Genomic DNA, 56353 nt, shown 5'->3' with positions numbered 1-56353 from the left:
ACCACGAGCATGTGCCGGTCGCCGACGAACTGCAGCAGGCTTTTCTCCGGGGATCGCCCCGGCTGATCCGGCAGCCCCAGCGCCCGGGCGGTGGTAATGGGCACCAGGTCGGCGTCGGCGAGGGGAGCCAGGTCCACGTACCAGATTCCGTCGGCGTAGTCGGCGGCGACCGAGGCCGCGATCTGCACCGCCAGCCGGGTCTTGCCCGCACCGCCGGCGCCCGTCAACGTCACGAACCTGTGCTGCGCGAGAAGACCTCGCACCTCGCGCATTTCGGCGTCGCGACCCACAAAGCTGGTCAGTTGTGCGGGAAGGCGCTGAGAGACAACGGATTCGCGGTGTCGAAGGGGCGGAAATTCGTTGCGGAGGTCGGGATGGCACAGCTGCACAACCCGCTCCGGCCGCGGCAAATCCCGCAGCGCGTGGATGCCGAGGTCGTTCAACCACGCCCCGTCGGCGAGCGTGTCGGCAACCAGATCGCCGGTGGTACCCGATAACACCGTTTGGCCGCCATGCGCGAGCTCGCGGAGTCGCGCCGTCCGGTTGATGGCCGGCCCCACGTAGTTGTTCTCGTCGCGCAACTGAACCTCGCCGGTGTGCACCCCGATCCGCAGCCGCAGCGGCGCCAGCGGCGCCCGTTGCAATGCGAGCGCGCACGCCACCGCGTCCGACGCGCGGCTGAAGGCTATGACGAAGCTGTCACCCTCACCCTGCTCGACCGGACGGATTCCGTGATGCGCCCCGACCAATCGGGCGAGTGTTTGGTCCAGCTTCGCGATCGCCGCGGTCATCTCCTGCGGCTGGGAGCCCCATAGCTGCGTCGAACCCTGGACGTCGGCCAGCAGCAGTGTCACGGTGCCGGTCGGCAGGGGCTCGTTCATGCCTTCGCCTACGCCCAGGTCGCTCCATTCCAAGGGTGGCGCGCCCGCCCGAGGATCGATTTTGCTCATGCTAGCCAGCATGGGCTGGCCGCATGCGGCAAAACATCGGCGTATGCGCGTATATCTCGGCGCTTATAGGTCGCCGGTGAAGTCGGCGCTCAGCCAGCGGTCGGGCCGGATGGTGAACAGCACCTCCTCGACGCCCTCCATGCTGCGGACGAACGCGCGCCCGCCTTCCTCGCCGAGGTAGCGAATGGCGATTGCTTCCTGCAAGTCGGCCGGGGCCGGATTCGTGGTTTCGACGACGCTGCCCTCGACCACCACGTACTGGTACGGCGGCTCCTCGCGCTGAACGACGAGCGTCACCACCCCGGCCCGCTCGATGAGCCGCGCCTTGCGGCTGGACGCGCCCGTCATGATCCGGACGTTGCCGCCCGGCGTGTAGTCGTACCAGATCGGGACGCTGGCCGGCGGCCGGCCGTCGGTGGCCGCGACGGACAGGACGCCGACGTGCTTGGCGGCCAGGAACTCTTGGCGTTCGGTCTCGGTGAAGGCTTTCATGTGGCCTGAAAGCGCGGACGTCGGCGATCTATTCCCGCCGCGCTGAGCTCAATACTGCGTCGAGCCCTGATCGACCGGGATCTGCGCGGCGGTGACCTTGCGGGACTCGTCGCTGGCCAGCCAGCACACGGTGTCGGCGATCTCCTCGGGTTCGGCGACCCAGTCGGGCAGGAACGGCGTGAGGACGTGCGCCAGCTGCGGGTTGGTTTCCATCGTCTTGCCCACCGCCGTGACCATGTCGCCCGATCCCATCGGGGTGTTCACCGGACCCGGGTGGACGCTGTTGACCCGGATCGAATGTTTACCCAACTCGGCGGCGAAGGCGCGCGCCAGGCCGGTGACGGCGTGCTTGCTGGCGGTGTAGTGAATCATGAACGGCTGCATCTTCATACCGGCCGCGGAACTGATCAGGATGATGGAGCCGCCCCGGCCGCCCTCGATGATCTTGTCCGCCCCGGCCATCACGGTGTTCCACGTTCCGGTGACGTTGATGTCCATGACGTCGCGAAAGTCTTCCGGTGTGATGTCGTCCCATGCCTGCGGCGCCGCAACCCCGGCGTTGGCGACGATGATGTCCAACCGGCCCAGCGCGGCGACACCGTCCGCGACGACCCTTCGTAGTCCGTCGAAGTCACGCGTGTCCACCACCGACGCGATGATGCGACGGTTCGTTTCCTCGACCAGGCGAACGGTCTCGCTCAGGTCGTCCGGGCTCGCCGGATCGTAGGGAACGCAGGACGGAAGCTTGCCGGCGATATCGACGGCGATGATGTCCGCGCCTTCGGAGGCCATGCGCACCGCGTGCGCCCGGCCCTGGCCGCGCGCCGCGCCGGTAATCAATGCCACTTTTCCGGCAAGCCTGCCTGCCATTAACGCTCCTTCGTTGTGATGGTCCGTGCCGCCGCCTTGACCAGATTCGATCCGATGATCAGGCGCTGAATCTCGCTGGTGCCCTCGTAGAGCCGCAGCAGGCGCACGTCGCGGTAAATGCGTTCGACCGCAACGCCTCGCATGTAGCCGCTGCCGCCGTGGATCTGCACCGCGAGATCTGCGACATTGCCGGCCATTTCGGTGCAGAACAGCTTGGCCGCCGACGGCGCGATCCTGCGGTCCTGATCGGTGACCCACAGCCGCGCGGCGTCCCGCACCAGCGCGCGGCCGGCCATCACGCCGGCCTGCTGGTCGGCGAGCATCGCCTGCACCAACTGGAAGCTTCCGATCTCCGCCCCGCCCTGCGTCGCCGTGGCGGCATACGTGACGGATTCGTCGAGCGCGCGTTGGGCGGCGCCCACGGCGAGCGCGGCGATGTGCACCCGGCCGCGGGCCAGTGAGGTCATGGCCGCGCGGTACCCGATGTCTTCGCTGCCGCCGATCAGTGCGGCGTCGTCCACCCGGACGTCGTCGAAGGCGACGTCGGCGGTCCACGCGCCTTCCTGGCCCATCTTGGCGTCCTTGGCGCCCACCTGCACGCCGGCGGCATCGGCCGGCACCAAAAAGACCGCGATCCCGGGTCCCTTGTCGTCGGCCGGCCGGGTGCGGGCGAACACCACGAAAAGGTTGGCGACGGGCGCGTTGGTGATGAAGCGCTTCTGCCCGGAGATCACCCAATTGTCGCCGTCGCGAACGGCTTTGGTGCGCAGGCCGGCGGGGTTGGATCCGGCGCCGGGTTCGGTCAGCGCGAAGGACGCGACGACGTCGCCGGACGCGATCGACTCCAACCAGCGCGATTTCTGTTCGTCGGTGCCGAACCCGACCAGAACCTGTCCGGCGATGCCGTTGTTGGTGCCGAACATCGACCGCAGTGCCAGCGACGTGTAGCCCAGCTCCATCGCCAACTCGACGTCTTGCATCAGGTTGAGGCCGAGGCCGCCCCACTCCTGGGGGATCGCGTAGCCGAACAGGCCCATCCGCTTGGCCTCGTCGCGCAGGTCGTCGGGGACACGATCCTCGTCGAGGATCTCCTGCTCGCGGGGGACCACCGCGCTGCGCACGAATTGCCTTGTCTGAGCCAGGATCTCGCGGAAGTCCTCGTCGGAGACCTCGGCGATTTCGGCGGTGGCCATCGGCTCCACGCTCCTCTCCCGATCCGGGGCACCCCGGTTCAGGGGAGGATCCTATATCAAATATGATATTTGCCTGATGGGTGCCCGATGGCGGCGATAACAGAGAAGGATGTGTGATCCAGGTGGCGTTGTTGGCAGGTCAGACCGCAGTAATCACCGGCGGAGCGCAAGGACTCGGTCTGGCCATCGCGGAGCGCTTCGTCGCCGAGGGGGCGCGGGTCGTGCTCGGTGACGTCAATCTCGAGGAGACCCAGGTGGTGGCCAAGCAGCTGGGCGGTGACGACGTCGCGATCGCGGTCCGCTGCGATGTCACGCAGTCCTCCGACGTCGAGACGCTGATCCAGACCGCGGTCGAGCGGTTCGGCGGCCTGGACATCATGGTCAACAACGCCGGGATCACCCGAGACGCGACGATGCGCAAGATGACCGAGGAGCAGTTCGATCAGGTCATCAACGTCCACCTGAAGGGAACCTGGAACGGCACCCGGCTGGCCGCCGCCATCATGCGGGAAAACAAGCGCGGCGCCATCATCAACATGTCCTCGGTGTCGGGGAAGGTCGGCATGGTCGGCCAGACCAACTACTCGGCGGCCAAGGCCGGCATCGTCGGCATGACCAAGGCGGCCGCCAAAGAGCTGGCGTATCTGGGCGTCCGGGTCAACGCGATCGCCCCCGGTTTGATCCGGTCGGCGATGACGGAGGCCATGCCGCAGCGCATTTGGGATTCGAAGGTGGCCGAGGTGCCGATGGGCCGGGCCGGCGAGCCCAGCGAAGTCGCCAGCGTGGCCCTGTTCCTGGCTTCCGACCTGTCGTCGTATATGACCGGCACCGTCATGGAAATCACCGGCGGCCGACACCTGTGAGCGGGGTCCGTGAAACCGTCATCTGTGAGCCGGTGCGGACGCCGATCGGCCGCTACGGCGGAATGTTCAAGGCGCTCAGCGCCGTCGACCTCGGTGTCACCGCCCTGAAGGGTCTGCTCGAGCGAACCGGGCTGGCGGCCGACGCCGTGCAAGACGTCATCCTCGGCCACTGCTATCCCAACAGCGATGCGCCGGCGATCGGGCGCGTGGTCGCGCTGGATTCCGGCCTACCGGTGACGGTTCCGGGCATGCAGGTCGACCGGCGTTGCGGGTCGGGCCTGCAGGCGGTGATCCAGGCCTGCCTGCAGGTCGGCCATGGCGACCACGATCTCGTCGTCGCCGGCGGCTGCGAAAGCATGAGCAACGTCGCCTTCTATTCCACCGATATGCGCTGGGGAGGGGCTCGCGGCGGCGTGCGGGTGCACGACGGGCTGGCGCGGGGACGCACGACCGCCGGCGGAAGGCACTACCCGGTGCCGGGTGGAATGCTGGAGACGGCCGAGAATCTGCGCCGCCAGTACGGGATTTCGCGCGAGGAACAAGACGAGCTGGCGGTGCGGTCGCATCAGCGCGCGGTGGCCGCGCAGAAGGACGGCGTCCTCGCCGAGGAGATCGTTCCGGTTGCCGTCCCCACCCGCAGCGGCGAGGAAGTCATCGACGCCGACGAACATCCGCGCGCGGACACGTCGGTGGAGTCGTTGAGCAAGCTCAAACCCGTTCTGCTGAAAGACGACCCGGAGGCGACGGTCACGGCCGGCAACTCCAGCGGGCAGAACGACGCGGCGTCCATGTGCGTGGTGACCACGCCGGAGAGGGCCGACGCGTACGGCCTGAAGCCGTTGGTGCGCCTGGTGTCCTGGGGGGTCGCGGGGGTGGCGCCCGACGTCATGGGCATCGGGCCGGTCCCCGCGACGGAGGTGGCGCTGTCCAAGGCGGGCCTGCAGCTCTCCGACATCGACCTCATCGAGCTCAACGAAGCCTTTGCCGCGCAAGCGCTTGCGGTGATGCGGGAATGGAATTTCGGTGCGGCCGACCATGAGCGGACCAATGTGCACGGTTCGGGAATCTCGCTGGGCCACCCGGTGGGGGCGACGGGCGGACGGATGCTGGCCACGCTGGCGCGCGAGCTCAATCGGCGGCAGGCGCACTACGGGCTGGAGACCATGTGCATCGGCGGCGGGCAGGGGCTTGCCGCCGTCTTCGAACGGGTCGCATCGAGATGACCGACCCCGGGCTGCCTCTGGACGGCCTCACCGTTGTCGAGGTGTCCAGCTTCGTCGCCGCGCCGCTGTGCGGAATGACCCTGAATCAGCTTGGCGCAGAGGTGATCCGGGTCGACCCTATCGGTGGTGCGTCCGACGTGCAACGCTGGCCGCTGTCGGCGGACGGTACGTCGATCTATTGGACGGGCCTGAACAAGGGAAAGCGTTCGGCCACCATCGATCTGCGCTCCGAAGGCGGCCAGGCACTGGTCCAGCGCCTGATCGTCGAGGGTGACGGCATCGTCGTGACCAACGCCGCCGGGCTGTCCTGGCTGAGCCACGACGTCCTGGCGGCCGAGCGCCCCGACGTCATCCACGTCCAGTTACTCGGGCGCGGTGACGGTTCCACCGGCGTGGATTACACGGTCAACGCCGGCCTGGGCTATCCACTCGTCACGGGCCCGGCCGATCATGCCGGTCCGATCAATCACGTCCTGCCGGCCTGGGACGTGTGCTGCGGACTGTACGCCGCGCTGTCCGTCGTCACCGCCGTCCATCGCCGCGACAAGTCCGGGTCGGGGACGCGGATCAGCCTGGCGTTGGAGGACGTCGCGCTGGCCACCGCCGCCAACCTGGGCTTGCTCACCGAACCTCAGGTCAACGGGACGCAACGCGAACGGCTGGGCAACGCCATCTACGGCCAGTACGGGCAGGACTTCACCAGTCGCGACGGCGGCCGGTTCATGGTCGTCGCCCTGACCAAGCGGCACTTCCGCGATCTGGTCGAGGTCACCGGCACGCATGCCGCTGTGTCGGCGCTCGCCGAGGCGCTCGGGGTGGACTTCGGGTCCGAAGGCGACCGGTACCGGTACCAGGACGTGCTGTCCGGGTTGTTCGCCACCTGGTTCAACGATCACAGCGCCGACGAGGTCACCGCCGCGCTGTCGAATACCACGGTGCTGTTCGAACGCTACCGCACCTTCGCCGAGGTCGCGGCGGGACCGAAAGTCACTGACAATCCGCTGTTTTCGCGGTTGCGGCAACCCGGCGTCGGCGACTACTTCGCGCCGGGCCTACCGGCCGCGTTCGACGGGGTCCATCCCGCCAGCGCACCGGCGCCCGCCTTGGGACAAGACACCGCCGAGATCCTTCAGCGGTTGCTGGGGCTGACCACCGCCGACGTCGAGCGCCTGACGGACGCCAAGACCATCGCGGGCTGAGCAGCCGGAAGGAAACACAGCACATGACCAAACTCGCCCAGACGCTCGGGCTGACCGAAGTCCAGACCGAAATCATCGCCACCGTCCGGCAATTCGTCGAAAAGGAAGTCATCCCCAACGCGGTTGAACTCGAACGCGCCGACACCTACCCGCAGGCCATCGTCGACCAGCTGCGCGACATGGGCCTGTTCGGGCTGATGATCCCCGAGGAGTACGGCGGCCTGGGGGAATCACTGCTGACCTACGCCCTATGCGTCGAAGAGCTTGCGCGCGGGTGGATGAGCGTGTCCGGGGTGCTCAACACCCATTTCATCGTGGCGTACATGCTGCGCCAGCACGGCACCGACGAGCAGAAGCAACGCTTCCTGCCGCGCATGGCGACCGGCGAGACGCGCGGCGCCTTCTCGATGTCGGAACCCGAGCTGGGCTCGGACGTCGCCGCGATCCGGACCCGGGCCCGACGCAACGACGACGGCACCTACACGATCGACGGCCAGAAAATGTGGCTGACCAACGGCGCCACCGCGACACTGGTGGCGACGCTGGTGCGCACCGACGAGGGCTCCGACAAGCCGCACCGCAACCTGACCGCCTTCCTGGTCGAGAAGCCGGTCGGCTTCGGCGAAGTCGTTCCGGGCCTGCGTATTCCGGGCAAGATCGACAAGCTGGGCTACAAGGGCATCGAAACCACCGAGATGATTTTCGACGGCTACCAGGCCGGCGCCGATGACGTCCTCGGCGGGGCGACGGGGCAGGGCTTTTTCCAGATGATGGACGGCATCGAGGTCGGCCGGGTCAACGTGTCGGCGCGGGCTTGTGGCGTCGGGCTTCGCGCTTTCGAGCTTGCGGTGCGTTACGCGCAACAACGCGAGACGTTCGGCAAGCCGATCGCCGAGCATCAGGCCATCGCGTTCCAGCTGGCCGAGATGGCGACCAAAGTCGAAGCCGCACACCTGATGATGGTGAACGCGGCGCGGCTGAAGGACTCGGGGGAGCGCAATGACGTCGCCGCCGGAATGGCCAAGTACCTGTGCAGCGAGTACTGCGCCGAGGTCACCCAGCAGAGCTTCCGGATCCACGGCGGCTATGGCTATTCCAAGGAATACGAGATCGAGCGGCTGATGCGCGACGCGCCGTTCCTGCTGATCGGCGAGGGCACCAGCGAAATCCAGAAGAACATCATCAGCAAGCGACTGCTCGCCGAATATCGGGTGTGACACGATGAGCGTTCCGGATTTCGCTGCGCGGCCGCAACTTTCCGAGGACGTTGCGCGCTTGATCCGCAGCAGGATATTCGATGGGACCTACGCCGCCGACTCGTACGTCCGGCTGGATCAATTGGCAGCGGAGTTGGGCATCAGTGTCACGCCGGTGCGCGAGGCGCTGTTCGCGCTGCGCGCCGAGGGTTTGATCGCCCAGCAGCCGCGCCGGGGTTTCGTGGTGCTGCCGGTCACCGGACGCGATGTCACCGACGTGGCGAACGTGCAGGCGCACGTCGGCGGCGAGCTGGCCGCGCGGGCCGCGGTCAACATCACCGACGATCAGCTACGCGAGCTCAAAGAGATCCAGGCGCAGTTGGAGAATGCCTATGCCGGTGACGAGCATGAGCACACCGTCGGCCTGAACCACGAATTTCACCGGGCCATCAACATCGCCGCCGATTCGCCCAAGCTGGCGCAGCTGATGTCGCAAATCACCCGCTACGCACCCGAATCGGTGTTTCCCGCCATCGAGGGCTGGCCCGAGCAGTCGATGAGGGACCATCGTCGGATCTTGTCCGCGCTGAAAAAGCGTGACGGCGAGCTGGCGCGCGCGGCGATGTCGGAGCATCTCGCCGCCGGCGCGGTCCCGTTGATCGACCACCTCATCGCGCGCGGGGTGGTGACCGGCGGGGACGGATCGCCCTAGCTGGTACCGTCGCCGCCATGGTGGCGAAAGGTGTGCCGATAACTCTGCGGCGGCACGCCGGCCACCCGGCGAAACTGCTCACGGAAATTCGTTGTCGACGCGAAACCCACTTGACACGCGATCTTTTCGATGCTGTCGGAGGTTCTCTCCAACAGTTGCTGCGCGTGCCTGATCCGGACGTTGTTGACCCATTGCATCGGCGTCTGGCCCGTCTCGTGCTTGAACCGGCGATTGAGCGTCCGCTCGCTACTGACCGCCCGGCGCGCAATGTCGCGCAACGCCAGCGGCCGGTGCGCGTTGTTCTCGATCCACACCAGTAACTCATCGAGTTCGGTGCTGGACATGCGGCGGTTTCGGATGATGAATTGCGCCTGGCCACCGCTGCGGTGCAGCGGGGTGACGGCCAGGCGGGCGGCATCGGCCGCCGCGGCCGACCCATAATCGCGGGCGACCAGGTGCAGGCACAGGTCAAGTCCCGCAGACGCTCCGGCCGAGGTGAGGATCTGGCCTTCGTCGATGTAGAGCGCGTCGGCGTCGACCCTTACGGCCGGGTAAGTCGCCGTCAGCAGTTCGGCCGCCAACCAGTGCGTGGTCGCCCGCTTGCCGTCCAGGATTCCCGCGGCGGCCAAGGTGAAGGCGCCGCTACAGATCGATGCGATCCGAATGCCCTTTTCGTACGCGGACTTCAGCGCGACGATCACGTCGTCGCGAACCGGTGCCGCGGCGTCGTTTCGGCCCGGCACCACGATGGTGTCGGCATCGCCGAGCTCAGCCAAGCCGTGGTCCGTCGCGATCCGGATCGGTCCCGCTGTAACGACGGGTTCGCAGCCACACACGCGCACTCGGTAGCCCGGCGCGCCGTCCTCGAAGAAGACCCGGCCGAACACCTCAATCGCAATGGCAAGGTCGAACGCGATGGCATCGGGCTCAACCAGAATCGCGACAGCATGCATGGGTTGGCAATATACCGGCGCAACGTGGCAATCCAGCCACTGTTCTCCGGTGCGGCGATGGGTGACCATAGCCGGGTGCATGCGCAAATCGTGTTGTACGACGGGTTCGACCCGTTCGACGTCATCGCTCCGTTCGAAGTCCTGGCCGCCGGTGCCGAGATGGTCGCGGGCGACCTAGCGGTGACGTTGGTGGCGGCCGAGGGGCCCCGCGCCGTGATCAGCGGTACCCGCGGGCTGGCGCTGGCCGCCACCGCCGCGATCGATCCGGCTGATCGCGGCTGGGTGATCGTGCCCGGTGCCAGCGGACCGACCGTCGGGGATCCCGACGACGGTGTCGACACCATCCCGGTGGTCTTGGCCCGGGCGGCCCAGACCGCGCTGACCCCGCTGTTACACAAGGCCGCTGCCAACCCGGAGGTGATTCTGGCCGGGGTGTGTGGCGGCTCGATCATCATGGCGATGTCCGGACTGATCGAAGGCCGCCACGCGGTCACGCATCATCTGGGGTTGGAGCTGCTCGAGGCCGCAGGTGTGCATCCGGTCGCGGCCCGTGTCGTCGACGATGGAGATCTGATTACGGCGGGAGGCGTGACGTCGGGCCTCGATCTCGCACTGCATCTGCTTGATCGTGGCTATGGTCCTCGAGTCGCGCACGCTGTCGAGCAACTCTTCGAATACGAACGGCGGGGCACGGTATGGCGACCGGTGGGCCGGGAACCGCTGGAGGTTTAGGGTGAGCATCCAGGGCGACTGGGACGTGACGATCAAGACCCCGATCGGCACGCTGGCAGTGCTGTACGCGTTCACCGAGTTGCGCGGTGGGCTGACGGGCACCGCGACGTACAGGGACGAAACGGTTGCGTTGCAAGACTTTACGAGCGAGTCGACCGAGGGTGGTACCCGGCTGCGGTGGCGACAGGGGGTGACCAAGCCGATGCGGCTGAATCTGGCCTTTGACGTGCTCGTCACGGGTGACGTTCTGAGCGGTCACTCGCGTGCCGGTCGGCTACCGAAGTCGGCGGTATCCGGAGCTCGTCGGTAGGCATCGCCTTCTCTTGTAGCAAAGCCCACTGCGGCATACGCTGCCATCAGGGTGGGCAACGAATGGAGAAGGAGATGGCTCCAGCGTCTCGTGCCGTGGCCGGATTCGTTGCGTGCGTGACAGCGATCGCATTCGCGGCGCCCGCACATGCCGACCTACTCGACCCGATTCCCGGCAACGGCGTGTTTGTCGTGGGGCCCGATATCGCGCCGGGGCTCTACCACACGGGCGGCTCGGGTTCGGCCTTCGGCGTGTGGATAAACAATGTGCCGACCCAGGACTCGATGTGTTCGTGGTTCACCTACAGCACGCCCGATGCGAACAAGGACCATGTGCTGCAGACGAATACCTCCATCGGTCCGATGTACGCGAACATCAATTCCGCGGTCAAGGCCTTCGAGTCGCAGAATTGTCAACCCTGGACGCGGGTCCCCTAGGGCTGATTCGCGTCGATCAACATCTGCCGCAGCCGGCGGACGTCGACCTTCCCGGTGCCGCCCCGTGGAACGTCGTCGCCGGAGTGCAGCAGCAGCCACACCGTGGGTACCTTGAAGGCGCTCAGCAACTTTCGCGCCGACGCATGAAGTTGGTCGCGGGTGAGCGCGTCGTCGCATACCACCGCCGCGCCGACCCGTTCGCCCGCGGCGCCGGGCACGCTGGTGACAAAGGCGTGGTCGACCCCGTCAATGGTGCGCAGCGCGCGCTCGACCTCGCTGGGGTAGACGGTCGCTCCGCTGACCTTGAACATGTCGTCGGATCGCCCGTGGTAGAACAGGAATCCCTGCTCGTCGAGGTGGCCGAGGTCACCGGTCGAATAGAAGCCGTCGGGGGTGAAGAGCTCTTCGCGCCGGCGCCCGCAGATGCCCCGCAGCGTGTGCGGTCCACGGATCTGGATCATGCCGGCGGTTCCCGTCGCGACGGGCATACCGCTTTCGGGGTCCACGATGCGGACTTCCATGCCGGGAAACGGCTTTCCGCAGCTGCCCCACGCCGTGGCGGGCATGTCCGTGTCGGCGGGGTAGCCGCAATACGGCCCGAATGCCTCGGTCATGCCGAACAGCGTCGCGCGCGCCCCGGGCCGAGCGCGCTGCTCGGGCGGCAACAGGGCTTCCAGGCTGCCGGGTCGCAGCGCCGAGAGATCCACGCCGACCGAGCCGGCGTGCCGCGCAAGCGCCTCGGCCTGATCGGGCCAGCCACGAAACAGGGTGACCCGTTCGCGCTCCAGCAGTCTCAGCGTGGTTTCGGGCCGGGGCAATTCTTCGGTCACCAGGGTGGCGCCGGCAAGCAGGACGGACAGGATTCCGCTGCCGAACCCGCCCACCCAGAAGAACGGCATCGGCAGATACAGGCGCGTTTCGCCGCTGATGCAGCGCGCGGCCAGCCCCGATTGCACGGCGCCCAGCGCATTGCCGTGGGAGTGCAGGACGCCCTTGGGTGATCCGCTGCTGCCCGAGGTGAACATGATGACCAGCGCGTCGGCGGGGGTGACCGTTTCGGTCATGGCATCGATGATCCGGCGGGCCCGGTCACTCGCGGGGGCGCTGTCGAGCTGATCGGTCGACCAAACCTGTTGCAACGCCGGAATTTCGGACTCGGGCACCGCCTTGAGGTCGTCGAGGTAGCGATGGCCGCGAAACTCTTCGACGCTCACCAGGAACTGGACGGCGGCGACCCGCAATTGCGCGACGAGTTCGCCGGCCTGCAGCAGCGTGCTCAGCGGCACCAGGACGGCGCCGATGCGTGTCAGGGCGACGGCGATCTGTACCCAGCGGGTGCCGTTGGGCATGATCAACCCGACCCGGGAGCCCTTGCCCACGCCCGCTTCCACAAACACGGCCGCCAGTTCCCTTGTGGTGGAGTCGAGTTCGCGGTAGCTGAGCCGCGAGGTGGGATCGATCACCATCGGTGTATCCGCGTCGTGCCGGGCCCGAAACCGCACCAGTTCGTCGATGGTGCTAGGCATCGAAAAGCTTTCTCAGCCGCCGCGTGTCGACCTTGCCGCTGGACAACAGCGGGACATCGGCGCGGGACAGGGAGACAAACCGTTTGGGAATCTTGTACGACGACAGCTCCGCCTTGAGCCGTTCCCGCACGGCCGACTCGTCGAAATCCGGCTGCACGACCACCGCCGCGACCAGCTCGCCCCGTTGGGTATCGGGCACGCCCACCACGTAAGCCTCGGCGCCGGTGACCCGGGTGATCGCCTGCTCGACCTCGGCCGCCGAGACGTTGGCGCCCGCCGTCTTGACCATCGCGCTGAGCCTGCCGACGAAGTAGACGAATCCGTCGTCGTCGGTGCGCACCAGATCGCCGGTGTGAAACCAGCCGTCGGCGTCGAAGCACTCCTCGCGAGAGCGCTTGTAGTAGCCCTGCATCACGTACGGTCCGCGGATGCAGAGTTCACCGACTCCGGAGGCGTCCTGATCGACGATCATCGTCTCGAAGCCGGGCGCGGGCTTGCCGAATGATCCCCGCCGCGTCTCGGGCTGGTCGGATTCGTCCTCGCTGATCAGGACGACGCTGCCGGCCTCGGTCATCCCGAGCATGTTGTGCCGCAGCTCCGGGTCGGCGGGGCGGGTGTCGGGGGCCATGATCGGGTAGAGGTTGCCGCGCCGCATCGACGACAGATCACGCTCGGCGTAGCTGGGGTGCTCGGCGAGGTGAGCGATGCCGGCCGCGAACCCGTTGGTCATGGTGGGTCGTTCGGCCTCCAACAGGTCGAGCGTGGCCCCGGCGTCGATGGCGTTGGAGCAGACCAGGGTTGATCCGGCCACCAGGGTGGCCAGCAGGCCGAACGCGAACCCGCCGATCCAGAAGAACGGCGAATTGCAGAACAGCTTGTCCGAAGCGGTCAGGCCGCGGATCGCGTTGAGGTTCCGCTGATGTCCGAGCAGTGCGCCATGCGTATGCACTACCCCTTTGGGGGCACTGGTTGACCCGGACGTGTAGACGATCGCCAGCGGATCGCAGTCGTAGACAACGTCTTCGCTCGCCCGCAGCAGCGCCCCGTCGACGCTGCCGGCCAGCGCGCGCACCGCGTCGTGCGCAAACGCCACGTGGCGCAGCTGCGGCACCGCGGCGCAAAACAAGCGGTCGCCGAAATCGAGGTCGGCCCGCGGAATCACCTCGGACAGTCGCTGCACATAGTTGTGAGACCGAAAAGACCCGGCGCTCAGCAGGATTTCGACGTCGCTGTCGACCAGCTGCTCGCGCAGTTCCCGGGCGGTGACGAACGTGGAGAACGGGACCACCACGGCACCGATTCGCGCCGCCGCCAGCATGCCGACGACGAAGTCGCTTCCGTTCGGGTGCAGGAGGCCCACATGGGTTCCCTTACCGGCGCCGAGGGCGATCAGGCCGCGGGCGAGCTCCGCCGACCGGTGATCGGCTTCGGCGTATCCGATGCGGTCGCCGTCGCAGACCAGCAGCGGGTGATCCCCGCGCGCCCGGGCCTGCTGTCGCAACGTCGCGGCGACCGTCACAGGATCAGCGCGCATGGTTGCGCGGCGCCGCGAGCTCGCGGAAGTGTTCCTGGATCGCGCCGAGATCGGGTTTGCCCGACGGCGTTCGCGGAATGGCGTCGACGATCGCGATCTCGGTCGGAATCTCATAGCGCGCCAAGCGCTCTCGCAGATGCACCACCAGCGCGTCGGCGTCGGCCGCACCCGGCTCGCGCAGTTCGACCATGGCGACCGGCGTCTCTCCGAGCCGCTCGTCGGGCCGGGCGATGACCGCCGCGCCGGCCACCGCGGGGTGGCTCTCCAGCGCGGCGCGAACGTCGTCGGGCATCACTTTGAAGCCGCCGCGGATGATCGCCTGGTCGGCGCGGCCGACAATCCAGAGGAACCCGTCGGCGTCGATGCGTGCCATGTCCGTGGTTCGCATCCATTGCGCGGCCGGCCCCAGCTGGCCCGGCTTGACCTCCAGCAGGCCGACTTCGTCTGGGCCGAGCGGTGTTCCGTCGTCGGCTACCACCCTGAGCTGAGCGCCCGGATTGGCCCGGCCGACGCTGCCTCGTTTGGCTCGCCAGTACCGCTGATGGTCGGGAAGGGTCCAGCCCGCCACGCCGCCCCCGAACTCGGTTGCGGCATAGGAGGTCAGCACCGGGATGCCGTACTTATCGGTGAAGGCGTCGGCATCATCGGCCGACAGCGGCGCCGTGCCGCAGGTGACGGCCCGGACGCTGTCCAGGTCGGCCGGCGACACGTCCGAGTGCAAGACCGTGCGCAGGGCCGCCGGTACCAGCGATACGGCGCGGGGCCGGTGGGTGCGCACCGCCTCGACCCATGCGTTCAGCTCGAATCGCTCCAACAGCACGAACGGTCGGGCCTCGGCGATGCACTGCAGCACGCGGAATACCCCGCCGATGTGCACCAGCGGCGAGTTCACGATGGCGACGCCGCGCCGCAGCTCGGTGGGTGCCGGCGCGCGGTCGGGTTCGGAGCCCATCACGCTGCGCGCCAACATGTCGTAGGTCAGGTCGATTCGCTTGGGTGGACCCGTCGTGCCGCTGGTCAACATGCGCACCGCGACACCGGTCGACGGGCCTGGCTCGGCGCCGGGTTGCCCGGACACGTCGACGTGGTCGGCCGGTCCCGAGATCGCGACCGTCGGGATGCCCGGCGTCACCAGTGCCGTCAGATCGTCGCGCTCGCCGACGATCAATCCAAGCTGCAGCCTCGCGATATCGGCCTTGGTGCGCTCGTCGCCGCGCGACGGGTTGATGACCGCGACGGTTCCGCCGCCCAGCAGCACACCCAGAAAGGCCGCCACGTGCCCCGGCCGGTTGCGCAGCAGCATCCCGACCTCGGCGCCGGCGCTCAGGCCGGCGATGCGCTGCGCCAGGGTGCCGACCTGCTCCCACGAGATCCATTGGCCGACATACTCGATGGCGCGTGAGTCTGGTTCGAGGTCGAGCACATCGGCGATGCGTTGGATGAGCGGGTGACGCGGCATCAGCGGATCTTCGGTGTGCGTTTGGTGGCCCGGTCGCCGGGAGTCTGCTGCGCGGCCAGTTCCGCGGTGCCCAGCGGGTTTCCCAACCGGGTGTAGATGAGGCCCTGTTCCAGCGCGGCGCGATACGGCTTGTCCAGCGACTCCCAAATCGCTTTGACCGTGCCCTGAGTCGCCGTTGGCGGCTTGGCGGCGATGGTCGCCGCGATCTCGTGGGCGCGATCCCAGAGCTGGCCGGAAGCGACGACCTCGGAGACCAATCCGATGCGCAGCGCGGTGTCGGCGCTGACCCGCTCGTCGTTGCCCATCAGGGCGATGCGCAGCGTCTCGCCGAGGCCGACGCGGCGCATCAGGCCGATCGGCTCCAGCGCGCAAACCAGGCCGGCCGACACGTGGGAGTCGAAGAACGTGGCGTCTTCCGAGCAGATGACCACGTCGGATTCGTTGATAAAGTAGAACGCGCCGGCGGTGCACATCCCCTGGACCGCGCAGACCACCGGCTTCCACATTTTCTGCCATTTGGGACTCAGGGCTTCGCCGGGATCTTCGTGGTTCCAGATGTTTTCGGGCTGCCCATAGGGCGTCTTGATGTCCAGTCCCGCGCTGAACGCCCGGTCGCCGGCGGCGCGCAGCACCACCGCGTGCACGGACTCGTCGAGTTTGACCGTGTGCCAGGCGCGGGCCATCTCCTCACACATGGTGCGGTTGAACGCGTTCAGCTGCTCGGGCCGGTTCAGGGTGATGGTGGCGACGTGATCGGTGGCGTCGACCTCGAGCAGGATGGTTTCGAAACTCATCGGCTTGTTCACCGGCATTGCCAATTCGGCTTGCGCTTCTCGACGAAAGCCTTGGGCCCCTCGGCCGCGTCCTCGGTCCGCAGCACCCGCTCACGGAAGGTTTCGGCGAGTATCTCCGCCTCGTGCAGCGGCACATTCAGGCCCTTGAGGATCGCCAGGCGGGTGCCCCGGACGGCCAGGGGCGCATTGGAATTGACGATGTCGGCGATCTCGTGGGCCCGGTCCAGCAGGCGGTCGTGCTCGACGACCTCGCTGATCAGTCCCAGCTCATAGGCGCGCTCCGCGCTCATCCGCTCGTGCTTGCCCATCAGGGCCATCCGCAGGGCGATCGAGCGGGGCAGCACGCGGGATACCCGAACCAGTTCGCGGCCGGCCACCAGTCCGATGCTGACGTGCGGATCGAAAAAGGTTGCCTGCTCGGAGGCGATGACGATGTCTGTCGTGGTGACCCAATCCATACCGGCGCCACAACAGATTCCGTTCACCGCGGTCAGCACCGGCTTGGCCGTGGTGCGAAAGGGCGGCGTGCCCTCCTGCGGAGCCTCCCATTGGTCATACGTCGACAGGTACGGCCGCTCGTAGATCACCTTGCCGTCTTCGGGGATCTCCTTGACGTCGGCGCCGGTGCAGAACGCGCGGCCGGTGCCCGTGACGATGGTCAGCCAGACGTTGTCGTCGTTTTCGGCCTCGTCGTAGGCCGCCCGCAGTTCGGTGATCATGTGCGGGCTGAGCGCATTGAGGGCGTCCGGGCGATTGAGGGTGATCGTCGCGGTGTGCCCGTCGACCTCGTACTTGATGGTGTCGAACGAATCAGTGGGCATCGGTCATCCCTTCGCTTTGCAGTGAACGTCGAGTGTGGGGCGTATGGACGTATTCGAGGCAGTTCCCGTGCGTAGGTCCCGCGCTCGACGCCCGAGAGCTAGCGTCCACGAAAGTCCGGATCCCGCCGCTGCCGGAAGGCCTCCAAGCCCTCTTTGAAATCGCCTGTCCGGCAAGATAACTCCAGATTGAACAACTCCTGGTTCAGCGACTGGCCCAGCGTCGCATGCTGTCCGAAGTTCATGGCCTGCTTGGCCAGCCCGATCGCCGCCGTCGGACCGGAGGCCAGCCGGGCAACCAGCTCCTCGGCGGCGCGGTCGAGGTCGGGGCCGCTCACCGACTGGTGAATGAGCCCCCAGTCGGCCGCGTCGTCCCCGCTCACCTTCTCACCGAGCAGCAGCATCCGCCGGGCCCGCGCCAGGCCGACGAGCCGCGGCACCAGCCAGGTGGACCCCGAGTCTGGGCTGAAGCCGCGGTCGAGGAACGGCTCCCAGAACACCGCGTCGTCGGCGGCCACGGTGAAGTCAGCGGCCAAGGCGAGATTGCAACCGAATCCCACGGCCCATCCGCGCACGCTGCACACCACCGGCAGCTGAATGCCTGCGACGAGTTCGATCACGCGGTGAGCGGCATGGGGAACCCGGCGCACCAGATCACCGGTGCGGGGACGTTGGCCGCCGGGATCGTTGGCGGCCACCCAGTCGGAGCCGGCGCAGAAATCGTCTCCGGCCCCGTGGAGGTGTACGGCGCGCAGCGAATCGTCGGACGCGGCAGCTGTCAGCGACTCGACCAGAGTTCCGATCATCAACTGCGTCAACGAGTTACGCCGGGATGGGCGATCAAGCGTCACCCGTAACACCGCACCGTCTCGGTGCACTGTTACCGACCCCTCGGCTCCGGCCGAGCCGGCCCCTTGACTCACCGTCGATCCGGCCTTTCTCCGCCGATACGGTTACCCATACAGTAGGCAATACGATTGATACGCTGTATAAGTTAGCAAGGATACGCTGCCTGCGAAACTACCCAGGTGAAAGAGAGAATCATGGCCCGCGCCGACGACGATGCAGAGCGTAAGCGATGAGGAGGAGTGGCGCCGATGGTCGCGCCGACGACGATGCAGAGCGTAAGCGATGAGGAGGAGCGGCGCCGATGGTCGCGCCGACGACGATGCAGAGCGTAAGCGATGAGGAGGAGTGGCGCCGATGGTCGCGCCGACGACGATGCAGAGCGTAAGCGATGAGGAGGAGTGGCGCCGATGGTCGCGCCGACGACAACGCCAGATTCGGCGAGGCGCCGCTTGACCAGACCGTGGCCGCCGCCGCCGCCATGCGCCGCCTGAGCTCGCTGCTGGTGTCGCTGGAACATCCGCACCCGGCGGTGGATGCCATGTTGGAGAAGTTCACCGAGTGGGAGCGCGAGTTGTCGGCCGCCGCGCCGGCGGACAACGCACCGCGCATCGGCGAACTGCCCGACGATCCCCGGCGCGTCTACCTCAATCACGCCACCGACATCGGCGCCTACAACCCGTGTTTCCCCGAGTACCAGTTCACCGAATTCGATGCCGAGAAGGCAACGGGAGGAGTCGAATTCCCGGTGATCTACGAAGGGCCACCGGGACTGGTGCACGGCGGATTCCTGGGCGTCTTCTTCGACTGCGTGATCCAGCACCACAATTGCGTCACCGGCCTTTCCGGCAAAACCCGGTCCTTGGCCGTGACGTTCCGCAGACCGACACCGGTGTTGACGGAGCTGCGATTCGACATCGCGCGCTCGGAAGGCGAACGGGGTATCACGTCGACCGCGCGACTGTGGCTCGACGACGAAGTGCTGTGTACGGGCGAGGTCAACACGTTGGCGTCACGGCCCGAGAAGCTTGCCGGATCGCGGTTCGGCAGGCGCCGAAAGGAGTCCGACAAATGACCGCTTCGAGCACCTCTGACGATCGCGTGCTCTTCGACATCGATCACGACCGGCGCATCGCGACGGTCACGCTGAACAATCCCCAACAGCGGAACTCCTATGACGCCAGCATGCGCGAGGCCGTCGCCCGTTGCCTGGACCGGGTGGCCGATGACGACGACCTCACGGTGGTGTTGTTGCGCGGAGCCGAGGGAGTCTTCTCCACCGGGGCCGACATGAACAATGCGTACGGGTGGTACGGCGACAAGGTCAAGGCGTCCGACGATGCGGCAGCCAAGCGTCGCCCGAGTCAGCGTCGACGACTTGCCGTGGACCGCAAGTCTTTTGGCTTCTATCACAATTTCATGGGTTTTCCCAAGGTCACGGTGGGGGAGATCGCCGGCTACGCGCTGGGTGGCGGCTTCGAGATGGCCCTGATGACCGATATCTCCGTCATCGCGCGGGACACCAAGATCGGCATGCCGGCAACCCGCTTCCTGGGCCCCGCGCTGGGCAGCTTGCACATGTTCTTCCACCGGCTCGGCCCGGTGCTGGCGCGACGCCTGCTGTTGACCGGTGACATCATCGAGGCGGGCGCGATCGAACATCTCGGAATCTTCACGGACACCTGCGATCCCGGCGCGGTGACCGCCCGGGCGCGCTACTGGGCCGAGAAGGCGGCGAAGATGCCGGCCGACGGGGTCGTCATCGCCAAGGAGGCGTTCCGGCTTGTCGAGCAGAGCCAGGCGTATCAGGGTGAGGAGGTCGCCAGCTACCTGTTCCACGCCTTCGGCACCAACCTGCAATTCGGGCCGGGCGAATTCAACTTCGTCAAGACCCGCGCCCAGCACGGCGCCAGGGAGGCCTTCCGGCTACGCGACGAGCACTTCCACGTGCCCGAACCCGAGGCGTGACAAGCGGTTTCGGTTAGGTCAGCGATTCGCCGGCGCCTTGGACCGACCTCGCGCGGTCGACGACTTGCGCTGGCGGCTCGCCCCCGCCTTGCCTTTGGCTGCGTTGCTCTCGTCGATCAGCCTGCTGGCGTGATCGAGGATGCAGGTGAGGCCGTACTCGAAATTGGTCTCGTCCGGGGCGCCGATGCGGTGCCCGATTCGGGTGACTTGGGAAAGGAGCGGGGTCTTTTCGGGGTCGATGGCAACGGCGTCCTCGATGGCGCGGGGTCCGATATCCGACGACTGGTTTTTTTCGTACAGCCGTTGCAGCACCACTGATCCGCGGACGTGAACCGAAACCGCCGAATAGGTGTCGAACGCGTCCTCCGGCGACAAGCCGGCCTCGACCAGATTGGAAACTGCCTTTTCCATCTCCTGTGCGCCCATCCGTGCCGCTTTCGGAGACAGTGCCGCGCGAATCAGAATCAGGTCGCACAGAATTGGGTTGCCCATGAACGTCTTACGCATCAAGCGCGCGTGGTTGCGCAGGGTTTCCCGCCAGTCGCTGGCTTCGACATAGGGAGTGGCGAACACGTACTTGCTCAGGGCGCGGTCAGTCATCGCGTTGAGCAGGTCGTCCTTCTTGCGGAAGTACCAGTAGATGCTCGTCACACCCACGCCGAGATGTTTGCCGAGCAGCGGCATGCTCAGGTTGTCGATCGACACCTCCTCGGCGAGTTCGAATGCGCCGCTGATGATGTCGTCGGGATTGATGGACCCGCGTTCGCGTCGCTGACGCTTATCGGCGGTTGCCTGTTTTGCCACTACGGGCACCTCCATCAAAATCTGTTTCGTGCATGAGGTCTGCCGGCCGTGTTGCCGGTAAAATCGAATTTACCGGCTCTTCGGTACTGACCTGCGTATACGCTTTCGTGTCGTAATTTCCCTCTGCTACTGTAATACCTATCGTAGGCTTTTTGGTAAATCGGCTGGACAGGCGAAAATGGCCAGGTTAGAGCTGCGGGTCAAGCAATGGATCTAGGGCTGGCAAACGCCGCCGCGGTGGTGGTCGGCGGTAGCCGCGGCATGGGTTTGGCCACCGCGCGCTGCCTTGCCGACGAGGGGGCCCGGGTAGCGGTCGTCGGGCGCAGCCGTGACGCGCTGGATTCCGCGGTGACCGATCTCACGCAACGGGGTAGCCCGGACGCCCTCGGGCTCGTCGCCGATATCGGCGACGACGCCGCCGTCGGCACGGCTTTCGGTGAGCTTTCCCAGCGCTGGGGCGGCGAACTCAACGCTCTGGTCATCACGGTGGGGCCGGGCGCCGCGGGTACCTTCGAGGATTTGACCGACGACCAATGGCGTCAGTCGGTTGAAGACGGGGTGCTGGGCGTGGTGCGCTGTGTGCGGGCGGCGCTACCGCTGCTGCGTAAGGCGCAGTGGGCGCGGATCGTGAACTTCTCGGCGCACTCGACTCAGCGACAAAGTGTCATGCTGCCCGCGTACACGGCGGCGAAATCGATGCTGACGAGCGTATCGAAGAACCTGTCCCTGCTGCTGGCCAAGGACGAGATCTTGGTCAACGTGGTATCGCCGGGCAGCATCGCATCGGAATCACTGGTCGGCTGGGCGAATTCGGTCGGCGTCGACGGCCATGATCCCTATGCCCTGATGGAGGCCATCGGCAAGCATTTCGGTCATCCCGCGCACATGCCACGGGCGGGCCTCCCCGAGGAAATCGGCCCGGTCGCAGCGTTTCTCGCCTCGTGCCGCAACTCCTACATGACCGGAGCCAACATCAACGTCGACGGCGGTTCGGACTTCACCTGACTTCCCTGACCGTGGGTCGAAGAAATCGATTGGCAGACAGAAGGAGTCGACTGTGGCTACGGCAGCAGAGGCACGCGCGTGGGCGCCCGACGCATTGCGGGGGATCGGTGACTCCCTCTACACCCCGTTCTGCGGGACCGACGGCGACGACATCGACTGGGACGCCTACCGGACACTGGTGCGCTACTGCGTCGGTGATCTCGGGCACCCGATGTTGTGGTGCACCAGCGGCATTGCCGAATTCTGGTCGCTGACCCTCGACGAGCGGAAACGCCTGCTGGAGGTTGCGGTAGAGGAGGCGCGCAGCATCAATCCCAGTGTGGTGGTGCAGGCCTGCACGGCGGCGATGGCGGCGAAGGACTGTTTGGATCTGACCCTGCACGCCCAGGAAGCGGGCGCCGACATCGTCTACATCCAGACGCCGATGATGGAGGCCCACGGCGGCGAAGGCGTGCTCCGCTTTTTCCAATACGTGGCTGCGCGCACGAATATCGCTCTGGGCATGTTCAATTCGCCGTCCTCGGGCTACGTGTTGACGCCGGCCGAGAGCGCACGCATCTACCACGAGGTGCCCGCGGTGTGCGCCACCAAGGAGGGCGCCTTCCGGCCGGCGGCCAGCCGCATGCTTCATCAGCTGGCGCCCGGTCTGGCCGTGTGGGAATGCGACAAAACGGTGTACCGGGCGGGGTGGCTGCGCGACGGGATCGTGTGCCCGGCGCAGCTGGGTACCTCGGGCTACCTCTTCGAGACGCCCGAGCGGCGATTGTTCTCCGAGTATTGGGATTTGGTGCAGAGCGACAAGCTCGTCGAGGCCATGGACTACGCCCGCGAATCCGGGTTGGATCAGTTCGACCTCGACGTCGGATCGTGGTGGACGTGCTATCCGGGGCGCGCGGACTACTTCACCCACTGGGGCGGCGCGTTCAAGTACGCCGCGTCGCTGCTGGGGTTGCCCATCGGCGCGTATCCACATTCCCGCCCGCCGCAGGCCGAATTACCCGCGGAGGCGAAGGCCCAGATCGAGCACGCCTACCAGCGCCTGGGTTTGATCCAATCGGTGTTGCAGTAGAAGGGATTACCACGCGAAGCGAGCCCGGTTAGGAACCGGGCCCGCTCGCTCAGTCCGACCGTTTACTGCTGTTCGGCCCGCTCACGCTGCTCGTACGCCTTGGCCTTGCCGCGGGCCTTCTCGGCCGCGGCTTCCTTTTTCCCGGCGCTGCGCTGCGCATCCGCCTTGTCCTGTTGGGCCTTGCCCTCTTCGATCAGGTCGTTGTGGCCGATGATGATGCCGATGACCTGCTTGGTCCTCCCGAGGACGTCTTCCACGATGCCCCGGACGAGTTCGACCGGTCCGCTCTTGGTGTCAACCATTGCCTCTCCTTCCCCCATGTGATGATCGGCTCCTCTACGCGTTCCCGATCCCGGGGTCGACGCAAACATGGGTCAGCGTGTCGATCGCCACATCCCGTCGCCGCCCCTCGGCCTAGGGGGTGATCACGGCGCCAAGCGGACGCCCAAAAACGCTGTTTAGTCGCCGTTCACGGGGGTGTGGGCGCAGTTGTGGAATGCGGTACCGATAGGTATACAGTATGGGTACAAACTCGCCAGTTGGTCAGCTATGAGGGGACGGTCGTATGGGCGCCGCCGACCGTGTGGTCACCGATGAGGCGGTGCTGTATGAAACCACCGAAACCGGTGTTGCGGTCGTGACCTTCAACCGTCCCGAGCGCCTCAACGCCTGGGGCCCCGACATCTCGAGGGGCTTCTACGCAAGCATCGACCGCGCCGAAGCCGACCCCGCGGTGCGGGTGATCGTGTTGACCGGTGCCGGCAAGGGATTCTGCGCGGGCGCGGACCTGGGTGGCGCGGGATCCATCGACGAAAAACTCGGCGACGGCGACACCGACGTCACCAAGCTGGTCGGCGACCGCCACCCGCATTTCCTCACCGAGCTGCGCAAGCCGATCATCGCCGCGGTCAACGGCGCCTGCGTCGGGATCGGCCTGACGCACGCCCTGATGTGTGACGTCCGGTTCGCGGCCGCCGGAGCCAAATTCGCCACCGCGTTCACTCGGCGGGGCTTGATCGCCGAGTACGGCATCTCCTGGATCCTGCCGCGGCTCGCCGGCTGGGGCGCGGCGATGGACTTGCTGTTGAGCGGGCGCACGTTCTTCGCCGAGGAGGCCGCGGAACTCGGACTGGTCAAGGACGTCGTCGCGCCCGAACAACTGATGTCGCACGCCCTGGCATACGCCGACGACATCGCGCGCAATTGTTCACCGGCGTCGCTGGCGGTCATCAAGCGGCAGGCCTACGGGGACGCGCTGCGCGATGTCGCCGATGTCAGCGCCCGTGCCGAATCACTCATGCACGAGTCGCTGCTGCGGCCCGACGTTGTCGAAGGCATCACCAGCTTCCTGGAGAAGCGGCCACCGCGGTTCCCGCCATTGGCCACCTAACCAGCCGGAAAGGAACATCATGACCACCCTGAACTATCGAGCGATCGACGTCGACAATCACTACTACGAACCGTTGGATTCGTTTACCCGCCATTTGGACAAGCGGTTCAAACGGCGCGGTGTCCAGATCGTCAGCGACGGCAAACGCAGCTGGGCCTTGATGGGCGACCGCATCAACCACTTCATCCCGAACGTCACCTTCGACCCGATCATCGTGCCGGGTTGCCTCGACCTGTTGTTCCGCGGCGAGATCCCGGAAGGCGTCGACCCGGCCTCGTTGATGAAGGTCGAGCGGCTCGCCGAGCACCCGGAGTACCAGAACCGCGACGCCCGGATCGCGGTGATGGACACCCAGGACATCGAGACGGTGTTCATGCTGCCGACGTTCGCGTGCGGGGTTGAAGAGGCGCTCAAACACGACATCGAGGCGACGATGGCCTCGGTGCACGCATTCAACCTGTGGCTCGACGAGGACTGGGGCTTCGACCGTCCGGACCATCGCATCATCTCCGCCCCGATCATCTCGCTGGCCGATCCGGTCAAAGCCGTCGAAGAGGTCGAGTTCGTGTTGGCGCGCGGCGCCAAGCTGGTCCTGGTGCGGCCCGCGCCGGTGCCCGGGCTGGTCAAGCCGCGGTCGCTGGGCGATCCCAGCCACGATCCGGTGTGGGCCCGGCTGGCCGAAGCGGGAGTGCCGGTGGGATTCCACCTCTCCGACAGCGGTTACCTGGCGATCGCCGCGCTGTGGGGCGGGAAATCGACCTTCGAGGGCTTTGGCGCGAAGGATCCGCTGGATCAGGTGCTGCTGGACGACCGGGCCATTCACGACACCATGGCCTCGATGATCGTGCACGGCGTGTTCACCCGTCACCCGAAACTCAAGGCGGTCAGCATCGAAAACGGGTCCTACTTCGTGCATCGGCTGATCAAGCGCCTCAAGAAGGCGGCCAATACCCAGCCGCAGTATTTCCCCGAGGACCCGGTGGAGCAGCTGCGCAACAACGTGTGGATCGCCCCCTACTACGAGGACGATCTGCCGGAGCTGGCCGAGGTCATCGGCGTCGACAAGATCCTGTTCGGTTCCGACTGGCCGCACGGGGAAGGACTCGCATCGCCGGTGTCGTTCGCCGAGGAGCTGAAGGGCTTCAGCGAGTCCGATGTTCGAAAGATCATGCGAGACAACGCCCTAGACCTCCTAGGCGTCCAAGTCGGTTCGGCTGCTTGATCACCGGGGCGCGGTTACTTCCGTGAGCGAATGGACCATCGGGGCGGTGCTCGACGAGATCGCCGACGTCATTGGCGACCGGACGATGACGGTGTGCGGCGACCGTCGCAGCACCTTCGCCGAGTCGGCGGACCGCACCCGCCGGCTGGCGAACTTCCTGGCGAGCAAGGGATTCGGCGCGCACCGGGAGCGGGCGGAACTGCAGAACTGGGAATGCGGGCAGGACCGGGTCGCGCTGGTGATGCACAACGATCTGTACCCCGACATGGTCATCGGGTGCCTCAAGGCCCGGACCGTCCCGGTGAACATCAACTACTACTACACCCCGCGCGAGGTCGGTGAACTTCTCGATTACGTGCAGCCCCGGGCAGTCATCTACCACCGCGCGCTGGGCGCCCAGTTCGCCGACGTCCTCGCCCGCGAGGGCGCGGACTTGCTGATCGCGGTCGACGACGGCAGCGAGGCCCCACACCTACCGGGTGCGGTGTCGCTGGAAGACGCCCTGGCGCAAGGGGATACCGACCAGCGCGTCGTCGGGTCGCCGGACGACCTGCTGATGATCTGCACCGGCGGCACGACCGGCCGGCCCAAGGGTGTGCTGTGGCGGCAGTCGGACATCTATGTGTCGTCGATGGTGGGGGCAGACCACGCCTGCGCTGAGGAGATTCACGACAAGGTGCGCGGGGCGGCCGGGGCGCCGTGGTTCGCGGTGTCGCCGCTGATGCACGCCGCCGGCATGTGGACGGCGTTCTCGGCGATCATGGCCGGCACGCCCGTGGTGATGTACGACACCGGCAAAAAGCTCGACCCCCGAACGGTTCTCGAAACGGCGCAGCGCGAGAAGGTCGGCTTGATGACCATGGTCGGCGACGCCTACGCGGCGCCGCTGGTGACCGAACTGCGCCGCGGCTCCTATGACCTGTCGTCGCTGTACGCGATCGGCACCGGCGGCGCCGCGACGAACCCGAAATACCAACGCGCCCTGGTGGAGTTGATTCCCCAGGTCACGGTGATCAACGGGTACGGCTCGTCGGAGACCGGGAACATGGGATTCGGCCACAGCCGGCGCGACACGCAAACCGACACGTTCACCCTGCGGGAGGGTGGACTGGTCCTCTCCGAGGACTACACCCGCTTTCTCCGTCCAGGCGAGGCCGAGGTGGGCTGGGTCGCCAGGGAGGGACGAATCCCGTTGGGGTACTTCAACGATCCCGACGCAACCCGCAAGACCTTTCCCGAGATCGACGGCAAGCGGGTGGTGATATCGGGCGACCGCGCCGCGCTGGAGCCCGACGGCACCCTGCGGCTGTTCGGCCGGGACTCGCTGGTGGTCAACACCGGCGGCGAGAAGGTCTTCGTCGAGGAAGTCGAAGAGGTGCTGCGCGCCCACCCGGCGATCGCCGACGCGCTGGTGGTCGGGCGCCCCAGCGAGCGCTGGGGAGAAGAACTCGTCGCCCTCGTCGAACTCCGGGCAGACGCCGCCGCGACGGCAGACGAGCTGCACACGCTGTGCACCACGCAACTGGCACGGTTCAAGGCGCCCAAGGAATTCCTGTTCGTCGAGCACGTCCAACGCTTGGGCAACGGCAAGGCCGATTACCGTTGGGCGAAACGTCACGCAACAGCAAAGGCGCCGATGTCCACATGAAAGCAATCGATTGCCTGGTCAACGTGCACTTCGGCGAGACCGAGAAGCAACCGACCTGGATGCTCAAGGTGCGTGACGACTACTTCAAGGGGCCGGAGTCCATGTTCGCGCCCGTCGAGCTGACCGAGTTGCTCGACGAAATGGACGCGCACGGCGTGCGCAAGGCCATCCTGATGGACAACCTCGCCAAGCCGTCGGTGACGGCGCGCAAATTCGTCGAGGACAAGCCCGAGCGGTTCGCCCTGGCCATGGGCGGGGTGAACCTGCTGCGGCCGATGCCCTCCCTGCGGGAGCTTACTGCCGTCGTCAACGACCTGCCCGTGGCGTATGCGGCTGTGGGGCCGAGTTTTTGGGGGGACGGCCAGTACCCGCCCAGCGACGCCGTCTACTACCCGCTCTACACCAAATGCGCCGAGCTCGAGCTTCCGCTGTGCATCAACACCGGCATCCCCGGGCCGCCCATCCCCGGGGAGGTGCAAAATCCGATCCACCTCGACCGGGTGTGCGTGCGGTTCCCGGAACTGAAACTGTGCATGATCCACGGCGCGGATCCCTGGTGGGACATCGCGATCAGGCTGCTGATCAAGTACGCCAACCTGCGCCTGATGACGTCGGCGTGGTCGCCGAAACGGTTACCGGAGAGCCTGCTGCACTACATGCGGACGCGCGGTAAGGGCAAGGTGATCTTCGGTTCCGACTGGCCCGTCCTGAAAATGCACCGCGTCGTGCCCGAGGCCGCCGCGTTGGACTTGCCCGCCGACGTCCTCGAAAACTATCTCTACAACAACGCCCAGGAATTCTTCTTCAGTGGCCAGGAGGAACGCTGAGTATGGACCGTTACGAACTACGTAGGCTCGACTACAGCCTGACGTCGGATCATGAGGCGTTGCAGGCCGCGTACCGCGATTTCTTCAAGACGCATTGCCCGATCGAGACCGTGCGCGCCGCGGAGGAGACCGGCTTCGACAAGAACCTCTGGGAGCGGTTGTGCGCCATGGGCGCAACCACGATGGCCGTGCCGGAATCCGCGGGCGGAGACGGCGCGACGCTCGTCGACCTGACGCTCGTGGCCGAGGAGATCGGCCGGTCGCTGGCGCCGGTGCCGTGGATCGACCAGGTCTGCGCCGCGCGCCTGCTGGCCCGACTCGGCGCGGCGGAACCCGATGTGGTCCAGGGCACGCGACTGGCCGCGTTCGATCCCCAGCACGACAGCGCCTCCGGGGCGCGGCTGCTGCCCACCGGGTCGATCGCCGACCAGATCGTCGTGCGCGACGGCGAGGACGTCGTCGCGCTGAGCTTCGGCACCCGCCCGGCGAAGGTGGACAACATCGGTCGGCTGCCGATGGCCTGGGTGGATCCGGCCACCGCCGACACCCGAACCGTCCTGGCCAGCGGCCCTGGGGCGGCGGCGGAATATCAACGCGCGCTGGATGAGTGGCGGGTGCTGTCGGCGGCCGCGTTGGTGGGCTTGGTGGAAGAGACCATGACCATCGCCGCCGAGTTCGCCAAGACCCGCTACACGCTGGGCGTGCCGATCTCGACGCTGCAGGGCATCTCCCATCCACTGGCCAACATCGCCATCACCGTGCAGGGCGGCCGCAATCTGGCGCGGCGCGCGGCCTGGTTCCTCGACAACGAGCCCGACGAACGCCCCGAGTTGGCGCCCTCGGCGTTCGTGTTCATGGCGGAAGAGGCGCCCAAGGCCGCGACCATGGCGGTGCATGTGCAAGGCGGTCTTGGTGTTTCGGCGGAGGCGGCCGCGACGGCCTATCTTGTGCGTGCCCGCGGCTGGGCACTGGCCGGCGGGGATCCCGGGGCCAGCGCGAAGTACATCGGCGAACTCGTCGCGGCGCGCGAAGGCAACTCGAGGAAGGGCGCATAGTGGATTTCTCACGTGTCACGCTGTCCGACGACGATCGGCGTTTCCTCGACGAAGCACGCGAATTCCTGCGCACCCATGTGACCGAGGACGTCAAGCGCCGGGACCGCGAGACCGGCGACAACTTCGACGAAGGGGTGCACCTGGCGCTGGGCGCCGCCGGATACCTGGAACGCGAATGGAAGCCGGAAGCCGAAGGCGGCTTCAGCCGCGTGCATCGCCGCATCTGGGAACTCGAGAAGCGGCGCGCCCACGTGCCCTGGGTGACCTGGGGCACCACCGCCATGGTGGCGCGTTCGGTCGCGCGGTTCGGGTCGAGCGAATTGCGGGACGAGGTGCTGCCGGGCGTCTTCAGCGGGCACGTTCGGCTGTGCCTGGGCTACACCGAACCCGAGGGCGGATCCGACATCGCCACCTGTAAGACCCGCGCGGTGCGGGACGGGAACGGCTGGATTATCAATGGCTCCAAGATGTTTACCACCGGTGCCCACAACTGCCGGTACGTTTTCCTCATCACCAACACGGACCCGACTGCCCCCAAGCACAAGAGCCTGACCATGTTCCTGGTCCCGCTGGACTCCCCGGGCATCGAGATCCAGGGCATCCGCACCGTCGATGGCGATCGCACCAACATCGTCTACTACAGCGACGTGCGCGTCGACGACAAGTACCGGCTGGGCGACGTGAACGCGGGCTGGACGGTGCTGCGCGAGCCGCTCAACGTCGAGCACGGCGCGGTGGCGGCCGCCCCCGACGGGCTACAGGACGTGTCGATCATGATGCATCAGGCCGGGTTCATGGCCGACGCGCTGGACAAGGCCGCGGGTAAGGTGTCAGAGCGGGATCCGAACGGGCGCAGGCTCATTGACGATGCGGCGGTGGCGTACCGGTTGGGGCGCAGCGCGGCGCGCATGGAAGCGGCGCTCAGTGCGCCCAGCATTTTCGGCCGTGTCGCCCTCGCGCAGACGATGCGTGACATCTCCCCGGACCTGATGGACATCCTCGGCACGGCGTCCGCGCTGCCGATCGGCACCGACGGCGCGGCCGACGACGGCGCCGCGGAGTACGTGTTCAGGTTCGCGCCGCTGGTCGGGATCTACGGCGGCACCCTCGAGGTGTTCCGCAACATGATCGCGCAGTACGTGCTGGGCCTGGGCAAGCCGGCCTACGCGCCGGTCGCGCAGAAGGCTTCCTAGCGCTCGGCGGGCTTAACCTGTGCCGGCGAGGGCGGGCGGGTTGACGGCGTCCGGGTCGGGGTTGGCGATCGGCAGGCCCATGAACCGGCGCGCGTTGTCGCCCATGAAGTCATAGGTGCGCCGCTCGTCCATGTTGTCGGCGTATTTCCAGAAGCCCTTGGGTTCGGCGAGGCCTTCGGGGTGCGGGTAGTCGGAGCCGAACAGCACTCGGTCCCATCCCACCGTGTCGACGACGTCGGCCACGCAACCCTCCCAGAACGGGCTCACCCAGATGTTGCGGCGGAACACGTCGTGGGGATGCTCCGGGAAGTTCTGTGGCATCTTCTTGTATAGGTCTTCAAAGTCGTTGAACAACGGGAAGATCCACGAACTGCCGTTCTCGACGCTGGCGATGCGCAGCTTCGGGAACCGGGTCAGGGTCCCGTGGCAGATCAGGCTGGTGATCATGTCGGCAATTTCGCGGTGCCCCAGCACCATCCAGCGAAATGCGCTCATGGCCATGAAATTCTGGGTGTGGGGCGGTTCCCACGTGCCGACGTAATCGTCCAGCGGAGGGTAGCTGGCATGCAGCACGATCGGCAGGCCCGCGGCCTCGACATCGCGCCAGAACGGGTCGAATTCGGGCAGCGCCGGCGACCGCCAGCCGTGGACGCCGTTCACGGGACCCGGTTTGATCAGCGCGGCGCGGACGCCGTTGGCCAGAAGGTAGTCCAGTTCGCGCTGCGCGGCGTCGACCTCAGACAAGTTGATGATGGGTGTGGAGAAGACGCGGTCGCCGTAGTTGTAGGTCCAGTGTTCGGCCATCCACTGGTTCAACGCGTGGATGATCGCCAGTGTGAGCTCGGGGTCGTCGGCCGAGGAGTGCTCGACCAGGCTGGCCAGCGTGGGGTAGTTCAGCGCCTCGACGACACCCTGGCGGTCGAGTTCGGCCACCCGATCGACCGGGTTACGGGTCGCGGCCGGCGCCGCGATGGCCGGTCCCTGCATCTCGCGCAACGTGAGGCCCTCGGTGTTTTCCCCGGCGAAGAACTTCTCGTGCGCGCCGGGGGCCGCGACGCGTTCGAACGTCGGGTTGGGGATGAAGTCACTGACCTTGTTGTTGATCACGATGCGGGTTTGCCGCCCGATCTGGGCGAATTGGACGGCCCGCGAATACCTTTCCGGAAGGTATTTCGTCAGCGCTTCGGGCGTTTCGTACATGTGCTGGTCGGCGTCGAAGATCGGCGCTCCGGTGAATTGGGTGGATTGAGCCACGGGGATGGGTGCCCTTTCTTGCGTGAGCAGATGCAAAAGCACGGAACGCAAAGGCGTGTCGGGTGCTTTGGTGTCTGCTCGCGCTAGGTGGTCAGGATGGTGGCCGCGGCGGTACCGGGCGCACCGTAGAGCTGAGCGAATCCGACGCGTGGTTCACCGGCCACCTGAAGATCGCCGGCTTCGCCGCGGAGTTGGCGCACCAGCTCGTGAATTTGCCGCAGGCCCGACGCCCCGATCGGTTCGCCGTTGGCGATCAGCCCGCCGTCGGTGTTGACCGGCATCGAGCCGGTGATCTCGGTGGCGCCGTCGGCCAGCAGCTTCTCCTGCTCGCCGTCGGCGCAGAAACCGCATTCGGCCATGTGGATGATCTCGGCGCCGGCGTCAGTGTCCTGCAGCTGAATGACGTCGACGTCTTCCGGTGCGACACCGGCCTTTTCGAACGCGGCCTTCGCGGCATACACGGTCGGCGCCACGTCCTCGTCGACCGGGGCGAAGGTGGTGTTCACCTCGTAGGCGCCGTAGCGACGGGTGCGTACCTCGACCGCCCGCACGAAGATCGGCTTGGCGGTGTAGCGGTGCGCGATGTCGGCGCGGCACATGACCACGGCGGCGGCGCCCTCGTCGGGCGCACAGAACATGTACTGGGTGAGCGGGTAATTCAGCATCGTCGAGTTGAGGATCTCGTCTTCGGGAATCGGTTTGCGCCGAAACGCGTTCGGGTTCCGCGCGCCGTTGCGGAAGTTCTTGGCTGCCACCTTGGCCAGCGTCTGCTGGGAGATGCCGTGCTCGTGCAGGTAGCGGTTGGCTTTCATGCCGAAGAACTGGGTGGTGAGGTACTGGCCGTTCTCGGCGTACCAGCGCGGCATCCCGACCAGGGCCGGGTCCTCGGTGAACGCGCCGCGCGGATGCTTGTCCAGGCCGATGGCGATTCCGATGTCGTAGTCGCCCAACCGGATTCCGTCGGCGCAGGCCTTGGCGGCGCTGGCAGCAGTCGCGCAGGCGTTGAACACGTTGGTGAAGGGGATGCCCGAGAGCCCGACCATGCCGACGATGGCATCGGGGTTGGCGACGGTCCAGCTGCCCCCGGTGGCGGCCTGGATGTCCTTCCACTGCACGCCCGCGTCGTCGACCGCGAGCCGAATCGCGTCGACGCCCATCTCCATCGCGGACTTGCCCTCGAAGCGACCGAAGGGGTGCAGGCCCACGCCGATGATCGCGACGTCATTCATTTGCGCCACTCCTCCTCATCACTCCGTTCTGCATCGTCGTCGGCGCGATTCATGTGCGCCACTCCTCCTCATCACTCCGTTCTGCATCGTCGTCGGCGCGATTCATGTGCGCCACTCCTCCTCATCACTCCGTTCTGCATCGTCGTCGGCGCGATTCATGCGCGCCACTCCTCCTCATCACTGCGTTCTGCATCGTCGTCGGCGCGATTCATGTGCGCCACTCCTCCTCATCACTGCGTTCTGCATCGTCGTCGGCGCGATTCATGCGATGGCTCCTGAATCTTTGAGTTCGGCGATGCGGTCCCAGTCCATCCCGAGTTCCATCAGGACGATTTCGGTGTGCTCGGATGCTTGCGGGGCCCGGGTGGTGACGAGCGGTTCGTGGTTGAACTGCACCGGCCCGCGGACGACCTTGAACGGTGCACCGCCATCGTTGGACTCGACTTCGACGATCATGTCGTTGGCGATGGCTTGCTCGTCGTCGGCCAGATCGAGGAGGCTCTGGAACGGCGCCCACTGGCCTTTCATCGTTTTCAGGTGCTGTCGCCAGTAGTCGAAGGGCTTGCCGGCGAAGGCCTTTGCGATCAGCTCGGCGGCAGCGTCGGCGTTTTGGATCAACGGCAGCACGTCGCAGAAGCGGGGATCGTCGGCCGCCTCGGGGATGCCGAGGTGCTCGAAGGTGTCGCGAATGTAGCCCGTCGGGCTGACGATGCACAGGTTGATCGTGCCGCCATCGGAGGTTAAGTAATTGCCCAGGAAGGGATTCACCGATGCGGCCGCGGATCCGGGCATCGGGGTGCGCATGACCTCGCCGGTTTCCATGCCCTGCGTCACGCTCGCGCCCGCCGCCCACCACGCCGTGCTCAGCAACGACACGTCCAGCTCGAGCGCTTCGCCGGTCCGCTCGCGGTGCAGCAGCGCGGCCGAGATGCCACCGGCGATGAACATGCCGCCAATGGAGTCCCCGAACGCGGGAATGCCCTGTCCCAGTGCACCGCCCAACTCCTCGGGGGTCAGCGCGTACCCCACCCCGCTGCGCGTCCAGAATGCCGTCCCGTCATAGCCCCCGACGTCACGCTCGGCGCCCTTGTCGCCGTAGGCCGAGCCGCGCGCATACACGATGTTCGGGTTCACCGCGCGGATGTGCTCCACGTCGAACTTGTGCTTCTGCCGCTGCGCGGGCATGTAGTTGGTCAGGAACACATCGGCGGACTTGGCCAGTTCGTAGATCACATCCTGACCGCCCGGCGTGGAGACGTCGATCCCGACGCTGCGCTTGCCCCGATTGGGATGCTCTATCAGCGGATGCCGGTCGGGATTGAGCTGGAAGCCACCCATGTTGACGAAGCCACGCTGAGTATCGCCGCGCGCCGGATGCTCGACCTTAATGACGTCGGCACCCCAGTCGGCGAGGATCGCGCCGGCGGCGGGGACGAACGTGAACTGCGCAACCTCGAGGACCCGAAAGCCCTGCATTACCTTGACCATTCCCGGGACCCTACTTCGCGTCGAACGTAACCGGAAGCGCGGTCGGCGAACGGAACGGCTGACCGTGGACATGCGGATCGTCATCGGTGAGCAGCTTGATGTTGGTCACCCGATCCAGCAGGCATTCGAGCGCGACCCGGGTCTCCATGCGCGCGAGGTGCAGACCCAAGCAGGTGTGCTCCCCGGCGGCGAACGAGATGTGCGGCACGTGCGCACGGAAGATGTCGAACTCTTCCGGGCGCTCCCAGCGGTGTCCGTCGCGATTCGCCGAGCCGATGCAGAGGTCGACCACCGAGCGGGCCGGGATCGTGACCCCTTCCAGTTCGGTGTCTTCGGAGGTGAACCGCTGCACCGTGGTCAACGGCGTCTCGAAGCGCAGGCCCTCCTCGATCGCCGGTGCGATCAGGGTGCGATCGGCCTGCACCGCGGCGAGCTGCTCGGGGTGGGTGAGCAACAGGAACAGCAGGTTGCCCGAGGACCGATAGGTGGTTTCCAGCCCGGCGGGCAGCAGCAGGCGCAGGAACGAGTAGATGGCTTCGTCGCTGAGCTTTTCGCCGTCGATCTCGGCGGTGACCAGGTCGCCGATGATGTCCTCGGTCGGCTCGGCCCTGCGCGCTTCGATCTGCTCGAGGAAGTAGTTCTTCAACGCCGCCGACGCTTCGAAGGCGCGTTCGTATTTGACGGCGTAGCTGATCAGTTCGACCGCGCGTCGGTGAAACATGGGCAGGTCGTCTGCCGGCAGACCCAACAGGGTGGCGATGACCCGGGTGGGAAACTCGAAGGTGAATTGGCGGACCAGATCGGCCCGGCCGGAGTCGATGAACTCGTCGATGAGGGCGTTGCAGATCGGCCGGACGACGGTGGGTTCCCAGCGGGCCAGGGCCTTGGACTTGAACGCCGCGGACACCAGGTTGCGGTGGTCGCGGTGTTTTTTGCCCTCCATCGCCAGGATGGTCGGCCCCATGAACAGGCCGATGGTGGTGTCGTACATCGCCGAACTGAACACCCGGCCGTCACGAAACGCCTTGTTCACCGCGTCGAAGGACACCGCCGCGAAGGACCGCTTGGGTCGCAGCGACTCGGGGGTCTTGGAGTAGTCCATGACGGTGCCGTGGAAAACCCCGCCCTCGCTGCGCTTCCGCGCGAAGTAGGGGTACGGGTCGCGCAGGTAGTCGCCCGGCTTGTCGCCGGTGACGGCATCCTGAAGCTGACTTTCCACGGCTGCTCTCCGGCTCGGGTACACGGTCGTACTGTAAAGATTACAGTAGACTATATCGACGCGGCTACGGCTGCCGTAAGCTGTGCAGCCATGGGTTCAGTTGGCCAACAGGTTGACGGTCCGGCGGGGCGGCGGCAAGCCGATTTACGGGCGATGCTGGACCGGCAACGGCGCTCCTTTGTGGCCGAGGGGCCGCCCACCGCCGCGGTCCGGCGCAACCGTATCGATCGGCTGATGGCGCTGCTGCTGGACAACAGCGACGCGTTCATCGATGCCATGGCCGCCGACTACGGCACCCGGTCCAAGGCGGCCTCGTTGTTCACCGAGATCATCGGGATCACTTCTGTGGTCGAGCACACCAGATCCCATGTGGCGCAATGGATGCGTCCGGCCAAACTGATGCCCGCCGCGCGGCTGTGTGGCCTGCGGGCCGAAGTCGAGCCCACCCCGCTCGGCGTCGTCGGCGTGATCGGTCCGTGGAATTTCCCGGTCAACCTCGTGGTGCTGCCCGCGTCGGCGGCGTTCGCCGCCGGCAACCGGGTGATGATCAAGATGTCGGAGATCACCGCGCATACCGCGGATCTGATGGCGGCGACCGCGCCCAAGTACTTCGACCCGGCCGAGCTCGACGTGGTCACCGGTGGCGCCGACGTCGCGGCCGCCTTCGCGGCGTTGCCGTTCGATCATCTGTTCTTCACCGGCTCGCCGTCGGTGGGTGCGTTGGTCCAACGCGCGGCCGCCCAGAACCTCGTTCCGGTGACCCTGGAACTGGGCGGCAAGAACCCCGTGGTGGTTGCGCCGGGCGCCGACATTGCGCGATCGGCGGCGCGCATCGCGCGGGCCCGGATGGTCAACGGCGGACAGGTATGCGTCTGCCCCGATTACGTCATGGTGCCCGACGACCACCTCGACAGCTTCGTCGACACCGCCCGCGAAACGTTGCGCGGGATGTTCCCGACGGTGATCGCCAACGCCGACTACTGCTCCAGCGTCAACCAGGCCAATTTCGACCGAGTGGTACGACTGATCGACGACGCGCGGGCACACGGCGCCCGCGTGGAAACGATTGGCCCGGAGGGCGAGTCGCTGCCCGACCGCGCCAGCCGCAAAATTGCGCCCACCATTGTCCGCGACATCGACGACCGGATGCGGATCGCCGACGAAGAGGTCTTCGGCCCGGTGTTGACCGTCATGGGCTACTCCCGTCTGAACGAGGCGATCGACTACATCAACGGGCGGCCGGCGCCGCTGGTGGCGTACTGGTACGGTCCCGACGACGAGAATTTCCGCAGCTTTGTCCGCAACACCCGCAGCGGCGGCGTCGCCCGCAACGACTTTGCGGCGCAGATGATCCCATCCGCGGCGCCGTTCGGGGGAGTGGGGCGCAGCGGGATGGGCGCCTATCACGGCAAGGCCGGGTTCGACACCTTCAGCCATTACCGCACCGTGGTCGGCAATGACCTGCCGTTCAGCATCACCGGAACCGCGGCGCCGCCGTTCGGCAGTTCGTTGCGGTTCTACGCCAACACCGCCCTGCGAATCGCGCGGGCCCGCACGCACCGCCGCCTCAAGAAAGTTGCGAAATGACCGTCGCCTTGGAATTCGACCCGTTCTCGGAGGACTTCTTCAACGGGTCGTACGAAACCTACCGACGGATGCGTGAGGAAGCCCCGGTCTACTACAGCGAACGGTACGACTTCTACGCGCTGAGCCGCCACGTGGACGTCGCCGCGGCGTACAAGAACTTCGAGACGTACTCGTCGGCGCGCGGCGTGGACCTCGCGGCGGTGCGCTCCGAGGAACCGATGGGGCACAAGTCGATCATCATGATGGACCCGCCCGAGCACCGGCACATGCGCGGCCTGGTCAACAAGGTGTTCACGCCGCGCGCGATCGAAGCGATGCGCCCGCTGGTGACCGGACTGGTCGACCGCTATCTCGACGCCACCGACCCCGCGGGATTCGATGTCGTCCAGGATTTCTCGGCGTTGTTCCCCGTCGAGGTCATCACGACGATGCTCGGGGTGCCGGAAGAGGACCGTCAGCAGATCCGGCTGTGGCTCGACACGTTCCTGCACCGCGAGCCGGGCGAGGTCGAGATGTCGGAGGCCGGCGTGCAGGCCGCGACGCAGATGGCGATCGCCTACTACCAGTTGGTGAAGGAGCGCAGGGCCGCCCCGCGCGACGACATGATCAGCGCCCTGGTGGCGGCCCGCGTCGAGCGCGAGAACGGTGAGCTCACGGCCTTGGACAATATCGAAATCGCCCAGTTCGCCGTGCTATTGGGTGGGGCCGGCGCCGAGACGGTGACCAAGCTGGTGGCCAACGCGGTGGTGCTGTTTGCGCGCCATCCCGAGCAATGGCAGAAACTGCTCGACGACCGCAGCAAGGTCCCCGCGGCCGTCGAAGAGGTGCTGCGCTACGAATCCCCGAACCAGTACAACGTGCGCTGCTCGCGCGAAGACGTCACCGTGCACGGCGTCACCATCCCCGCCGGCAAGCCGGTGTTTTTGCTGCTGGGTTCGGCCAACCGTGATCCCGGCGCGTGGACGAAGCCAGAGGTCTTCGACATCGAGCGTGACCGCACCGAGGCGCAGAACCTCGGATTCGGGTACGGGATCCACAGCTGCCTCGGGGCGGCGCTGGCACGCATGGAAAGCTCTGTCGCACTGCAGAAGCTGCTCGATCACATGCCCCGCTATGAGGTGGACTGGGCGGGCTGCCGTCGTGTCAACATGCAAAACGTCGCGGGCTGGAACAACGTCCCGGTGCGGGTGCTGCCGTAGTCAGGCGCCGGCGCGCCCCGAACGCGAATTCGTCACCCTCGCGGCATAGGCCTGCACCGCGGCGTAGTGCGCGCCTAGCAGCCGGGGCATCGCCGCCATCACGCGCCCGTCAGGGCCGATGAGGATCCTCGCCCGGTTCTTCTCGGCCCCACGCAGAATGAGGCGGGCGGCCTTCTCGGGGGAGGTGATTGCCGCGCGCGCAAAGAGTTTGGCCGCCTGGTCGGGGTCCTCCGTCTCGGCGGCGCGCATGTTGGTCCCGAAGTTGGTTTTGACCACCCCGGGGTGCACGCAGTGGACGGTCACCGGGTGACGTTCGATGATCATCTCTTGGCGCAGCGCCTCGGTGAAACCGCGCACCGCGAACTTCGCGGTGCTGTAGGCGCCTTGGTAGGGCACCGCGATCAATCCGAAGGCACTGGACAGGTTCACCAACCGCGACGGGTGCTGGGCGGAACCGGCCTCGACGAGTTGCGGCAGGAAGGCCTTGGTGCCGTTGACGACCCCACCGATGTTGATGCCGATGAGCCAGTCGAAATCTTTCCACGACATGTCCGCCACGCTCGCGAACAGGTCGACTCCGGCGTTGTTGAACAACATCGAGGCGGGCCCGAGTTGCCGGTGCACGTCTTCGGCGAAGCCCAGCACCGCGTCCCGGTCCGCCACGTCGACCCGGTACGGCGTGACCTGGCCGGGTGGGCACGCTGCTTGCGTCTGGCTGAGGCCCTTTTCGTCGATGTCGGCGGCCGCGACATGCGCCCTGCCGCGGGTGAGGGCCTGCGTCAGTGCGCGGCCGATGCCGGAGCCGGCGCCCGTGACGACAGCGATGCGCCCGTGATAGTTCATGGGTTCCCTGCCTCGACAATCGTGCGGATCCGGTCCACCGAAAGTTCGAGGTTCGCTTGAAGATCTTTACGTCGATCCCGGATGAACAAGAAGAGGCGCTCGAACGCCACTGCGGCCCATGGCAATGGGACACACATCCGGACGACTTCGGTGAGGCGCGATGTGCCGGCGGTGGAGCCGGGTTCGATGAGATATGTCCACTGCGTCCAGTCCCCGCCCATGGCCTGAACGACGAACGAGAACCGTTGTCCCGGTGCGGCTTCGGCGACGACCGCTTCGGTCCGCCACCGCCCCAGCCGCCTTCGGTTCCAGGCCCGAAAACGGTCCGGAGCCAGCCACTGGGCACGCACGGTCTCCGGGCTCCACTCCGGGATCCGCGTGACGTCGGAGACGACGGCGTACACCTGTTCCGCGTAGGCTCGCACCTCGGTCGATGCCGTCAGCGTCTCGTCCTTCTGCAGCAATGACATCGCTCAGCCACTCACCGCCTGCTCACGCGCCCACCGATAGTCGGCCTTGCCCGACGGGCTGCGCTCGATGACCGGACGGAACACGATCGCCTTGGGCAGTTTGTAGCGCGCCAACGTGTTTGAGGCGTGGGCCACCAGCTCGTCGGCCTCGGCGCGGGCGCCCTGGGCCAGCGCCACGACCGCGACAACCTCCTGGCCCCACCGTTCGCTCGGCCGCCCGGCGACCACCACGTCGGCCACGGCGGGATGCGACGCGATGGCCGTTTCGACCTCCTCGACGAAGATCTTCTCGCCGCCGGAGTTGATGGTCACCGAGTCGCGGCCGAGCAGTTCGACGGAGCCGTCGGCGCCGTGGCGCGCGCGGTCACCGGGGACGGCGTAGCGAACGCCGTCGATCACCGGAAAAGTCTTGGCGGTCTTGGCCGCATCGCCCTTGTAGCCGAGCGGAACGTAACCGCGTTGGGCCAGCCAGCCCATCCCGTCGTGCCCGGGTTCCAGGATCGCCGTCAGATCCTCGGCGGCCACGAACGTGTCCGGCCCGGCATTGAACGTGCCGGTCGCGACCGCCCCCGAGGTCGACATGTGGTGCATCTGCGCCCCGGTCTCCGACGAGCCGACGCCGTCGACGACGACGGCGTTCGGCAGCACTTCGATCAAGCGCTGCTTGACGTACGGGGTCAGCAGGGCGCCGCCGTTGGCGACGACCGCCAGCGACGACACGTCGGCGATCCCCTTCTCGATGGCGGCGACCAGGGGGCGGGCCATCGCGTCACCGACCACCGTCACCACCGCGACCTTTTCCCGCTCGATGGTGCGGACCACGTCGTCGGCATCCAAATGATCGACGACCGTGGGGAAGACGACGGATTGGCCCGTGGTGATCGCGGTCATCACGCTCCACTGGGCCGCGCCGTGGATCAGCGGGGGCAGGATCATCAGCTTGGTGCCCGGCCCCGCGGCCGCGCGCTTCACGATCTCGTCGATGGACTGCGACGGCTCGCCGGTCATGAGGTTGCGCCCGCCGAAGGACGTCATGAAGATGTCGTGCTGGCGCCACAGCACGCCCTTCGGCATGCCGGTCGTGCCCCCGGTGTACAGGACGTACAGGTCGTCGGCGGAGTGCTGCACCGGCGGCGGTTCCGGGGACACGGATGCCAGGGCGGCCTCGTAATCGATTGCGCCGTCGAGCAAGTCGTTGCCCGAGGCGTCGGCGATCTGGATCAGTACGCGTAGCTGTGGCAGGTCGGGGAGGATCTCGGCGACCCGCGGTGCGAACGCGGCGTGGTAGAGCAGCGCGGTGGCCCCCGAGTCCGCCAGCAGATACTGCAGCTCGCTTTTCACATAGCGGAAGTTGACGTTGAACGGGGCGACCCGCGCCTGGAAGCTGCCCAGCAGCGCCTCGACGAATTCGTTCCCGTTGTAGGCGTAGAGGCCGAGCAGGTCTTGGCCCACCTCGTGGCCCGCCAGCGCGTCGCGCTCGGTGTGACACCCCAGCCCCTGCGAGTGCAGGTAGGCGGCCAGCCGGTTGGAGCGGTCGATCACCTGCGCGTAGGTGTACCGGCGATCCCCATGGATGATCAGCTCGCGGTCGGGGATGGCCGCCGCGACGGCCTTCGCGACGGCAGGCACCGTGAATGTTGTTGTGGTGTCGGACATCGTGCCTCTCACGGCTGGTGGGGTAGCAGGCGAACCATCAGGCCGTTGGCTTCGCTGAGCAACGTGCCGTCCGCGTCTGTCATAGTAGCGTCAATGAAAACTTTCCTGCCCTCGGCTTTGGTGATGCGCCCCTGAGCGCTCAGCGGCTGGTCGATCGGGGTGATATTCCGGTAGTCGACATGCAGGTAGGCGGTGCGCGTCGGCCGGATATCCGCGGTGGACACCACCATGCCGAACAACCAGTCGTAGAACAGCGGGATCATGCCGCCGTGCACGGCCCGGTTCCCGCCGATGTGCGAGGCGGTGAAATGCCCGGCCATCCTCACACCGTCGGGGCCGGACTCGGTCACCATCCAGGGCGGCAGGAGGGGATGGGCCAACCCGGGCAGGGTCAGCACCCGGCCGGCCACCGCCTCGATCTCCGGGACCTGGTGGCCGTCCAGCAGCGCGCAGGCGTTCTCCAGGTGCGCCGTCGCGGCGGCCCACACCGCGGGGTCCGGCTTGGTGGACACGGTCAGGTCCTGCAGGCGGCGCAGCGCGGCGACGAACGGGCCCAGCTCGGCGGGAGCGTCCTCGACGGGTTTGACGTCGGGGAACCCGCCGCGGACTTCCGGCGCGGTATCGGTCATCGGGCTCCCTTGTCCCAGGCCTGCAGAAGATCGTCGGTGCTGGTGACGGTGGCCAGCAGCGACAGCGTGTTGGCGATCATCGCTGCACCATAGTCGGCGGGGATGCCGGCCACCGCGTCGCGGGGCAGGACCACCCGGTAGGCGGAGTTGACCGCGTCCATGACGAGGTTGGGAATCGCGATGTTGAGCGAAACACCCACCACGACGATGGTCGATACGCCGAGATTGCGTAACACCGCGTCCAGATCGGTGCCGCCCATCGGGCCCACGCCGTGCCAGCGGCGCAACACCAAATCCGAAGGCTCCGGCCCTAATTCGGGCAGCAACTCCGCACCCGGTGTGCCGGGCGTGATGTCCACCCGGTTGCCGCCGCCCATCGCGAAGATCTTCGCGTTGTGGTTGGAGCCGAGCCCGTCGGGCCGCCGTTGCACCAGGCAATGCACAACGCGCACTCCGGCCGCCCGGGCCGCGGGCAGCAGGCGCGCGATGTTGGGCAGCGCGTCGCGGCGAGCCTCCTCGGCGAGCATGGCCAGGCCGGCATCGGGACCCATCACCGCGCCCTGGCACTCCTGGGTGACGATCGCGGTGTGCTCGGGTGCGGCCAGTCCGGCCAGCGGGTCCGTCATGCGGGGGCGCCCACCGGCGCGACGTCATAGAACTGCGTCGCCCACTTCCGCAGTGCCATATAGCCTTTCGCGTCGACTTTGGACAGCGGCGGACGCTCTACGTACTTTTGGTAGCGCCAGATCTGCAGGTCGTCGAACACGGTGGACAAGAACTGCTTCTCGATGACCTCCCGGAGTTTGCCCTCCGGTACGGGGGAGTCATCGCCGGGGATCCGCGGCCACCAGATCGAGTAGAACAGGTCCGAACACTCGTCGTCGACCGGTGTGCACGTGAAGATCAGCCGGTGATTCTGCGCGCCCTCGAAAACGCTGATGGCCCCGCCGAGGCCGAACAGGTGGCTGTGGAACCGCAACGCGAGGTCCTCGGGGTCGTCGCTGTTCGCATCAGGCCAGCCGGCGATGAACTGCCACTCGTGGTCGACGATCTTCCAGTCGAGGACTCGGGGTGTCACCGTGGCGTGGTGCACGTACTCGAAATGGGCGCTGTCGGGGGCGTTCTCGGCCACGATCTGCGGATGCACCGGCTCGCGCTCCGCGCGCCGGGAAAACTCCGGATATGCCCGGTAGTAGGCCGCCGGATCGGTCTCGAATTGGGGGAACTTCCTGAAGATGTCCGGCATTTCCCACTGCGGTTCCTTGCCGTCCGGGTGGTGCCAGATGAACACGCAGTCGTATTGCTCGCGGACGGGATACACCTTCAGGTGTAGCGCGCGGTTGGGTCGGTCCGGCTGATAGGGAATGTATTTGTTGCAGCCGTCCGGGCCCCAGCGCCACCCGTGGAAGGGGCACTCGACGCAGTCGCCGACCACCTTGCCGCCGTGGCCGATGTGAGCACCGAGGTGTTTGCAGTGCGCTTCCAGGACGTGCAGCTCGCCCGACTCGTCGCGGTAGGCCACCAGGTCCTCGCCGAAATAGTGCAGCGGCCGGACCTCGCCGACGGGAAACTCCGGGGACCAGCCGACCATGAACCAGCCGGTGACCTTCCAGGTGAAGGGGACTTTCACGTCGGCGCCTCCCGCGATCGTTGATACTAAATCCATTACAGTATAGATTTCAGCAGTCCGGCCCGCGCGCGGCAAGGGAGTGAGATGACGACAGCGGCTGACGAGCTGGAAGCCATCCGACAGCTCAAGGCGCGCTACTGCCGTTTCCTGGACACCAAAGACCTCGAGTCCTGGCGCGGAGTGTTCACCGCCGACGTCGTGGTGACGCTCGACATGGCGGTGTCCACCGCCGGTGCGGACCCCCAGACCGCGCCGCCGTTCGAGGGCGTCGAGAACTTCGCACCGATGGTGATGGGCGGCCTCGAGGGCGTGGCCACCAAACATCACTGCCACACCCCCGAGATCACGCTCACCTCGGCCACCACCGCGACCGGCATCTGGGCGATGGAGGACCTGCTGATCTTCGGTGACGGCCGCGAGTTGTACGGCGCCGGGCACTACCACGAGACCTATGAGAAGCGGGACGGTCGTTGGCAGATCAAGTCCTTGCACCTGACGAGAACCATCTTGAGGATGACCGGCGGTGACGATGGCCGACGCTGATCCCTCGTTCGACGTTCTCGTCATCGGCGCCGGATTCTCCGGGCTGTACATGCTGCACCGGCTGCGGGAACTCGGGCTGCGCACCCGTGTGCTGGAGATGGCCGAAAACGTGGGCGGCACCTGGCTTTTCAACAGATACCCCGGCGCGCGGTGCGACATCGAGAGCATCGAATACTCCTACAGCTTCTCCGAAGAGATTCAGCAGGAGTGGGTGTGGACCGAGTCGATGCCGGCCCAGCCCGAGATCGAGGCCTACCTGAACTTCGTGGCCGACCGGCTCGACCTCCGCCGTGACATCCAATTCGGCACCAAGGTCGTCGCGATGACGTTCGACGACGAAGCCGCGACGTGGTCGGTGCGCACCGAAACCGGCGAAACCTTCCGCGTTCCCTTCGTCGTCGCCGCCTCCGGCATCCTGTCGGTGCCGTTGGAACCCGACATCCCCGGGATGGGCACGTTCGCCGGGCTGTCGCTGTTCACCAGCCGCTGGCCCGAGGGCGGCGTCGACCTCACCGGCAAGCGCGTCGGCGTCATCGGTACCGGCTCGACCGGCGTCCAGCTCATCCCCGTCGTCGCCCGAGAAGCCCTGCAGCTGTCGGTATTTCAGCGCTCACCCGCCTACACCCTGCCCTGGCGGGTGCATCGCTTCGCCCCGGGCGAGCTCGACGACATGAAGGCCCGGTATGGCGAGATCCGTGCGGCCCAGCGCGCCCACCCGATCGGCGCGGCCCGGCTGAGCGCCTTCTCCGTCCTGCTCGAAATGCTCGGCAGGCCGCCGCTGAAGTCGGCGACGCGCGAAGAACAACTGCGCGCCATCGAGGAGCACGGCGTCATGGGCGCATTGAACTGGGGCGACATCTTCTTCGACATCGAAGCCAACCGGATGGCCGCCAAGCTGTACGGCGAGGCGGTGGCGCGGATCGTCAAGGACCCGGAGACCGCCGCCTCCCTGGTGCCGGTGCATCCGTTCGCGTGTAAGCGACCGATCATCGACCAGGGCTACTACGAGACCTTCAACCGCGACAACGTCACCCTGGTCGACCTGCGCAAGTCGCCGATCCGCGAGGTCACGCCCGCCGGCATCCGCACCGAGGACCGGCTGCACGAGCTCGACGTCATCGTCTACGCCACCGGGTTCGACGCCATGACCGGCGCGCTCAGCCGGATCGACGTTCGCGGCCGCGGCGGCGTCTCGCTCGGCGAATTCTGGGCCACCGAAGGCCCGCTGTCGTATCTGGGTCTGGCGGTCGCCGGGTTCCCCAACCTCTTCACGGTTCAGGGCCCCGGCAGCCCGAGCGCCGCGACGAACTTCGTCGCCGCCCTCGAGCAGCACGTGGAGTGGATCGGCGACTGCCTCGCGTACCTGCGCGCCCACGACATCCGCACCATCGAGGCATTGAGCACCGCTCAGCAGGAGTGGATCGACCACGCCACGGCGCTTGTTGCGCCGACGGTGCTGGTGCATCCGTCGTGCAACTCCTGGTACAACGGTGGCAACGTGCCCGGCAAGAAACGGATGTACATGGGCTATACCGGCGGAATCCCCGAATACCGGCGGCGCTGTGACGAGATCGCGGCAAGCGGATACACCGGGTTCAAACTGGCGTAGCTGTTGAAGGTGAGCGACATGGCGAAGGCATTGAACGGGCTGAGCCTGGCCAAAGACGCGGCCCGGGAACTCGGAATGCTGGTGCCGCGCACCGTGGCCGGCCTGCAGGAGTCCACTAATTGGTCCCCGTTGTCACCGCGCGGTGCGCGCCAGTTCGGTGAGGTCATGCTCGATGAGCTTGTGCTGAGCGGCTTTTCGCTGCTCGGTGGGAGCCCCGCGGCGATGCGCTCGCTCGATGCCTGCATTGCGGCGGCCGAAGAGCTCTCGGCGCTCGGCATCGACCGCGCGCATGGCGACCCGAAACCGTTGCGGGAAGCCTCGATACGTCGGCACCGCATCGCCGGCCTGGCATACGAACGGGTGACTTTCGAACACGATCCCGCGCTGCCGCCGAGCTTGGAGGCCGACGGGTTGGGCGGCCCGGCACGGGCGGTGGTGCACGTGTGCCGGCACCGCGACGGCCCCCGACCCTGGCTGGTATGGGTGCACGGCGCCGGCCAGGGCGGCACCGAAGACCTGCTGATGTCCGGCATCGGCCGGATACATCGCAAGCTGGGCTTCAACATCGCGCTGCCGGTGCAGCCGGGTCACGGGTGCCGGCGCCGGCAATGGCCGGCGTACCCCGACATGGATCCGCGCGGCAACGTCGCGGGAATGATGCGGGTCGTCTCGGAGGTGCGCGCCGTGGTGCGCTGGGCACAGGCGCAAGGCACCGCCGTTGTGGTGGCAGGGATTTCGATGGGCAGCCCCGTGGCCGCACTGGTGTCGCATCTGGAAAAGCAGATCGATGCGGTGGCCCTGTACACGCCCATCCTGGGACTCAACGCGATGATCGCGCGGCACCTTCAGCGTTGGGGGCCCTCGCGCGACGGATTTCGCGAGCTGCTGGAATCTCCCGTCGTCACCCAGCTGACCTCGGTGATCGACCCCCTGGCCGTCACGCCGTCGCCGCCGCCGGAACGCCGGCTGATCGTCGGGGCGTGGCACGACCGGATGGCGATGCGCGAGCCCGCCAACGCGTTGCAGGAACGGTGGGGCGGCCAGTTGTACTGGTACGACGGCAGCCACGTCGGGCACATCTTCTCCCGGCGCGTGCAGCGCATCACCGACCGATTCCTGCGCGACGCGGTGCCCGGCTGATGGCGCCCACCTGGACGGCGCGCACCGTCGTCGAACTCTACAACCTGGTCGTGTGGAACGAACGCAACATCGAGCTGGCCGAGGAGTTGTTGGGCGACACCGTCATTCGGCACGAGGTCGGTTCCTCCCGCACGCTGACCCACGCCGAAGCGGTCCAGCGGGTGGTGGACATGTGGCAGGCGGCCGAATCGTTGCACTTCGACCTCAACGTCGTCATCGAGGGCGACGACGGCGAACACGTGGCGATCGTCTACGACTCGACGATCAAAACCAAGGACGGCACCGAAACCAACGTCGCCAGCATCGAGGTGTTCCGCGTGGTCGATGGCAAAATTACCGAGGTTTGGAACTGCGGCTACCAGCAAGGGGTTTGGAATTGAGTGACCGTACGCTTGATGAACTGGGCTTCTATCTGCTGGCCGGCGCGGGCGGTGAGGGCCCGGCGACCTTGATGGACGAGGCCCGCCGTGGCGAGGAACTGGGCTTCGGCACCGGATTCATCTCCGAGCGCTGGAACGTCAAGGAGGCGTCGTCTCTGGTCGGGGCGGCGTGCGCGGTGACCACTCGCATGCAGATCGCCACCGCCGCAACCAATCACAACACCCGCCACCCGCTCATCACGGGATCGTGGGCGACCACCATGCATCGTCTCTCCGGCGGCCGGTTCACCCTGGGCGTCGGCCGGGGCATCGCAGCGATCTACGGGGCCTTCGGCATCCCGGCGGTGACGACGGCGCAAATGGAGGATTGGGCCCAAGTCATGCGCCGGCTCTGGCACGGCGAGCTGATCTTCAACCACGACGGCCCAATGGGCAAGTACCCCATCCTTTTTCTCGATCCGGACTTCAACGAAGACATCCGGCTGGCCCTGGTGGCCTTCGGACCCAACACGCTCGCGCTCGGCGGCCGCGTGTTCGACGACGTCATTTTGCACACCTACTTCACCCCGGAGACCTTGCAGCGCAGCGTCAAAACCGTGAAGTCCGCCGCGGAGAAGGCGGGCCGCGACCCCGACAGCGTGCGGGTGTGGTCGTGCTTCGCGACCGTCGGGGACCACCTGCCCGAAGAGCTGCGGCTGAAGAAGACCGTCGCGCGGCTGGCCACTTACCTGCAGGGCTACGGCGACCTGCTCGTCCGAACCAATGACTGGGATCCCGCTGTGCTGCAGCGGTTCCGCGAAGACCCGGTGGTCACGTCGATCGCGGGCGGGATCGACCACAAGGGCACGCCCGAACAGATCGAGCACATTGCGACGCTGATTCCCGACGAATGGCTGGAGCCCTCGGCCACCGGGTCCGCCCAACAGTGCGTGGACCGCATCCGCAAGGAGTTCGACTACGGCGCCGACGCGGTCATCATGCACGGCGCCACGCCCGACGAGCTCGAGCCGATCGTCGCGGCGTATCGCGAATCGGTAGATGCAATCTCGCGGCAGTCTTAAGGCAGGATGACCGTCCGGGACACCGGCTCCGCGGCGGCCTGCCTGCTCGACAGGCCACGCTTCAAGGACGCGAGCAGAGCATCGCGCGTCTCGCGGGGATCGATGAGCTCGTCGAACCCCATGTGTTCGGCCGATCGATAGGACGCCTCCAGCTCGGCGTTGCGCAGCTTGGCCGAGAGGTCTTCGCCGGCGTGTGAGGCGCGGCTCAGCGCCGCGGCGCTCATGGCGCCCATCGTCGCGCCGGGGTAGGCGAAGGTCGCGACCTGATGATCGAAACCCAACAGCGACATGACCATCGAGCCGAACCCGTACGCCTTACGCAGCGTGAGGTGCAGCTTCAACGTGGTGGCGGCCGTCTGCGCGGCGAACATCCGCGCACCGGCGCGCAGCACGCCGGCGCGCTCGGATCGGCTGCCGGGCAGCATGCCCGGATTGTCGGCGAGGAACACGATCGGCAGGTGGAAGGAATCCGCCACCATGATGAAGTGGGCCGCCTTGTCCGCGGCGTCGGCGTCGATGGAGCCCGCGAGCACCTGGGGCTGATTGGCCACCACCGCGACCGGGTGGCCGCCGAGGTGGGCGAGTGCGCAGACGATCGCCCTGCCGAACTGGGGCTGCACCTCGAACCAGTCGGCGCTGTCGAAGACCACGTCGAGCACGGCCCGCATGTCGTACACGCGGCGGTTGTCCCGGGAGACGATGTCGAGCAGCTCCGGCGTCGCCCGCGGGTCGGCGGCCGCACCGGTCGGTTGCGGCGACGGGTACGACCAGGCGCTCGGCGGGAAGTACGACAGGTAGCGGCGGACGTCGTCGAGCACCGCTTCGTCGTCCTCGGCGACATTGTGGATCACGCCGCTGGGCAAAGCGACGTCCGGCCCGCCCAGGTCCTCCTTCGAAATGTCTTCTCCGGTCGACTCTTTGACGACGGGGGGACCGGCGGTGAAGATCGCGCCCTGCCGGCTCATGATCCGGAAATCGCAAACCGGGGCCACCAGGGCGCCGTGCCCGGCCGAGGGGCCGAGGACGGCGGCGACGGTCGGGACGCGCCCCGAGCACTGCGCCTGCGCCAGCAGGTCGGTCGGGGTGCGCCCGTAGTGCCCGCCGGTGGGGCGAAAGCCGGCGCCTTCGAGCAGCATGACCAGCGGGATCTTGTCTCGCAGCGCCAGTTCGGCGATGCGGTACCGCTTGGAATTGCCGCCGGGACCGATGCTGCCGGCCAGGGTCGTGAAGTCCTCGGCGCCCAGCATCACCGGTGAGCCGTTGATCTCACCGGAGCCCACGACCAGCCCGTCGGCCGCGGTCTCACCACCGACGAGGGTGCCGAGCTCACGGAACGTGCCCGGGTCGAGGAGGTACTCGATCCGCGCGCGGGCGTCGAGCTTGCCCTTGTTGCGGTGCTTGTCGAGCCGCTCCGGCCCGCCCATTTCGAACGCGTGCTGACGGCGGCGCTCGAGATCGTCGAGCGTTTCTCCCCAGTCCTGGGCTTTCGGCATGCCTATGTCCTACCTCATCGAGGATCCGTCGCGCGACGAATCACAGCGTGGCGACCCGCTTGCGGTCACCACGGATTGCGGGGTCACATACTGGATTGCTTACTGTAAAGTTACCCGCATGCCTGACGCGCCCCGCCTCAAGGTCCGTCTTCGGCCGGCGGGGGTGCCCCGAATCGAGGAGTTTCACCCGTGAGCGCAACCACGATGGACGAGGCCGCCAACCTGCTGGCGGACCCGTTGGCCTACACCGACGAGCAGGGGCTGCACGCGGCGTTGACGCACCTGCGCGCCAACGCCCCGGTGTCGTGGGTGAAGGTCCCGAATTACCGACCGTTCTGGGCGATCACCAAACACGCCGACATCATGGACATCGAGCGTGAAAACATGCTCTTCACCAACTGGCCGCGTCCGGTGCTCACGACCGCCGAAGGCGACGAGATGCAGGCCGCCGCGGGTGTGCGCACGCTGATCCACATGGACGACCCGCAACACCGGGTGGTGCGCGCGATCGGCTCCGACTGGTTTCGCCCGAAGGCGATGCGGGCGTTGAAGGTTCGCGTCGACGAACTGGCCAAGATCTACGTCGACAAGATGATGGCAGCCGGTCCCGAATGCGACTTCGTTCAAGAGGTCGCGGTCAACTACCCGCTCTACGTGATCATGTCGCTGCTGGGCCTGCCCGAGGCAGACTTTCCCCGCATGCTCAAGCTGACCCAGGAACTGTTCGGCAGCGACGATTCCGAATTCAAGCGCGGCAGCTCCAACGAGGATCAGCTGCCGGCGTTGTTCGACATGTTCCAGTACTTCAACGGCGTGACGGCGTCCCGCCGCGAGCACCCGACCGAGGATCTCGCCTCGGCGATCGCCAACGCCCGCGTGGACGGCGAACCGCTGTCGGACATCGACACCGTCTCGTACTACCTGATCGTCGCCACCGCGGGCCACGACACCACCAGCGCCACCATCTCCGGCGGCCTGCAGGCGCTCATCGAGAACCCTGACCAGCTGCAACGCCTGCGCGACAACCTCGACCTGATGCCGCTGGCCACCGACGAGATGATCCGCTGGGTCACCCCGGTCAAGGAGTTCATGCGCACCGCCTCCAGCGACACCGTGGTGCGCGGAGTGCCCATCGCCGCAGGCGAATCCGTGCTGTTGTCCTACGTATCGGCCAACCGCGACGAGGAAGTCTTCGACGACCCGTTCCGCTTCGACGTCGGTCGCGACCCCAACAAGCACCTGGCCTTCGGCTACGGCGTGCACTTCTGCATGGGTGCGGCGCTGGCCCGCATGGAGGTCAGCAGCTTCTTCTCCGAGCTGCTGCCACGCCTGGAATCCATTGAACTGACCGGTGACCCGGAGCTGGTCGCTACGACCTTCGTCGGCGGGCTCAAGCACCTGCCGGTTCGTTACTCACTGCGGCGGTGATCGGGCTCCGCCCGTACTCCTAACGGCATGCTGGCACTTCCCCCGGCTCAGCTGAGTGCAGATGGTGGTGGGGCGTTGGCCGAACAGTGAACTCGTCGTTGAGCGGCGGCCCGCCTGTCGCGTGATCGCTACACTCCCCGTGGAGGTCTCGCAATGACGCGCAGGACGATTGTCATCACGGGTGCCAGCGACGGCATCGGCGCGGCTGCGGCGCGTCGCCTCTGCCGCACCGGCGACCAGATCGTCGTGGTGGGCCGCACCCCAACCAAGACCGCCGCGGTGGCCGCCGAATTGGACGCGGACCACTTCGTCGTCGATTACGCCGACCTCTCCCAGGTGCGGGCGCTGGCGGGCAAGATTCGTTCGCAACATCCGCGTATCGACGTGTTGCTCAACAATGCGGGCAGGATGGCCAGCAAGATCGAGCTGACCCCCGACGGCTACGAACGCACCTATCAGGTCAACTACCTGGCGCCGTTCCTGTTGACCACCCAATTGCTGGATGTGCTGCTGGAGTCACGCGCCACGATCGTCAACACGTCCAGCTCGTCACAGCGGCTGCTGCGCAACGTCAAGCTCGCCGATTTCGACACGACGGCACGGCACCGGCCCAGCACCGCCTACGCGGTGGCGAAGTTGGCAAACATCTTGTTCACCAAGGAATTAGATCGCCGGTATCGGGCCGATGGCCTTTCGGTGGCAGTGGTCCACCCCGGTTTCGTCAACACAAATATCGGTCATTCGTCCGGCTCGCGGTTTCTGACGACCATGCAACGCACGCCCGTCAGCCGAATGATCAAGTCCGCGGATGATGGCGCCGATCAGCTGGTCTGGTTGGCGACCAGCGTGCCCGGCGTCGACTGGGCGGTCGGCGAATACTACGCGAAAGGCAAAGTCGCCAAAGCCAATCGGGCGGCCTACGATCCGATCCTCGCGCGCGAACTCTGGGATCACACCCTAACCAAGCTTTCTTGGCGCCATCCTTTCGATACTCAATAGTATCCATTCGATACCAGGGAGTATGCTGCTGACCATGTCTCCTGTCAAGGCGCACCGAACCCGCCCCACCCGCGGCGAGGTTCGCGACCGCATCCTGGACGCGGCGTCGAAGGTTTTCGCCGCCGAAGGCTTCGCCGGGGCCACCATCGATGCGATCGGCCAGGCCGCGGGTTTCACCAAGGGAGCGGTCTACTCGAATTTCGAATCCAAAGATGAGCTGTTTTTGGCCCTGCTCGACCGCGAATTCGAGCTCCGCGGCGAGCAGATCGCCACAGCGCTGGACAGCAGCGGCGGCGACACCGGTGCGGCCGCACGGGAATTGAGCCGGTCATGGCTGGACGCGGTTCGCGACCATTCCGATTTCTACGTGCTGTTCGTCGAATACTGGCTGCGCGCCCAGCGCGACAACCAGCTGCGCGAGCGCCTCATCGAACGCCGCCGCGCCGCCGCCGCCCACCAAGCGGTGCACATCGTCAAATCGAGCCCGTCCGTGGCATCCGATCGAGAGCTCGCCGACCTCGCCCAGCTCGTCGTCACCATCAACCTCGGCGTGGCGATGGAAGAGGTCCTGCGTCCCGGGACCATCAACCCCGACCTGCTAGCGCAGCTGGTCACCGCGGTGCTGGGATCGATTCGGGCTTCCGCCGGTCAGGGAGGGCCTCACCATGGGTACGAATGACGGGCCGGACGCCGCGGCGCCGGTGATCATCGCCCGCGGATTGGGGGTCGACGGTGAGCACGGGCCGCTCTTCTCGGGGGTCGACCTAACCCTGACGTCGGGATTTCACGCGATTCAGATGCCCGGGGGCCCAGGGCAGACCACGCTGCTGCTGACGCTCGCGGGACGTTTCAGGCCGAGCCACGGCACGCTCACCGTCCTCGGCGAAACAACCCCGCGCGCGATCCGCCGGCAGTGCTCGATCGCGGCCTTCGAAGGCATCGACGAGCTGGAGGATTCGGTGACCGTGGAGACCGTGCTCGCCGAGCAACGGCGGTGGCTGGCGCCGTGGTATTCGTCGGTGCCGCTTCAATCGGGTCCGGCCGAGCTGGCCGAGGTCTTCGGCGAGATGGCCCCGCCGTCCGGCGACACCTACATCGTCGAACTGTCAGACCTCGAACTGTTTCTGCTGCGCATCACGCTGGCGTTGTTGTCGAATCGGCCGATCCTGGTGGTCGGCGACCTCGAGCAGGTTCGCGACAATTCCCGGCGAACGATCGCGGCCGACAGGCTCGGCGTGATCGCCGAGCAGCGCACCGTCGTCGTCGGGGTGACCAACCCGCTCGGCACGGAGGCGCCCGACCACGAACTACACGATCACCGCATCCTGACCGGAGAGGGCTGAACGATGTTGGCTGGACTCGCCTTTGGCTCGGAGATCAAACGTTTCGGCCGTAGCCGCTTGACGCGCGTGGCGATCGTCGTACTGATGCTGCTACCCCTGGTGTACGGGGCGCTGTACCTGTGGGCGTTCTGGGATCCGTTCGGCCACACCAACAAGATGCCCGTGGCGTTGGTCAACTCCGATCGTGGTGCCGTCGTATCCGGGCAACAGTTCAACGCCGGCGCGGAGATCGCCAAGAGCCTTACCGCGGACGGCGGCCTTGACTGGCACGTCGTGGACCTAGCGGAGGCACGCAACGGAGTCGACCACGGCAAGTACTACTTCATGGTCGAATTACCGCCCGATTTCAGCGCGGCCATTGCGTCGCCGGTGACCGGGCAACCCAAGAAGGCCAACCTGATCGCCGTCTACAACGACGCCAACAACTACATCTCGACGAGTATCGGTCGTACTGCCATCGGCCAGGTGCTCAACGCCGTGTCCAGCCGGATCTCGGGACAGGCCGTCAATCAGATGCTGTCGGTGGTGGTTTCGTCGGGATCGGGGATCAAGCAGGCCGCAGACGGGGCCGCGCAACTCGACGACGGCGCCGGTCAGCTGGTGTCCGGCCTGGATACCGCGCGGTCCGGATCGGCAACGCTTGCCACGGGCGCCAAGCAACTGTCAGACGGAATCAACCAGGCCACCGACCCGCTGCTCGCGGTGACCAAGGCGGTGTCGCAAATCGGCGGCAGCACGCAGCAATTGCAACAGGGCGCGGCAGCTCTTGCGCAGGCCAACGACCAACTCGGTGCCATCGCCGGGGCGCAGGATGCCGCCGCAAACTCGCTGTCATCGGTGATCGACCAGCTCTCCGCACGACAGGATCCGCTGGCGAACAACCTGCGCGGCATCCAGGATCAGCTCCGGGGTCACCAATTCACGCCTCAAATCCGCCAGCAGCTCACCGACGCGCAGAACGCGGCGATCGCCATGACATCGGGGTTACGGAACCCGGGCAGCCCCCTGGGGTCGGCGCTCGATCAGGTCGGCAGCAAGGGACAGGAGCTGACGAACAAGCTCACCCAGCTGCGCGACGGAGCCCAGCAAGTCGCCACCGGCAACGCCGAATTGGCCGGTGGCATCGCCAAGCTCGACGACGGCGCACGACAACTCAAGGCGGGATCGGCCGAGCTGGCGACCAAACTCGCCGACGGGGCCAAGCAGGTACCCAACTGGACAAGCCAGCAAAAGGATGCGGTCGCCGAAACCATTGGTGGTCCGGTGCAACTCGAGGCTTCACATGAGAACGCCGCGCCCAACTTCGGCACCGGGATGGCTCCGTTCTTCCTCACGCTCGCCTTGTTCTTCGGTGCGTTGGTGCTGTGGATGGTGCTGCGGCCCTTGCAGACTCGCCCGATCGCGGCGGAGGTGCTCGCATTCCGCGTGGTGCTCGCCAGCTACCTGCCCGCCGCCGCGATCGCGCTATTCCAAGCCGTCATTCTCTACTGCGTGGTCCGGTTCGCCCTCGGTATGCACGCCGTCCATCCGGCGGCCATGCTGGGGTTCATGGTGCTGATCTCCGGTGCGTTCGTAGCCGCGACGCAGGCGATCAACGCGCTTGTCGGTCCAGCGGTGGGCCGGGTGCTGATCATGGCTCTGCTCATGTTGCAGCTCGTCAGTGCGGGCGGCATGTACCCCGTGGAAACCACGTCACGGCCGTTCCAGATCCTGCACCGCTTCGACCCGATGACCTATGGCGTCAACGGGCTCCGGCAGCTCATCCTGGGCGGCATCGACGCCCGACTATGGCAGGCGATCATCGTGCTGGCCGCGATAACCGCTGTCGCACTGGCGATCTCCTGCCTGTCGGCGCGACGAGACCGGCTCTGGAATCTCAGTAGGCTGATCCCCGCGATCAAGATGTAAGCAGGATTTCAGGCTATCCCGAAATCGATGATGCCCCGGACGATTTTGCCGTTGAGCAGATCGTCGTAGGCGTCGTTGACCTCGTCGAGGCGATAGCGCTTGGTGATCATCTCGTCGAGTTGCAACTGACCGGTCTCATACAGCCTCGCCAACCTGGCGACGTCCGCCTTCGGGTTACACGAGCCGAAGATGGTGCCCGCCAACGTCTTATTGGTCAAGATGAAGTCCTGCAGGTCGATCTTGACCGACCGGGTCAACTGCGACGTCATGCCGGTGAGCACACAGGTGCCGCCCTTGCGTGTGAGACGCACCGCATCGCGGACGTCCTCGGCGGTGATCAACGACGGCGAGACCACCACGGCGTCGGCCATCACCCCGTACGTCAGACCCCGCACCAGGTCCAGCGCCTCGGTCGTCGTCGCCACGCTGTGCGTGGCACCGAATTGCAAAGCCGATTTCTGTTTGAAGTCAACAGGATCGACCGCCACGATCTGCGCGGCGCCGTTGATCCGGGCTCCCTGGATGGCGCCCGTGCCGATCCCGCCGACGCCGATCACCACGAGGGTATCGCCGGCACGCATGTTGGACCGGTTGGCGACGGAACCGTATCCGGTCGGGATGGCGCACGACAGCAGCGCGCTCGAGGCCAGCGGCAGGTGTTGCTCGATCTTCACCAATGAATTCGTCGATACCACCGTGTGTTCGGCGAAGGCGCCGATCTTGGAGATGTGGCCCAGCTTCCGGCCGTCGGCCGTGTGGTGGCGGAACGTGCCGTCGGTGGGCATTCCCGGGACCATGGTGCCGATGCCCTGGTCGCAAAGGTACTCGATTCCGCTGGCGCACCAACGGCATTGGCCGCACACGGCGACGAACGACATCACCACGTGGTCGCCCGGCGCAAAGTCGGTGACGCCCGGGCCGACCTCACGCACGATCCCGGCGCCCTCGTGGCCGCCG

55 protein-coding genes (2 of these 55 cut by a window edge) are annotated in these 56353 nt (G+C 66.6%); 30 read left to right on the top strand and 25 right to left on the bottom strand.

Annotated features, from left to right (window positions below; genetic code table 11):
• From QGN30_RS20765 to QGN30_RS20750, 4 genes are all read right to left on the bottom strand, one after another.
• Positions 1–881, bottom strand: partial view of a helix-turn-helix transcriptional regulator gene (locus QGN30_RS20765; protein ID WP_038538534.1) — the 5' portion only. The gene continues 2380 nt to the left of window position 1, outside the view; only the first 881 of its 3261 coding nucleotides appear in the window; it begins with the start codon at positions 879–881; its stop codon lies beyond the left edge, outside the window.
• A gap of 132 nt (positions 882–1013) precedes the next feature.
• Positions 1014–1442 carry a pyridoxamine 5'-phosphate oxidase family protein gene (locus tag QGN30_RS20760; RefSeq protein ID WP_038535573.1) on the bottom strand — a complete coding sequence of 143 codons (429 nt, stop codon included), beginning with the start codon at positions 1440–1442 and terminating at the stop codon, positions 1014–1016.
• A 48-nt stretch (positions 1443–1490) separates the two neighbouring features.
• Complete coding sequence (locus tag QGN30_RS20755; RefSeq protein ID WP_038535575.1) at positions 1491–2312, bottom strand: mycofactocin-coupled SDR family oxidoreductase; 822 nt, start codon at positions 2310–2312, stop codon at positions 1491–1493.
• The gene (locus QGN30_RS20750; protein ID WP_038538537.1) at positions 2312–3505 is read right to left on the bottom strand and encodes an acyl-CoA dehydrogenase family protein; all 1194 of its coding nucleotides are present in this window, start codon (positions 3503–3505) and stop codon (positions 2312–2314) included. The genes QGN30_RS20755 and QGN30_RS20750 overlap by 1 nt, the downstream gene beginning before the upstream one ends.
• Before the next feature lie 113 nt (positions 3506–3618).
• On the opposite strand from QGN30_RS20750, the gene fabG reads away from it, so the two are divergent.
• The 5 genes from fabG to QGN30_RS20725 are packed head-to-tail and all read left to right on the top strand — an operon-like array spanning position 3619 to position 8698.
• Complete coding sequence (gene fabG, locus QGN30_RS20745) at positions 3619–4368, top strand: 3-oxoacyl-ACP reductase FabG (protein WP_008254916.1); 750 nt, start codon at positions 3619–3621, stop codon at positions 4366–4368.
• Entirely contained in the window at positions 4365–5591 is a 1227-nt protein-coding gene (locus QGN30_RS20740; protein ID WP_038535578.1) for an acetyl-CoA C-acetyltransferase, read from the top strand. Before fabG ends, QGN30_RS20740 begins: the two co-directional genes overlap by 4 nt.
• Complete coding sequence (locus QGN30_RS20735; RefSeq protein WP_038535580.1) at positions 5588–6790, top strand: CoA transferase; 1203 nt, start codon at positions 5588–5590, stop codon at positions 6788–6790. The genes QGN30_RS20740 and QGN30_RS20735 overlap by 4 nt, the downstream gene beginning before the upstream one ends.
• A gap of 23 nt (positions 6791–6813) precedes the next feature.
• Positions 6814–8007 carry an acyl-CoA dehydrogenase family protein gene (locus tag QGN30_RS20730; protein WP_038535582.1) on the top strand — a complete coding sequence of 398 codons (1194 nt, stop codon included), beginning with the start codon at positions 6814–6816 and terminating at the stop codon, positions 8005–8007.
• A gap of 4 nt (positions 8008–8011) precedes the next feature.
• Complete coding sequence (locus QGN30_RS20725) at positions 8012–8698, top strand: GntR family transcriptional regulator (RefSeq protein WP_036458492.1); 687 nt, start codon at positions 8012–8014, stop codon at positions 8696–8698.
• Here the strand turns inward: QGN30_RS20725 and QGN30_RS20720 are convergent.
• Positions 8695–9651, bottom strand: a complete 957-nt coding sequence (locus QGN30_RS20720; RefSeq protein WP_038535585.1) for a GlxA family transcriptional regulator — start codon at positions 9649–9651, stop codon at positions 8695–8697. The two genes, QGN30_RS20725 and QGN30_RS20720, sit on opposite strands and share 4 nt — an antisense overlap.
• Before the next feature lie 75 nt (positions 9652–9726).
• Between QGN30_RS20720 and QGN30_RS20715 the strand changes: the two genes are divergently transcribed.
• The 3 genes from QGN30_RS20715 (at position 9727) to QGN30_RS20705 (ending at position 11130) form a co-directional block, all read left to right on the top strand.
• Positions 9727–10383: a DJ-1/PfpI family protein gene (locus QGN30_RS20715; RefSeq protein WP_009952875.1), complete on the top strand. Its 657-nt coding sequence runs from the start codon at positions 9727–9729 to the stop codon at positions 10381–10383.
• A 1-nt stretch (position 10384) separates the two neighbouring features.
• Positions 10385–10693, top strand: coding sequence for a hypothetical protein (locus QGN30_RS20710; protein ID WP_009952877.1), 309 nt, complete (start codon positions 10385–10387; stop codon positions 10691–10693).
• A gap of 74 nt (positions 10694–10767) precedes the next feature.
• Positions 10768–11130 carry a hypothetical protein gene (locus QGN30_RS20705; RefSeq protein ID WP_026071500.1) on the top strand — a complete coding sequence of 121 codons (363 nt, stop codon included), beginning with the start codon at positions 10768–10770 and terminating at the stop codon, positions 11128–11130.
• Here the strand turns inward: QGN30_RS20705 and QGN30_RS20700 are convergent.
• From QGN30_RS20700 to QGN30_RS20675, 6 genes are all read right to left on the bottom strand, one after another.
• Entirely contained in the window at positions 11127–12656 is a 1530-nt protein-coding gene (locus QGN30_RS20700; protein ID WP_014382110.1) for a class I adenylate-forming enzyme family protein, read from the bottom strand. The two genes, QGN30_RS20705 and QGN30_RS20700, sit on opposite strands and share 4 nt — an antisense overlap.
• Entirely contained in the window at positions 12649–14190 is a 1542-nt protein-coding gene (locus tag QGN30_RS20695; RefSeq protein ID WP_026071499.1) for a class I adenylate-forming enzyme family protein, read from the bottom strand. The genes QGN30_RS20700 and QGN30_RS20695 overlap by 8 nt, the downstream gene beginning before the upstream one ends.
• Entirely contained in the window at positions 14180–15649 is a 1470-nt protein-coding gene (locus QGN30_RS20690) for a class I adenylate-forming enzyme family protein (RefSeq protein WP_038535589.1), read from the bottom strand. The genes QGN30_RS20695 and QGN30_RS20690 overlap by 11 nt, the downstream gene beginning before the upstream one ends.
• A complete protein-coding gene (locus QGN30_RS20685) occupies positions 15649–16461 on the bottom strand; it encodes an enoyl-CoA hydratase/isomerase family protein (protein WP_198347166.1) in 813 nt (270 codons plus the stop codon). Before QGN30_RS20685 ends, QGN30_RS20690 begins: the two co-directional genes overlap by 1 nt.
• The gene (locus QGN30_RS20680; RefSeq protein ID WP_014382113.1) at positions 16452–17264 is read right to left on the bottom strand and encodes an enoyl-CoA hydratase/isomerase family protein; all 813 of its coding nucleotides are present in this window, start codon (positions 17262–17264) and stop codon (positions 16452–16454) included. Before QGN30_RS20680 ends, QGN30_RS20685 begins: the two co-directional genes overlap by 10 nt.
• Before the next feature lie 98 nt (positions 17265–17362).
• The gene (locus QGN30_RS20675) at positions 17363–18184 is read right to left on the bottom strand and encodes an enoyl-CoA hydratase/isomerase family protein (protein WP_038535591.1); all 822 of its coding nucleotides are present in this window, start codon (positions 18182–18184) and stop codon (positions 17363–17365) included.
• 314 nt (positions 18185–18498) lie between these two features.
• Between QGN30_RS20675 and QGN30_RS20670 the strand changes: the two genes are divergently transcribed.
• Together QGN30_RS20670 and QGN30_RS20665 are read left to right on the top strand one after the other, a co-directional pair.
• Positions 18499–19182, top strand: coding sequence for a hypothetical protein (locus QGN30_RS20670; RefSeq protein WP_038535593.1), 684 nt, complete (start codon positions 18499–18501; stop codon positions 19180–19182).
• Positions 19179–20075 (top strand): enoyl-CoA hydratase/isomerase family protein, encoded by an 897-nt coding sequence (locus QGN30_RS20665; protein ID WP_020188779.1) that lies wholly within the window; start codon positions 19179–19181, stop codon positions 20073–20075. Before QGN30_RS20670 ends, QGN30_RS20665 begins: the two co-directional genes overlap by 4 nt.
• Positions 20076–20093: 18 nt before the next feature.
• Here QGN30_RS20665 and QGN30_RS20660 read toward each other — a convergent pair whose 3' ends face one another.
• Positions 20094–20894, bottom strand: coding sequence for a TetR/AcrR family transcriptional regulator (locus QGN30_RS20660; RefSeq protein ID WP_014379615.1), 801 nt, complete (start codon positions 20892–20894; stop codon positions 20094–20096).
• 192 nt (positions 20895–21086) lie between these two features.
• Between QGN30_RS20660 and QGN30_RS20655 the strand changes: the two genes are divergently transcribed.
• Together QGN30_RS20655 and QGN30_RS20650 are read left to right on the top strand one after the other, a co-directional pair.
• Entirely contained in the window at positions 21087–21884 is a 798-nt protein-coding gene (locus QGN30_RS20655) for an SDR family NAD(P)-dependent oxidoreductase (RefSeq protein ID WP_014382116.1), read from the top strand.
• Positions 21885–21936: 52 nt separating this feature from the next.
• A complete protein-coding gene (locus tag QGN30_RS20650) occupies positions 21937–22953 on the top strand; it encodes a dihydrodipicolinate synthase family protein (protein WP_038535596.1) in 1017 nt (338 codons plus the stop codon).
• Positions 22954–23015: 62 nt separating this feature from the next.
• Here the strand turns inward: QGN30_RS20650 and mbp1 are convergent, their stop codons facing one another.
• Positions 23016–23255 carry a microaggregate-binding protein 1 gene (gene mbp1, locus QGN30_RS20645; protein ID WP_014382118.1) on the bottom strand — a complete coding sequence of 80 codons (240 nt, stop codon included), beginning with the start codon at positions 23253–23255 and terminating at the stop codon, positions 23016–23018.
• Positions 23256–23518: 263 nt separating this feature from the next.
• On the opposite strand from mbp1, the gene QGN30_RS20640 reads away from it, so the two are divergent.
• From QGN30_RS20640 to QGN30_RS20615, 6 genes are read left to right on the top strand one after another with little or no spacing between them, the layout of a single operon-like run.
• Complete coding sequence (locus QGN30_RS20640) at positions 23519–24343, top strand: enoyl-CoA hydratase (RefSeq protein WP_014382119.1); 825 nt, start codon at positions 23519–23521, stop codon at positions 24341–24343.
• A 19-nt stretch (positions 24344–24362) separates the two neighbouring features.
• Positions 24363–25565 (top strand): amidohydrolase family protein, encoded by a 1203-nt coding sequence (locus QGN30_RS20635; RefSeq protein ID WP_008254956.1) that lies wholly within the window; start codon positions 24363–24365, stop codon positions 25563–25565.
• Positions 25566–25587: 22 nt separating this feature from the next.
• A complete protein-coding gene (locus QGN30_RS20630) occupies positions 25588–27213 on the top strand; it encodes an acyl-CoA synthetase (protein WP_038535599.1) in 1626 nt (541 codons plus the stop codon).
• Positions 27210–28040, top strand: coding sequence for an amidohydrolase family protein (locus QGN30_RS20625; protein ID WP_008254960.1), 831 nt, complete (start codon positions 27210–27212; stop codon positions 28038–28040). Before QGN30_RS20630 ends, QGN30_RS20625 begins: the two co-directional genes overlap by 4 nt.
• Positions 28041–28042: 2 nt before the next feature.
• Positions 28043–29095: an acyl-CoA dehydrogenase family protein gene (locus QGN30_RS20620; protein ID WP_009957710.1), complete on the top strand. Its 1053-nt coding sequence runs from the start codon at positions 28043–28045 to the stop codon at positions 29093–29095.
• Positions 29095–30288 (top strand): acyl-CoA dehydrogenase family protein, encoded by a 1194-nt coding sequence (locus tag QGN30_RS20615; protein ID WP_014379618.1) that lies wholly within the window; start codon positions 29095–29097, stop codon positions 30286–30288. The genes QGN30_RS20620 and QGN30_RS20615 overlap by 1 nt, the downstream gene beginning before the upstream one ends.
• Before the next feature lie 12 nt (positions 30289–30300).
• Here the strand turns inward: QGN30_RS20615 and QGN30_RS20610 are convergent, their stop codons facing one another.
• The 4 genes from QGN30_RS20610 to QGN30_RS20595 all read right to left on the bottom strand — a co-directional run bounded on the left by QGN30_RS20610 (position 30301) and on the right by QGN30_RS20595 (position 35478).
• A complete protein-coding gene (locus QGN30_RS20610; RefSeq protein ID WP_014384116.1) occupies positions 30301–31542 on the bottom strand; it encodes an amidohydrolase family protein in 1242 nt (413 codons plus the stop codon).
• Positions 31543–31625: 83 nt separating this feature from the next.
• Positions 31626–32771 (bottom strand): thiolase family protein, encoded by a 1146-nt coding sequence (locus tag QGN30_RS20605; protein WP_038535603.1) that lies wholly within the window; start codon positions 32769–32771, stop codon positions 31626–31628.
• Positions 32772–33032: 261 nt separating this feature from the next.
• Positions 33033–34247, bottom strand: a complete 1215-nt coding sequence (locus QGN30_RS20600) for a CaiB/BaiF CoA transferase family protein (protein ID WP_036458572.1) — start codon at positions 34245–34247, stop codon at positions 33033–33035.
• A 22-nt stretch (positions 34248–34269) separates the two neighbouring features.
• Complete coding sequence (locus tag QGN30_RS20595; RefSeq protein WP_038535605.1) at positions 34270–35478, bottom strand: cytochrome P450; 1209 nt, start codon at positions 35476–35478, stop codon at positions 34270–34272.
• 153 nt (positions 35479–35631) lie between these two features.
• Here QGN30_RS20595 and QGN30_RS20590 point away from each other — a divergent pair, with 153 nt between their 5' ends.
• Together QGN30_RS20590 and QGN30_RS20585 are read left to right on the top strand one after the other, a co-directional pair.
• A complete protein-coding gene (locus QGN30_RS20590) occupies positions 35632–37065 on the top strand; it encodes an aldehyde dehydrogenase family protein (protein WP_008254972.1) in 1434 nt (477 codons plus the stop codon).
• Positions 37062–38264: a cytochrome P450 gene (locus QGN30_RS20585; protein ID WP_014941534.1), complete on the top strand. Its 1203-nt coding sequence runs from the start codon at positions 37062–37064 to the stop codon at positions 38262–38264. Before QGN30_RS20590 ends, QGN30_RS20585 begins: the two co-directional genes overlap by 4 nt.
• Here QGN30_RS20585 and QGN30_RS20580 read toward each other — a convergent pair whose 3' ends face one another.
• From QGN30_RS20580 to QGN30_RS20555, 6 genes are read right to left on the bottom strand one after another with little or no spacing between them, the layout of a single operon-like run.
• Complete coding sequence (locus QGN30_RS20580; protein ID WP_014941535.1) at positions 38265–39107, bottom strand: SDR family NAD(P)-dependent oxidoreductase; 843 nt, start codon at positions 39105–39107, stop codon at positions 38265–38267.
• The gene (locus QGN30_RS20575; protein WP_014941536.1) at positions 39104–39577 is read right to left on the bottom strand and encodes an SRPBCC family protein; all 474 of its coding nucleotides are present in this window, start codon (positions 39575–39577) and stop codon (positions 39104–39106) included. The genes QGN30_RS20580 and QGN30_RS20575 overlap by 4 nt, the downstream gene beginning before the upstream one ends.
• Positions 39578–39580: 3 nt before the next feature.
• On the bottom strand, positions 39581–41233 hold the full coding sequence (locus QGN30_RS20570; RefSeq protein ID WP_014941537.1) for an acyl-CoA synthetase: 1653 nt from the start codon (positions 41231–41233) through the stop codon (positions 39581–39583).
• A gap of 8 nt (positions 41234–41241) precedes the next feature.
• Positions 41242–41862, bottom strand: a complete 621-nt coding sequence (locus tag QGN30_RS20565) for a PaaI family thioesterase (protein ID WP_014941538.1) — start codon at positions 41860–41862, stop codon at positions 41242–41244.
• Complete coding sequence (locus tag QGN30_RS20560) at positions 41859–42488, bottom strand: cysteine hydrolase (protein WP_038535608.1); 630 nt, start codon at positions 42486–42488, stop codon at positions 41859–41861. Before QGN30_RS20560 ends, QGN30_RS20565 begins: the two co-directional genes overlap by 4 nt.
• The gene (locus QGN30_RS20555) at positions 42485–43492 is read right to left on the bottom strand and encodes a Rieske 2Fe-2S domain-containing protein (protein WP_009957694.1); all 1008 of its coding nucleotides are present in this window, start codon (positions 43490–43492) and stop codon (positions 42485–42487) included. The genes QGN30_RS20560 and QGN30_RS20555 overlap by 4 nt, the downstream gene beginning before the upstream one ends.
• Positions 43493–43576: 84 nt before the next feature.
• Between QGN30_RS20555 and QGN30_RS20550 the strand changes: the two genes are divergently transcribed.
• The 5 genes from QGN30_RS20550 to QGN30_RS20530 are packed head-to-tail and all read left to right on the top strand — an operon-like array spanning position 43577 to position 48225.
• Positions 43577–44035, top strand: a complete 459-nt coding sequence (locus tag QGN30_RS20550; RefSeq protein ID WP_201407333.1) for a nuclear transport factor 2 family protein — start codon at positions 43577–43579, stop codon at positions 44033–44035.
• A complete protein-coding gene (locus QGN30_RS20545) occupies positions 44022–45644 on the top strand; it encodes a flavin-containing monooxygenase (RefSeq protein WP_038535613.1) in 1623 nt (540 codons plus the stop codon). The genes QGN30_RS20550 and QGN30_RS20545 overlap by 14 nt, the downstream gene beginning before the upstream one ends.
• Positions 45645–45662: 18 nt before the next feature.
• Complete coding sequence (locus tag QGN30_RS20540; RefSeq protein WP_248923569.1) at positions 45663–46784, top strand: PHB depolymerase family esterase; 1122 nt, start codon at positions 45663–45665, stop codon at positions 46782–46784.
• A complete protein-coding gene (locus QGN30_RS20535) occupies positions 46784–47164 on the top strand; it encodes a nuclear transport factor 2 family protein (protein ID WP_038535615.1) in 381 nt (126 codons plus the stop codon). Before QGN30_RS20540 ends, QGN30_RS20535 begins: the two co-directional genes overlap by 1 nt.
• Positions 47161–48225, top strand: a complete 1065-nt coding sequence (locus QGN30_RS20530; RefSeq protein ID WP_036458535.1) for a TIGR03857 family LLM class F420-dependent oxidoreductase — start codon at positions 47161–47163, stop codon at positions 48223–48225. The genes QGN30_RS20535 and QGN30_RS20530 overlap by 4 nt, the downstream gene beginning before the upstream one ends.
• On the opposite strand, the gene QGN30_RS20525 is transcribed toward QGN30_RS20530, so the two are convergent.
• A complete protein-coding gene (locus QGN30_RS20525) occupies positions 48222–49718 on the bottom strand; it encodes an acyl-CoA carboxylase subunit beta (protein ID WP_014379629.1) in 1497 nt (498 codons plus the stop codon). The genes QGN30_RS20530 and QGN30_RS20525 overlap by 4 nt on opposite strands.
• 204 nt (positions 49719–49922) lie before the next feature.
• On the opposite strand from QGN30_RS20525, the gene QGN30_RS20520 reads away from it, so the two are divergent.
• From QGN30_RS20520 to QGN30_RS20500, 5 genes are all read left to right on the top strand, one after another.
• The gene (locus tag QGN30_RS20520) at positions 49923–51146 is read left to right on the top strand and encodes a cytochrome P450 (RefSeq protein ID WP_014379630.1); all 1224 of its coding nucleotides are present in this window, start codon (positions 49923–49925) and stop codon (positions 51144–51146) included.
• Between the two features lie 153 nt (positions 51147–51299).
• The gene (locus QGN30_RS20515) at positions 51300–52145 is read left to right on the top strand and encodes an SDR family NAD(P)-dependent oxidoreductase (protein WP_009957685.1); all 846 of its coding nucleotides are present in this window, start codon (positions 51300–51302) and stop codon (positions 52143–52145) included.
• Between the two features lie 22 nt (positions 52146–52167).
• Positions 52168–52824 carry a TetR/AcrR family transcriptional regulator gene (locus QGN30_RS20510; RefSeq protein WP_009957684.1) on the top strand — a complete coding sequence of 219 codons (657 nt, stop codon included), beginning with the start codon at positions 52168–52170 and terminating at the stop codon, positions 52822–52824.
• Positions 52811–53488 carry a hypothetical protein gene (locus tag QGN30_RS20505; protein ID WP_008255000.1) on the top strand — a complete coding sequence of 226 codons (678 nt, stop codon included), beginning with the start codon at positions 52811–52813 and terminating at the stop codon, positions 53486–53488. Before QGN30_RS20510 ends, QGN30_RS20505 begins: the two co-directional genes overlap by 14 nt.
• Positions 53489–53491: 3 nt before the next feature.
• Entirely contained in the window at positions 53492–55396 is a 1905-nt protein-coding gene (locus tag QGN30_RS20500) for a YhgE/Pip domain-containing protein (RefSeq protein WP_029385645.1), read from the top strand.
• Between the two features lie 8 nt (positions 55397–55404).
• Here the strand turns inward: QGN30_RS20500 and QGN30_RS20495 are convergent, their stop codons facing one another.
• Positions 55405–56353 carry the 3' portion of a Zn-dependent alcohol dehydrogenase gene (locus tag QGN30_RS20495; protein WP_009957681.1) on the bottom strand. It continues 209 nt past the right edge of the window, so 949 of the gene's 1158 nt are visible here — the last part of the coding sequence; its start codon lies off the right edge, out of view — the gene reads right to left on this strand; its stop codon occupies positions 55405–55407.

The sequence above is a fragment of the Mycobacterium sp. 3-98 genome (assembly GCF_035918355.1).
Lineage (GTDB): Bacteria > Actinomycetota > Actinomycetes > Mycobacteriales > Mycobacteriaceae > Mycobacterium > Mycobacterium intracellulare.
The sequence above is the reverse complement of the archived record's forward strand: the minus strand, read 5'-3'. Positions and strand labels throughout refer to the sequence as shown.

Excerpts from the sequence above, each read along its gene's own strand:
- QGN30_RS20545 (WP_038535613.1), top strand. The coding sequence starts at position 44,022 with ATGGCCGACGCTGATCCCTCGTTCGACGTTCTCGTCATCGGCGCCGGA.
- QGN30_RS20540 (WP_248923569.1), top strand. The coding sequence starts at position 45,663 with ATGGCGAAGGCATTGAACGGGCTGAGCCTGGCCAAAGACGCGGCCCGG.
- QGN30_RS20625 (WP_008254960.1), top strand. The coding sequence starts at position 27,210 with ATGAAAGCAATCGATTGCCTGGTCAACGTGCACTTCGGCGAGACCGAG.
- QGN30_RS20620 (WP_009957710.1), top strand. The coding sequence starts at position 28,043 with ATGGACCGTTACGAACTACGTAGGCTCGACTACAGCCTGACGTCGGAT.
- QGN30_RS20520 (WP_014379630.1), top strand. The coding sequence starts at position 49,923 with ATGGACGAGGCCGCCAACCTGCTGGCGGACCCGTTGGCCTACACCGAC.
- QGN30_RS20515 (WP_009957685.1), top strand. The coding sequence starts at position 51,300 with ATGACGCGCAGGACGATTGTCATCACGGGTGCCAGCGACGGCATCGGC.
- QGN30_RS20755 (WP_038535575.1), bottom strand. The coding sequence starts at position 2,312 with ATGGCAGGCAGGCTTGCCGGAAAAGTGGCATTGATTACCGGCGCGGCG.
- QGN30_RS20695 (WP_026071499.1), bottom strand. The coding sequence starts at position 14,190 with ATGCGCGCTGATCCTGTGACGGTCGCCGCGACGTTGCGACAGCAGGCC.
- QGN30_RS20605 (WP_038535603.1), bottom strand. The coding sequence starts at position 32,771 with ATGAATGACGTCGCGATCATCGGCGTGGGCCTGCACCCCTTCGGTCGC.
- QGN30_RS20510 (WP_009957684.1), top strand. The coding sequence starts at position 52,168 with ATGCTGCTGACCATGTCTCCTGTCAAGGCGCACCGAACCCGCCCCACC.
- QGN30_RS20500 (WP_029385645.1), top strand. The coding sequence starts at position 53,492 with ATGTTGGCTGGACTCGCCTTTGGCTCGGAGATCAAACGTTTCGGCCGT.
- mbp1 (WP_014382118.1), bottom strand. The coding sequence starts at position 23,255 with ATGGTTGACACCAAGAGCGGACCGGTCGAACTCGTCCGGGGCATCGTG.
- QGN30_RS20560 (WP_038535608.1), bottom strand. The coding sequence starts at position 42,488 with ATGACGGACCCGCTGGCCGGACTGGCCGCACCCGAGCACACCGCGATC.
- QGN30_RS20640 (WP_014382119.1), top strand. The coding sequence starts at position 23,519 with ATGGGCGCCGCCGACCGTGTGGTCACCGATGAGGCGGTGCTGTATGAA.
- QGN30_RS20760 (WP_038535573.1), bottom strand. The coding sequence starts at position 1,442 with ATGAAAGCCTTCACCGAGACCGAACGCCAAGAGTTCCTGGCCGCCAAG.
- QGN30_RS20680 (WP_014382113.1), bottom strand. The coding sequence starts at position 17,264 with ATGCCCACTGATTCGTTCGACACCATCAAGTACGAGGTCGACGGGCAC.
- QGN30_RS20700 (WP_014382110.1), bottom strand. The coding sequence starts at position 12,656 with ATGCCTAGCACCATCGACGAACTGGTGCGGTTTCGGGCCCGGCACGAC.
- QGN30_RS20575 (WP_014941536.1), bottom strand. The coding sequence starts at position 39,577 with ATGTCATTGCTGCAGAAGGACGAGACGCTGACGGCATCGACCGAGGTG.
- QGN30_RS20735 (WP_038535580.1), top strand. The coding sequence starts at position 5,588 with ATGACCGACCCCGGGCTGCCTCTGGACGGCCTCACCGTTGTCGAGGTG.
- QGN30_RS20585 (WP_014941534.1), top strand. The coding sequence starts at position 37,062 with ATGACCGTCGCCTTGGAATTCGACCCGTTCTCGGAGGACTTCTTCAAC.
- QGN30_RS20705 (WP_026071500.1), top strand. The coding sequence starts at position 10,768 with ATGGCTCCAGCGTCTCGTGCCGTGGCCGGATTCGTTGCGTGCGTGACA.
- QGN30_RS20570 (WP_014941537.1), bottom strand. The coding sequence starts at position 41,233 with ATGTCCGACACCACAACAACATTCACGGTGCCTGCCGTCGCGAAGGCC.
- QGN30_RS20655 (WP_014382116.1), top strand. The coding sequence starts at position 21,087 with ATGGATCTAGGGCTGGCAAACGCCGCCGCGGTGGTGGTCGGCGGTAGC.
- QGN30_RS20525 (WP_014379629.1), bottom strand. The coding sequence starts at position 49,718 with ATGCCGAAAGCCCAGGACTGGGGAGAAACGCTCGACGATCTCGAGCGC.
- QGN30_RS20565 (WP_014941538.1), bottom strand. The coding sequence starts at position 41,862 with ATGACCGATACCGCGCCGGAAGTCCGCGGCGGGTTCCCCGACGTCAAA.
- QGN30_RS20670 (WP_038535593.1), top strand. The coding sequence starts at position 18,499 with ATGAGGAGGAGTGGCGCCGATGGTCGCGCCGACGACAACGCCAGATTC.
- QGN30_RS20690 (WP_038535589.1), bottom strand. The coding sequence starts at position 15,649 with ATGCCGCGTCACCCGCTCATCCAACGCATCGCCGATGTGCTCGACCTC.
- QGN30_RS20505 (WP_008255000.1), top strand. The coding sequence starts at position 52,811 with ATGGGTACGAATGACGGGCCGGACGCCGCGGCGCCGGTGATCATCGCC.
- QGN30_RS20580 (WP_014941535.1), bottom strand. The coding sequence starts at position 39,107 with ATGAACTATCACGGGCGCATCGCTGTCGTCACGGGCGCCGGCTCCGGC.
- QGN30_RS20600 (WP_036458572.1), bottom strand. The coding sequence starts at position 34,247 with ATGCAGGGCTTTCGGGTCCTCGAGGTTGCGCAGTTCACGTTCGTCCCC.
- QGN30_RS20720 (WP_038535585.1), bottom strand. The coding sequence starts at position 9,651 with ATGCATGCTGTCGCGATTCTGGTTGAGCCCGATGCCATCGCGTTCGAC.
- QGN30_RS20535 (WP_038535615.1), top strand. The coding sequence starts at position 46,784 with ATGGCGCCCACCTGGACGGCGCGCACCGTCGTCGAACTCTACAACCTG.
- QGN30_RS20730 (WP_038535582.1), top strand. The coding sequence starts at position 6,814 with ATGACCAAACTCGCCCAGACGCTCGGGCTGACCGAAGTCCAGACCGAA.
- QGN30_RS20750 (WP_038538537.1), bottom strand. The coding sequence starts at position 3,505 with ATGGCCACCGCCGAAATCGCCGAGGTCTCCGACGAGGACTTCCGCGAG.
- QGN30_RS20665 (WP_020188779.1), top strand. The coding sequence starts at position 19,179 with ATGACCGCTTCGAGCACCTCTGACGATCGCGTGCTCTTCGACATCGAT.
- QGN30_RS20590 (WP_008254972.1), top strand. The coding sequence starts at position 35,632 with ATGCTGGACCGGCAACGGCGCTCCTTTGTGGCCGAGGGGCCGCCCACC.
- QGN30_RS20685 (WP_198347166.1), bottom strand. The coding sequence starts at position 16,461 with ATGCCGGTGAACAAGCCGATGAGTTTCGAAACCATCCTGCTCGAGGTC.
- QGN30_RS20635 (WP_008254956.1), top strand. The coding sequence starts at position 24,363 with ATGACCACCCTGAACTATCGAGCGATCGACGTCGACAATCACTACTAC.
- QGN30_RS20660 (WP_014379615.1), bottom strand. The coding sequence starts at position 20,894 with ATGGAGGTGCCCGTAGTGGCAAAACAGGCAACCGCCGATAAGCGTCAG.
- QGN30_RS20725 (WP_036458492.1), top strand. The coding sequence starts at position 8,012 with ATGAGCGTTCCGGATTTCGCTGCGCGGCCGCAACTTTCCGAGGACGTT.
- QGN30_RS20550 (WP_201407333.1), top strand. The coding sequence starts at position 43,577 with ATGACGACAGCGGCTGACGAGCTGGAAGCCATCCGACAGCTCAAGGCG.